The sequence below is a fragment of the Rhodopseudomonas sp. G2_2311 genome (assembly GCF_047501505.1).
Lineage (GTDB): Bacteria > Pseudomonadota > Alphaproteobacteria > Rhizobiales > Xanthobacteraceae > Rhodopseudomonas > Rhodopseudomonas palustris_H.
Genome location: NZ_JAZDRK010000016.1, coordinates 8,799 through 63,737 on the forward strand (window position 1 = coordinate 8,799; position 54,939 = coordinate 63,737).

58 protein-coding genes and 1 riboswitch (1 of these 59 cut by a window edge) are annotated in these 54,939 nt (G+C 64.8%); of the genes, 19 read left to right on the plus strand and 39 right to left on the minus strand.

Annotated elements, in window-relative coordinates; genetic code table 11:
* Positions 1–156 precede the first annotated feature (156 nt).
* Positions 157–1,815, minus strand: a complete 1,659-nt coding sequence (locus tag VRZ08_RS18520) for an electron transfer flavoprotein-ubiquinone oxidoreductase (protein ID WP_107343213.1) — start codon at positions 1,813–1,815, stop codon at positions 157–159.
* A gap of 201 nt (positions 1,816–2,016) precedes the next feature.
* On the opposite strand from VRZ08_RS18520, the gene VRZ08_RS18525 reads away from it, so the two are divergent.
* On the plus strand, positions 2,017–2,847 hold the full coding sequence (locus tag VRZ08_RS18525) for a uracil-DNA glycosylase (RefSeq protein ID WP_414533456.1): 831 nt from the start codon (positions 2,017–2,019) through the stop codon (positions 2,845–2,847).
* Positions 2,848–2,905: 58 nt separating this feature from the next.
* Here VRZ08_RS18525 and VRZ08_RS18530 read toward each other — a convergent pair whose 3' ends face one another.
* The 3 genes from VRZ08_RS18530 to VRZ08_RS18540 all read right to left on the minus strand — a co-directional run bounded on the left by VRZ08_RS18530 (position 2,906) and on the right by VRZ08_RS18540 (position 6,638).
* Complete coding sequence (locus VRZ08_RS18530) at positions 2,906–4,414, minus strand: glycosyltransferase family 39 protein (RefSeq protein WP_414533457.1); 1,509 nt, start codon at positions 4,412–4,414, stop codon at positions 2,906–2,908.
* Positions 4,415–4,485: 71 nt separating this feature from the next.
* Complete coding sequence (locus VRZ08_RS18535) at positions 4,486–5,382, minus strand: ribonuclease HII (RefSeq protein WP_414533458.1); 897 nt, start codon at positions 5,380–5,382, stop codon at positions 4,486–4,488.
* A 95-nt stretch (positions 5,383–5,477) separates the two neighbouring features.
* Positions 5,478–6,638 (minus strand): PA0069 family radical SAM protein, encoded by a 1,161-nt coding sequence (locus VRZ08_RS18540; protein WP_414533459.1) that lies wholly within the window; start codon positions 6,636–6,638, stop codon positions 5,478–5,480.
* A gap of 181 nt (positions 6,639–6,819) precedes the next feature.
* Between VRZ08_RS18540 and VRZ08_RS18545 the strand changes: the two genes are divergently transcribed.
* Entirely contained in the window at positions 6,820–7,386 is a 567-nt protein-coding gene (locus VRZ08_RS18545; RefSeq protein WP_414533460.1) for a glycosyltransferase, read from the plus strand.
* 157 nt (positions 7,387–7,543) lie between these two features.
* On the plus strand, positions 7,544–8,485 hold the full coding sequence (locus VRZ08_RS18550; RefSeq protein ID WP_414533462.1) for a GNAT family N-acetyltransferase: 942 nt from the start codon (positions 7,544–7,546) through the stop codon (positions 8,483–8,485).
* 159 nt (positions 8,486–8,644) lie between these two features.
* Here VRZ08_RS18550 and VRZ08_RS18555 read toward each other — a convergent pair whose 3' ends face one another.
* The 5 genes from VRZ08_RS18555 to VRZ08_RS18575 form a co-directional block, all read right to left on the minus strand.
* Positions 8,645–9,397 (minus strand): CoA-transferase, encoded by a 753-nt coding sequence (locus VRZ08_RS18555; protein ID WP_414533463.1) that lies wholly within the window; start codon positions 9,395–9,397, stop codon positions 8,645–8,647.
* Positions 9,394–10,212, minus strand: a complete 819-nt coding sequence (locus VRZ08_RS18560) for a CoA transferase subunit A (protein WP_414533464.1) — start codon at positions 10,210–10,212, stop codon at positions 9,394–9,396. Before VRZ08_RS18560 ends, VRZ08_RS18555 begins: the two co-directional genes overlap by 4 nt.
* 112 nt (positions 10,213–10,324) lie before the next feature.
* Entirely contained in the window at positions 10,325–10,873 is a 549-nt protein-coding gene (gene moaB, locus VRZ08_RS18565; RefSeq protein WP_414533465.1) for a molybdenum cofactor biosynthesis protein B, read from the minus strand.
* A gap of 134 nt (positions 10,874–11,007) precedes the next feature.
* On the minus strand, positions 11,008–11,295 hold the full coding sequence (locus tag VRZ08_RS18570; RefSeq protein WP_414533466.1) for a GIY-YIG nuclease family protein: 288 nt from the start codon (positions 11,293–11,295) through the stop codon (positions 11,008–11,010).
* A gap of 119 nt (positions 11,296–11,414) precedes the next feature.
* Positions 11,415–12,335 carry a neutral zinc metallopeptidase gene (locus VRZ08_RS18575; protein ID WP_107343203.1) on the minus strand — a complete coding sequence of 307 codons (921 nt, stop codon included), beginning with the start codon at positions 12,333–12,335 and terminating at the stop codon, positions 11,415–11,417.
* Between the two features lie 380 nt (positions 12,336–12,715).
* On the opposite strand from VRZ08_RS18575, the gene VRZ08_RS18580 reads away from it, so the two are divergent.
* A complete protein-coding gene (locus tag VRZ08_RS18580; protein ID WP_107354440.1) occupies positions 12,716–13,846 on the plus strand; it encodes a site-specific DNA-methyltransferase in 1,131 nt (376 codons plus the stop codon).
* Positions 13,847–14,168: 322 nt separating this feature from the next.
* Here VRZ08_RS18580 and VRZ08_RS18585 read toward each other — a convergent pair whose 3' ends face one another.
* From VRZ08_RS18585 to VRZ08_RS18615, 7 genes are all read right to left on the minus strand, one after another.
* A complete protein-coding gene (locus tag VRZ08_RS18585) occupies positions 14,169–14,534 on the minus strand; it encodes a cytochrome b5 domain-containing protein (protein ID WP_414533467.1) in 366 nt (121 codons plus the stop codon).
* Positions 14,531–15,793 (minus strand): ferric reductase-like transmembrane domain-containing protein, encoded by a 1,263-nt coding sequence (locus VRZ08_RS18590; RefSeq protein ID WP_414533468.1) that lies wholly within the window; start codon positions 15,791–15,793, stop codon positions 14,531–14,533. The genes VRZ08_RS18585 and VRZ08_RS18590 overlap by 4 nt, the downstream gene beginning before the upstream one ends.
* 4 nt (positions 15,794–15,797) lie before the next feature.
* The gene (locus tag VRZ08_RS18595) at positions 15,798–16,109 is read right to left on the minus strand and encodes a hypothetical protein (protein WP_107346450.1); all 312 of its coding nucleotides are present in this window, start codon (positions 16,107–16,109) and stop codon (positions 15,798–15,800) included.
* 208 nt (positions 16,110–16,317) lie between these two features.
* A complete protein-coding gene (locus VRZ08_RS18600) occupies positions 16,318–16,971 on the minus strand; it encodes a DsbA family protein (RefSeq protein ID WP_107343199.1) in 654 nt (217 codons plus the stop codon).
* A gap of 61 nt (positions 16,972–17,032) precedes the next feature.
* The gene (locus VRZ08_RS18605; RefSeq protein ID WP_414533469.1) at positions 17,033–20,257 is read right to left on the minus strand and encodes an efflux RND transporter permease subunit; all 3,225 of its coding nucleotides are present in this window, start codon (positions 20,255–20,257) and stop codon (positions 17,033–17,035) included.
* Positions 20,254–21,249, minus strand: a complete 996-nt coding sequence (locus tag VRZ08_RS18610) for an efflux RND transporter periplasmic adaptor subunit (protein ID WP_414533470.1) — start codon at positions 21,247–21,249, stop codon at positions 20,254–20,256. The genes VRZ08_RS18605 and VRZ08_RS18610 overlap by 4 nt, the downstream gene beginning before the upstream one ends.
* 1 nt (position 21,250) lies before the next feature.
* The gene (locus VRZ08_RS18615; protein ID WP_107343196.1) at positions 21,251–21,592 is read right to left on the minus strand and encodes an ArsR/SmtB family transcription factor; all 342 of its coding nucleotides are present in this window, start codon (positions 21,590–21,592) and stop codon (positions 21,251–21,253) included.
* An 80-nt stretch (positions 21,593–21,672) separates the two neighbouring features.
* On the opposite strand from VRZ08_RS18615, the gene VRZ08_RS18620 reads away from it, so the two are divergent.
* Positions 21,673–21,876, plus strand: coding sequence for a DUF2892 domain-containing protein (locus VRZ08_RS18620; protein WP_013500959.1), 204 nt, complete (start codon positions 21,673–21,675; stop codon positions 21,874–21,876).
* A 179-nt stretch (positions 21,877–22,055) separates the two neighbouring features.
* Here VRZ08_RS18620 and VRZ08_RS18625 read toward each other — a convergent pair whose 3' ends face one another.
* The 3 genes from VRZ08_RS18625 to VRZ08_RS18635 form a co-directional block, all read right to left on the minus strand.
* Positions 22,056–22,448 (minus strand): NifB/NifX family molybdenum-iron cluster-binding protein, encoded by a 393-nt coding sequence (locus tag VRZ08_RS18625; protein WP_414533471.1) that lies wholly within the window; start codon positions 22,446–22,448, stop codon positions 22,056–22,058.
* 210 nt (positions 22,449–22,658) lie between these two features.
* The gene (gene petA / locus VRZ08_RS18630) at positions 22,659–23,192 is read right to left on the minus strand and encodes a ubiquinol-cytochrome c reductase iron-sulfur subunit (protein ID WP_414533472.1); all 534 of its coding nucleotides are present in this window, start codon (positions 23,190–23,192) and stop codon (positions 22,659–22,661) included.
* Positions 23,193–23,280: 88 nt separating this feature from the next.
* Complete coding sequence (locus VRZ08_RS18635) at positions 23,281–23,871, minus strand: PadR family transcriptional regulator (RefSeq protein ID WP_164573873.1); 591 nt, start codon at positions 23,869–23,871, stop codon at positions 23,281–23,283.
* Between the two features lie 304 nt (positions 23,872–24,175).
* Here VRZ08_RS18635 and VRZ08_RS18640 point away from each other — a divergent pair, with 304 nt between their 5' ends.
* Together VRZ08_RS18640 and ccoG are read left to right on the plus strand one after the other, a co-directional pair.
* On the plus strand, positions 24,176–24,376 hold the full coding sequence (locus tag VRZ08_RS18640) for a hypothetical protein (protein ID WP_107343192.1): 201 nt from the start codon (positions 24,176–24,178) through the stop codon (positions 24,374–24,376).
* Between the two features lie 118 nt (positions 24,377–24,494).
* Entirely contained in the window at positions 24,495–25,937 is a 1,443-nt protein-coding gene (ccoG, locus tag VRZ08_RS18645) for a cytochrome c oxidase accessory protein CcoG (protein ID WP_414533473.1), read from the plus strand.
* A 45-nt stretch (positions 25,938–25,982) separates the two neighbouring features.
* On the opposite strand, the gene VRZ08_RS18650 is transcribed toward ccoG, so the two are convergent.
* The 3 genes from VRZ08_RS18650 to VRZ08_RS18660 all read right to left on the minus strand — a co-directional run bounded on the left by VRZ08_RS18650 (position 25,983) and on the right by VRZ08_RS18660 (position 28,090).
* Positions 25,983–26,507: a carboxymuconolactone decarboxylase family protein gene (locus VRZ08_RS18650; RefSeq protein ID WP_107343190.1), complete on the minus strand. Its 525-nt coding sequence runs from the start codon at positions 26,505–26,507 to the stop codon at positions 25,983–25,985.
* 39 nt (positions 26,508–26,546) lie between these two features.
* Positions 26,547–27,305: a sulfite exporter TauE/SafE family protein gene (locus VRZ08_RS18655; protein ID WP_414533474.1), complete on the minus strand. Its 759-nt coding sequence runs from the start codon at positions 27,303–27,305 to the stop codon at positions 26,547–26,549.
* A gap of 131 nt (positions 27,306–27,436) precedes the next feature.
* Positions 27,437–28,090: a 2-hydroxychromene-2-carboxylate isomerase gene (locus VRZ08_RS18660; RefSeq protein WP_414533475.1), complete on the minus strand. Its 654-nt coding sequence runs from the start codon at positions 28,088–28,090 to the stop codon at positions 27,437–27,439.
* A 262-nt stretch (positions 28,091–28,352) separates the two neighbouring features.
* On the opposite strand from VRZ08_RS18660, the gene VRZ08_RS18665 reads away from it, so the two are divergent.
* Positions 28,353–30,299: an alkyl/aryl-sulfatase gene (locus tag VRZ08_RS18665; RefSeq protein ID WP_414533476.1), complete on the plus strand. Its 1,947-nt coding sequence runs from the start codon at positions 28,353–28,355 to the stop codon at positions 30,297–30,299.
* A gap of 174 nt (positions 30,300–30,473) precedes the next feature.
* Positions 30,474–30,695 (plus strand): hypothetical protein, encoded by a 222-nt coding sequence (locus VRZ08_RS18670; protein WP_414533477.1) that lies wholly within the window; start codon positions 30,474–30,476, stop codon positions 30,693–30,695.
* 3 nt (positions 30,696–30,698) lie between these two features.
* Here the strand turns inward: VRZ08_RS18670 and VRZ08_RS18675 are convergent, their stop codons facing one another.
* On the minus strand, positions 30,699–31,889 hold the full coding sequence (locus tag VRZ08_RS18675; protein WP_414533478.1) for a cytochrome P450: 1,191 nt from the start codon (positions 31,887–31,889) through the stop codon (positions 30,699–30,701).
* Between the two features lie 153 nt (positions 31,890–32,042).
* Between VRZ08_RS18675 and VRZ08_RS18680 the strand changes: the two genes are divergently transcribed.
* Positions 32,043–32,933, plus strand: a complete 891-nt coding sequence (locus tag VRZ08_RS18680; protein WP_414533479.1) for a helix-turn-helix domain-containing protein — start codon at positions 32,043–32,045, stop codon at positions 32,931–32,933.
* A 227-nt stretch (positions 32,934–33,160) separates the two neighbouring features.
* On the opposite strand, the gene VRZ08_RS18685 is transcribed toward VRZ08_RS18680, so the two are convergent.
* The 4 genes from VRZ08_RS18685 to VRZ08_RS18700 all read right to left on the minus strand — a co-directional run bounded on the left by VRZ08_RS18685 (position 33,161) and on the right by VRZ08_RS18700 (position 35,484).
* Positions 33,161–34,018: a class III extradiol dioxygenase family protein gene (locus VRZ08_RS18685; RefSeq protein ID WP_414533480.1), complete on the minus strand. Its 858-nt coding sequence runs from the start codon at positions 34,016–34,018 to the stop codon at positions 33,161–33,163.
* 15 nt (positions 34,019–34,033) lie between these two features.
* A complete protein-coding gene (locus tag VRZ08_RS18690) occupies positions 34,034–34,408 on the minus strand; it encodes a protocatechuate 4,5-dioxygenase subunit alpha (protein ID WP_414533481.1) in 375 nt (124 codons plus the stop codon).
* Positions 34,409–34,548: 140 nt separating this feature from the next.
* The gene (locus tag VRZ08_RS18695; protein WP_414533482.1) at positions 34,549–35,199 is read right to left on the minus strand and encodes an NUDIX hydrolase; all 651 of its coding nucleotides are present in this window, start codon (positions 35,197–35,199) and stop codon (positions 34,549–34,551) included.
* A gap of 78 nt (positions 35,200–35,277) precedes the next feature.
* Positions 35,278–35,484: a hypothetical protein gene (locus VRZ08_RS18700; RefSeq protein ID WP_107343182.1), complete on the minus strand. Its 207-nt coding sequence runs from the start codon at positions 35,482–35,484 to the stop codon at positions 35,278–35,280.
* 244 nt (positions 35,485–35,728) lie between these two features.
* Between VRZ08_RS18700 and VRZ08_RS18705 the strand changes: the two genes are divergently transcribed.
* A complete protein-coding gene (locus VRZ08_RS18705; RefSeq protein WP_414533483.1) occupies positions 35,729–37,363 on the plus strand; it encodes a class I adenylate-forming enzyme family protein in 1,635 nt (544 codons plus the stop codon).
* Positions 37,364–37,492: 129 nt separating this feature from the next.
* On the opposite strand, the gene modD is transcribed toward VRZ08_RS18705, so the two are convergent.
* Complete coding sequence (gene modD / locus VRZ08_RS18710; protein ID WP_414533484.1) at positions 37,493–38,335, minus strand: ModD protein; 843 nt, start codon at positions 38,333–38,335, stop codon at positions 37,493–37,495.
* A 246-nt stretch (positions 38,336–38,581) separates the two neighbouring features.
* Between modD and VRZ08_RS18715 the strand changes: the two genes are divergently transcribed.
* Positions 38,582–39,172 (plus strand): DUF2478 domain-containing protein, encoded by a 591-nt coding sequence (locus VRZ08_RS18715; protein ID WP_414533485.1) that lies wholly within the window; start codon positions 38,582–38,584, stop codon positions 39,170–39,172.
* Between the two features lie 14 nt (positions 39,173–39,186).
* A complete protein-coding gene (locus tag VRZ08_RS18720; protein WP_346296567.1) occupies positions 39,187–39,582 on the plus strand; it encodes an ArsC/Spx/MgsR family protein in 396 nt (131 codons plus the stop codon).
* A gap of 7 nt (positions 39,583–39,589) precedes the next feature.
* Here VRZ08_RS18720 and VRZ08_RS18725 read toward each other — a convergent pair whose 3' ends face one another.
* A complete protein-coding gene (locus tag VRZ08_RS18725; protein WP_414533486.1) occupies positions 39,590–40,204 on the minus strand; it encodes an SAM-dependent methyltransferase in 615 nt (204 codons plus the stop codon).
* Positions 40,205–40,398: 194 nt separating this feature from the next.
* On the opposite strand from VRZ08_RS18725, the gene VRZ08_RS18730 reads away from it, so the two are divergent.
* Entirely contained in the window at positions 40,399–41,526 is a 1,128-nt protein-coding gene (locus VRZ08_RS18730) for an NAD(P)/FAD-dependent oxidoreductase (RefSeq protein WP_414533487.1), read from the plus strand.
* Between the two features lie 44 nt (positions 41,527–41,570).
* A complete protein-coding gene (locus VRZ08_RS18735; RefSeq protein WP_414533488.1) occupies positions 41,571–41,945 on the plus strand; it encodes a rhodanese-like domain-containing protein in 375 nt (124 codons plus the stop codon).
* 12 nt (positions 41,946–41,957) lie between these two features.
* On the opposite strand, the gene VRZ08_RS18740 is transcribed toward VRZ08_RS18735, so the two are convergent.
* Positions 41,958–42,386, minus strand: coding sequence for an ArsR/SmtB family transcription factor (locus VRZ08_RS18740; RefSeq protein ID WP_107343174.1), 429 nt, complete (start codon positions 42,384–42,386; stop codon positions 41,958–41,960).
* A gap of 239 nt (positions 42,387–42,625) precedes the next feature.
* On the opposite strand from VRZ08_RS18740, the gene VRZ08_RS18745 reads away from it, so the two are divergent.
* Positions 42,626–43,495, plus strand: coding sequence for an alpha/beta fold hydrolase (locus tag VRZ08_RS18745; RefSeq protein ID WP_414533489.1), 870 nt, complete (start codon positions 42,626–42,628; stop codon positions 43,493–43,495).
* A 120-nt stretch (positions 43,496–43,615) separates the two neighbouring features.
* Here VRZ08_RS18745 and VRZ08_RS18750 read toward each other — a convergent pair whose 3' ends face one another.
* The 7 genes from VRZ08_RS18750 to VRZ08_RS18780 form a co-directional block, all read right to left on the minus strand.
* Positions 43,616–44,317 carry an ABC transporter ATP-binding protein gene (locus VRZ08_RS18750; protein WP_414533490.1) on the minus strand — a complete coding sequence of 234 codons (702 nt, stop codon included), beginning with the start codon at positions 44,315–44,317 and terminating at the stop codon, positions 43,616–43,618.
* The gene (locus tag VRZ08_RS18755) at positions 44,310–45,044 is read right to left on the minus strand and encodes an ABC transporter ATP-binding protein (RefSeq protein ID WP_414533491.1); all 735 of its coding nucleotides are present in this window, start codon (positions 45,042–45,044) and stop codon (positions 44,310–44,312) included. The genes VRZ08_RS18750 and VRZ08_RS18755 overlap by 8 nt, the downstream gene beginning before the upstream one ends.
* Positions 45,031–46,086: a branched-chain amino acid ABC transporter permease gene (locus tag VRZ08_RS18760; protein WP_414533492.1), complete on the minus strand. Its 1,056-nt coding sequence runs from the start codon at positions 46,084–46,086 to the stop codon at positions 45,031–45,033. The genes VRZ08_RS18755 and VRZ08_RS18760 overlap by 14 nt, the downstream gene beginning before the upstream one ends.
* Positions 46,087–46,443: 357 nt before the next feature.
* On the minus strand, positions 46,444–47,667 hold the full coding sequence (locus VRZ08_RS18765; RefSeq protein WP_414533493.1) for a substrate-binding protein: 1,224 nt from the start codon (positions 47,665–47,667) through the stop codon (positions 46,444–46,446).
* Between the two features lie 4 nt (positions 47,668–47,671).
* Entirely contained in the window at positions 47,672–48,529 is an 858-nt protein-coding gene (locus VRZ08_RS18770; RefSeq protein WP_414533494.1) for a branched-chain amino acid ABC transporter permease, read from the minus strand.
* Positions 48,530–48,564: 35 nt separating this feature from the next.
* Positions 48,565–50,079 (minus strand): amidase, encoded by a 1,515-nt coding sequence (locus tag VRZ08_RS18775; protein ID WP_414533495.1) that lies wholly within the window; start codon positions 50,077–50,079, stop codon positions 48,565–48,567.
* Between the two features lie 163 nt (positions 50,080–50,242).
* On the minus strand, positions 50,243–51,427 hold the full coding sequence (locus VRZ08_RS18780) for a substrate-binding domain-containing protein (RefSeq protein ID WP_414533496.1): 1,185 nt from the start codon (positions 51,425–51,427) through the stop codon (positions 50,243–50,245).
* Positions 51,428–51,585: 158 nt separating this feature from the next.
* On the opposite strand from VRZ08_RS18780, the gene VRZ08_RS18785 reads away from it, so the two are divergent.
* Complete coding sequence (locus VRZ08_RS18785; RefSeq protein WP_107343166.1) at positions 51,586–52,029, plus strand: MarR family winged helix-turn-helix transcriptional regulator; 444 nt, start codon at positions 51,586–51,588, stop codon at positions 52,027–52,029.
* Between the two features lie 163 nt (positions 52,030–52,192).
* Positions 52,193–53,338 (plus strand): acyl-CoA dehydrogenase family protein, encoded by a 1,146-nt coding sequence (locus tag VRZ08_RS18790; protein ID WP_414533497.1) that lies wholly within the window; start codon positions 52,193–52,195, stop codon positions 53,336–53,338.
* Between the two features lie 63 nt (positions 53,339–53,401).
* On the opposite strand, the gene VRZ08_RS18795 is transcribed toward VRZ08_RS18790, so the two are convergent.
* Both VRZ08_RS18795 and VRZ08_RS18800 read right to left on the minus strand, forming a co-directional pair.
* Complete coding sequence (locus tag VRZ08_RS18795; RefSeq protein WP_011156527.1) at positions 53,402–53,737, minus strand: cysteine-rich small domain-containing protein; 336 nt, start codon at positions 53,735–53,737, stop codon at positions 53,402–53,404.
* A gap of 191 nt (positions 53,738–53,928) precedes the next feature.
* Positions 53,929–54,128, minus strand: a riboswitch (cobalamin riboswitch).
* 52 nt (positions 54,129–54,180) lie between these two features.
* Complete coding sequence (locus VRZ08_RS18800) at positions 54,181–54,756, minus strand: histidine phosphatase family protein (protein WP_414533498.1); 576 nt, start codon at positions 54,754–54,756, stop codon at positions 54,181–54,183.
* Positions 54,757–54,933: 177 nt separating this feature from the next.
* On the opposite strand from VRZ08_RS18800, the gene VRZ08_RS18805 reads away from it, so the two are divergent.
* Positions 54,934–54,939: the 5' end (the start) of a Crp/Fnr family transcriptional regulator gene (locus VRZ08_RS18805; RefSeq protein WP_346296553.1), read on the plus strand. The gene runs 726 nt beyond the window's last position; only the first 6 of its 732 coding nucleotides appear in the window; its start codon is at positions 54,934–54,936; its stop codon lies beyond the right edge, outside the window.

The following is a 54,939-nucleotide window of genomic DNA, read 5'->3' on the forward strand; positions in this document are numbered from 1 at the left end:
CCCCGACGGCGCACAAGCCCCCGGACCCCCACGGCGCCGAGGGGGGGTGGGGGTATTGTGACGGTGGAAAGTTGGCTGTATGGTGGCCGCGCGGCGAGGCAACGCCTCGCCGCCGCTCACGGACGCGTGGTCAAAGCTGTGGGGTCAGTACAGCGATCACATGCCCTGATAATTCGGACCGCCGCCGCCTTCCGGCGGAACCCAGGTGATGTTGCCGTTCGGATCCTTGATATCGCAGGTTTTGCAGTGGACGCAGTTCTGCGCATTGATCACGAAGCGCGGGCCGGTCGGCTCTTCCACCCACTCGTACACCGCGGCCGGGCAGTAGCGGCCCGACGGGCCGGCATAGACGTCGTGCTCCGACGTCTTCTGCAGTTGCATGTCGGCGACCTTGAGGTGCACCGGCTGGTCTTCCTCATGATTGGTATTCGACAGGAACACCGAGGACAGGCGGTCGAAGGTCAGCTTGCCGTCCGGCTTGGGATTCTTGTGCGGCTCATGCGACTTCGCCGGATCGAGCGTCGAACGATCGGGTTTGCCATGCGACAGCGTGCCGAACACCGAGAACCCGAACGTCGAACACCACATTTCAAAGCCGGCCAGCACGACGCCGACGGCGGTGCCGAACTTTGACCACAGCGGCTTGACGTTGCGGACCCGGAACAGGTCCTTGCCGACGACGGAATCGCGCCAGGCGTTTTCGTAGTCCACCGGCTCGTCGTTGGTGCGGCCGGCCGCGAGCGCCGCCGCGACGTGTTCGGCGGCCAGCATGCCGGAGCCGATGGCGTTGTGGACACCCTTGATGCGCGGCACGTTGACGAAGCCCGCGGCGCAGCCGATCAGCGCGCCGCCCGGGAAGGTCAGGCGCGGCACCGACTGATAGCCGCCTTCGGTAATGGCGCGGGCGCCGTAGGAGATGCGCTTGCCACCCTCGAAGATCGGCGCCACCGACGGATGGGTCTTGAACTTCTGGAACTGCTCGAACGGCGACAGATACGGATCGTCGTAGTTGAGATGCACCACGAAGCCGACCGCCACCAGGTTGTCGCCGTAGTGATACAGGAACGAGCCGCCGCCGACATTGTTGCTGAGCGGCCAGCCGAACGAGTGGGCGATCCGGCCCTTACGATGCTTGGACGGCTCGACTTGCCAGATTTCCTTGAGACCAATGCCGAACTTCGGCGGATTGGAATCCTTGTCGAGCTTGTAGTTGGCGATCAGCTGCTTCGACAGGCTGCCGCGCGCGCCTTCGGCGAACAGCGTGTACTTGCCGAGCAGTTCCATCCCGCGGGTGTAGGAGTCCTTCGGCTGGCCGTCGCGGCCGATGCCCATGTCGCCGGTAGCGACGCCGCGCACCTCGCCATTGTCGCCGTACAGCACTTCGGTTGCGGCGAAGCCGGGATAGATCTCGACGCCGAGTTCCTCGGCCTTCGGCCCGAGCCAGCGGCACAGATCACCGAGCGAACCGATGAAATTCTTATGGTTGTCGAGCATAGGCGGCACCATGATGTTTGGCACCTTGAGCGCTTTCGACGCCGTCATGACGTAGAAGTGGTCGTCTTCGACGTGGGTCTTCAGCGGGCAGCTCTCGTCTTCGCGCCAGCTCGGCATCAGGCGATCCAGAGCCGACACGTCGATCACCGCGCCCGACAGGATATGGGCCCCGACTTCGGAGCCCTTCTCCACGACCACCACCGACAACTCGGGGTTGATCTGCTTCAATCGAATGGCGGCGGACAGTCCCGACGGGCCTGCTCCCACGATCACGACGTCGAATTCCATCGATTCGCGGGGCGGCAGCGTTTCATCACTCATCGTTTTTTCTCGCAGGACTCTCGGAGACGTTTCCTCGGGTGTTCTTTCGCATTTTTAGAAGAAGAACAACCACCCAAATGTACCGGCTGGCTCATCTTTCCAGCTTGAAGATCATAGATGCGAAAATAAGTTTCGCATTGCGGAACATGATGGATCGAGATCGGCTGTTCTGTTTCCCGCATTCACGGTAAACCACGCCGCATGACACCCGATCCTGTGCCGAGCCTGCGTCAATTGCTCGCGTTCTATGTGGACGCAGGGGTGGATTGCGCGCTCGCAGAGGATCCGATCAACCGGATGCTCGACGACGCGCCTGAGCCGGCTGCACGGGAGGCGGCGCCCGAGGCCCGCGCAATCGTCAAGCCAGCCTTACATGCACCGCCGCCGCCACCGCTGGCATTCGGGGCACCACCTGCAAGCCCAGACGCTGCGATCATCTCGGCGCGCGAGGCCGCAGCGACCGCGCCCAGCCTGGACGTGCTGCGCGAGCTGATGCAGCGTTTCGACGGCTGTGCGTTGCGCGCGACTGCAACGCAGCTGGTGTTCGCCGACGGCAATCCGCAGGCCAAGGTGATGTTCGTCGGCGAAGCGCCCGGCCGCGACGAGGACATCGAAGGGTTGCCGTTCGTCGGTCGCTCCGGCAAGCTGCTCGACCTGATGCTCGCGGCGATCGGGCTGAACCGCGGCAACGTCTACATCGCCAACGTGATCCCATGGCGGCCGCCGGGTAACCGCACGCCGACGCCTCAGGAGACCCAGATCTGCCTGCCGTTCATCCGGCGGCAGATCGAACTGGTGAACCCGGACCTGCTGGTGACGCTCGGCAACCCGTCGACCCAGGCGCTGCTCGGCACCCGCGACGGCATCATGCGAACCCGCGGCCGATGGTTCGACTACGACACCGGGACCCGCACCATCCGCGCCCTGCCGACGCTGCATCCGGCCTATCTGCTGCGCCAGCCGACCTACAAGCGGCTCGCCTGGCAGGATCTGCGCGCGATCGCCACCGCGCTCGCCGCGACGGCCAACTAAGCAAAAACAATCAAGAAGGTCAGTTCGTCTGCGACCGCGCCGCGCAGCTACGGCGGGCTTACGGCGCTTTCGGCCGCACGATCGCCCAGCCGATCCGCAGCAGCGGCTGACGGCCGGAGATCATTCGGTCGAACCCACGCGGCAGCTCCGGCACGATGCCCGGGAAGCGCTGGGCGATCTCGTCCGGCGGCTTGCCTGCCGTATCGGCCGCACGCCACACCACCAAGCCGCCGTTACGTTCGAAGTCGCCTTGCGTGATCCACGGCGTCCGCGCCGGCGTGGCATCGAGCAAAAGATGCGGGCGCGACGGCGCCAGAGCGATCAGGCTGGCGAGCTGCGGATCGCCGGCGACCGCAGGCAGCGGCTTGCCGGTGCGGCGTTCGAAACTGTCCGCGAAGAACTGCGCCATCTGCTTGGATGGCAGCGAGGTGGGCACCTCGGTGCGCGTCAGCCAGGGCTGCCCAACCACGGTGAAGATCACCGCGACGGCGGGTGCGGCGATCAGCGCCGCCCAGGCCGAGCGCAACAGCCGCTGGCGATGCAGATACAGCACGTCGCCGATCACCATCATCACTGCTAGACCGGCAAGCAGCAGCACCACGCCGGGGCCACCGACGACATGGCCGAGACCGAACACTGCGGCCGCGATGCTGGCGACGATCGGCGGCACCAGCGCGAACACATAGACGAACTGGCGCGCCAGCGGATCGACCAGTGGCCGCGCGATCATCGGCGCATCGTGGTGCTTGGGGGCGAACCGGCCGATGTTGAGCACCGCGAGCAGCGCAATGCCGGCGAGCGAGATCACCAGTCCGCCGAACAGCTTCAATCCCAGCAGCGCGCGATCGCCGACATCCGCCGTGCTCGGCAGCGCCGGCAGCGCAAACTGATCGGCGCGCAGCAGCCAGACGCCATAAGGCAGCGCCAGCACGGCGATCACCAGCAGGGCGAATACCGTATCAAGCGAGACCAGCGCCCGGCGGCAGCGTGCATTGGCGAGCGCAAAGGCGAGCGGCAGCAGGAGCAGCGCCGGCGCCGCAACGGTGGTCAGCAGCAGCAGGCCGATCTCGATCGACAACGCGAACCAGGCCGCACGGCGATGCTGGCCGATCACCTGCCAGCCGTGCCACAGCACCAGCGCCCACAGCGGCCGCGCCAGGATCAGCGGGCCGAACTCGACGCCGGAGCCGGCAAAGGCAGTGACCGTCAAGGTCAGCAGCACCGCGACCACGGCGTATTGCGGCCCGACCAGGCTGCGGGCGAGCTGGAACAGCGCATAGAACGTGACGACGAAGCAGAGCTGCGCCAGCACATAGACGCCGATCATGTGATTGCCGGCAGCCCGATATGCGACATCGGCGAGCCAGAACGCCAGCGGCGGACCAAGATCGGTGCCGACTTGGTACTCGCGGCCATAGGCCAGCACCACCGCCACATCGCCCGGAGGGCTGGCGTAGAACAGCGTCGGCACCAGCACCCACAGCAGCGCCTGGGCGCACACCACCAGCCAGAACACCAGCAGCGGCCGTGCGCGGATCAGTTCGACGATCAGGGAGGCGAAGCGCATGTGGGGCCAGCGAAAATCGGTCTGACCGTGATAGAGCCCGGCGGCCGCACGCGCAACCGGCGCCGCCGCACTCACGCGGTGGCTTCGACCGTGACGTCGGCCTCGAACAGGTCGCGGATCTGCGGCGGCCGAGCGCCTTCGATCTTCTGCCAGGCTGCGGCGACCGGCGCGAAGAACCGGCGGTGATGCAACGTCGGACCAAGCCGCGCGAGCGCATCGAGATGCTCCGGCACGCCGTAGCCCTTGTGCTGCTCGAAGCCATAGCCGGGGCATTCTTCGGCGAGACGGCACATCAGCCGGTCGCGCGACACCTTGGCGATGATCGAGGCCGCGGCGATCGAGGCAATCAGCCCGTCGCCGCCGATCACAGCTTCACAGTCGCATTTGGTTGCCAGCCGGTCGCGGCCATCGACGAACACATGGCGCGGCATCTCGGGCAGCGCATGCACCGCGCGGGTCAGCGCCCACAACGAGGCACGCAAGATGTTGTCGCGGTTGATCCGTTCCGGCGAGGCATAGACCACCGAGACTTGCGCAGTGGCGCAGATCTCGTCGAACAGCGCCTCGCGCTTTTCCGCCGTCAGCCGCTTGGAATCGTCGAGCCCCTTGGGCACGCGCTTGGGATCGAGCACCACCGCGGCCGCCACCACCGGACCAGCCAGCGGACCACGGCCGGCTTCGTCGCAGCCGGCGATCGGCCAGATGCCGCGCTTGATCAGCGTGCGCTCGCGCCGGAAGCTCGGCGGCGCCACCGCGATCACGCCCTTCAGCCCCTTGGCAGAGGCGGGCTTGCTGCCGGCAGTTTCCTTCGTGCCGACCTTGGAAGAAACGGCCTTGGACGCAGCAGTCTTCGAAGCCCGAACCTTCGCGGTGGACGCTTTCCCGTCATCCGTTCTGGCGGCCTTGCCGCCCGATCGGCTCGCGAGCTTGGTCGGAACCTTGATCGGCTGTTTGGTATCCCGAATCATGCCGCGATGCTGCGGGCGAGGCACAGCCGGCGCAACCGGAAACTCCGGATCATGCCCGCAATTCAGCGAGACCGGCGGGAACCGGGCCCCTGCCCTCAGAACAGGCTGAGTTGCTGCCCGGCCTTCTCCGGCTTCTCGAAATGATCGAGGGTCAGCTTGGAGCGGCGCTTGTTCAGCCCGAGCCGCGTGCAGGCGGTCTCGAACCGCCGGCCAATCATCCAGGCGATCGGGCCGGTCCCCTTCATCCGGGTGCCCCATTGCGAGTCGTAGTCACGGCCGCCGCGCATGTCGCGGATCAGCGTGAAGACGTGGCGATAACGGTCCGGATAGTTCGCCATCAGCCATTCGCGGAACAGATCGCGCACTTCCAGCGGCAACCGCAGCAGCACGTAGCTCGCTTCCTTGACACCGGCATGAGCGGCGGCATCGAGGATGCGCTCGATCTCCATGTCGTTGAGCGCCGGGATCACCGGCGCCACCATCACAGTGGTGGGGATGCCGGCGTCGGCGAGCAGCTTCAGCGCTTCAAGCCGCTTGGCCGGTGCCGAAGCGCGCGGCTCCATGCTGCGGGCGAGCTTCGGATCGAGCGAGGTGACGGACAGCGCCACCTTGGCCAATTGCCGCTTGGCCATCCGCGCCAGGATGTCGATGTCGCGCACCACCAGTGCGGACTTGGTGACGATGCCGACCGGGTGGCCGGTCTTCTCCAGCACCTCGAGGATGCCGCGCATGATTTTCCGTTCGCGCTCGATTGGCTGATACGGATCGGTGTTGGTGCCGATCGCGATCATCCGCGGCTCGTATTCCGGCGCCGCCAGTTCACGCTCGAGCAACGCAGGCGCATCGGGCTTGGCGAACAGCCGGGACTCGAAATCCAATCCCGGCGACAGACCGAGATAGGCGTGGGTCGGCCGGGCGAAGCAGTACACGCAGCCGTGTTCGCAGCCACGATACGGATTGATCGAGCGATCGAAGCCGATATCGGGCGATTCGTTGCGGGTGATGACTTTGCGAGCGGTATCCAGCGCCACCGTGGTCTTGAACGGCGGCAGGTCCTCAAGGCTCTCCCAGCCGTCGTCGAAGACGGTTCGCGCCTCGGCCTCGTAGCGGCCGCTGGCGTTGGACTGCGCGCCGCGACCGCGGCGCCGCTGCTCGTCAACCGCCGCCTCGATGGCAGGGAAAGGGGAAGGCGCGCCCACCGGCTCGGAGGGCGCCGTGACCGGCGGGCGCTTGAGGGCATTGGATGCTCTGCTCATGCGTCCAAGATAGCGAGTCGAAGGAACAAATCAAGAACAAACGTTCGACTCGCACCGTCCGTCACCGGCGACGCGCCGGAGTTTGCCCGGATGATGGGCATTGCGCAATTCGCGGCTGATTTCGCGGCAGTGAGGTGCTAAGCGTGGCGCGCATCTGTCGTCGTAGGGTCACCCGCCGGACATGTTGAGCGTGATCATTTCTACCGAAGGCGTCGAGCGGACCGCCGTCGCCACGCTGGCGTCGCTAGTCCCAGGCGCTGCGGCCGGGGTCGTCAGCGACGTGACCTTAGTTGATCGCGGCGGCAGCGACACCATCGCCCGCGTCGCCGATGTGGCCGGCTGCAACTATCTCGCCTTCGACGGCAATCGCGCCGAAGCGCTCGCGGCCGGAGCCAAGCAAGCCCGCTCGCCTTGGCTGATGTTTCTCCATGCCGGTGCGGTGCTCGATCCGGGCTGGATCGAGGAGACCACCCAATTCATCGAAGGCGTCGCCGCCAGCGGCCATGCGCGCGCCGGCATCTTCCGCTACGCCAGATCGCCCTACGCACCGAGCGGGTGGCGCGAAGGCCTGATGTCGCTGATCCGCAGCTTCTCCAGCTCCAGCGCTGACCAGGGGCTGGTGATCGCGCGCGACCATTATGTTCGACTCGGCGGGCACGCGGGACATGGCGCGGAAGCAACGTTGCCGCGCGACCTCGGCCGCGCATCCCGCACCCTGCTGCGCAGCCGCGTCATCCTCGCCGCCTGACCTCGCTTCGAAGCTGCCCTTCGATCAAACAGCACGTCTTAATAGTTGCCTCCGGCAATCATTTTGTTGACAGAGGCAATTAATCCGGCTGAGATGGTTCCGCTGGCCCCACCGATCTCGCCAGGAGACCGCCCAGGGCCGCGACCGGAGACGACGAATGGAAGCAGCCATCGCGCAGCAGCAATCGAGCCAAGGCGACGCGGTCGCGCTGGTGCGGGCCTTCAACCGGTTCTACACGGCACGGCTCGGCGTGCTCGAGCAGCGGCTGATGGACAGCCCGTTCTCGCTCACAGAAGCGCGGATTCTGTACGAGCTGGCACATCGCGACGCGCCGACCGCCAAAGAGATCGGCTCCGAGCTGAAGCTCGACCCCGGCTATCTGAGCAGGATCATCCAGGGGTTTGCCGACGACGGCCTGTTGAAGCGATCCCCCTCACCGGCCGACCGGCGCCAGCATCTGTTGACGCTGACCGCCAAGGGCCGCGCCGCTTACGCCAAGCTCGAACGCAGTTCACAGAACGAAGTCACCGCGATGCTGTCGGGCCTGCCGCCGGCCGAGCGGGCGCGGCTGACCGCGGCGATGTCCACCGTTCAGGGGTTGCTTGGTGCAGGGAGCGCGCCGCCGCCGATTCTGCGCAGTCCGCGCCCCGGCGATATCGGCTGGGTGGTGCAGAGCCACGGCGCATTCTACGCGGCCGAATACGGCTTCGATGCGTCGTTCGAAGCCCTGGTGGCAGAGATCGCCGGACAGTTCCTGGCGTCGCACGATCCAGGCCGCGAGCGTTGCTGGATCGCCGAGTACGACGGCGCCCAAGCCGGCTCACTGTTCCTGGTGCGGGACAGTGACGACGTCGCCAAGCTGCGGCTGCTGCTGGTAACGCCACAGGCGCGCGGGCATCAGCTCGGACGCAAGCTGATCGACGAAGCGATCGGCTTCGCGCGCCACTGCGGCTATCGCAAGGTCACACTGTGGACGCAGAGCATCCTGACCGCGGCTCGGCGGATCTATCAGGACGCGGGCTTCCAGCGTGTCGCGGCCGAGCCGCATCGCAGCTTCGGCCAGGACCTGATTGGTGAGACCTGGGAGCTGAGCCTGTAATGCCGCCGCGGCGCACCTGGCCGCCGCGCTTCACCGCCGAGCTGATCGCCTTCCACACCAAACGTGGGCGGGCGCTGCGGCGTGCCGCGCTCGTGACCGCTCTCAAGATCATCATTCGCCGGCTGCGCGCCGCGCGGACGTCGCAGCCACAAGGAACGCCTACGCCGCCCGATCCGCCACCAGCGTTTCGGCAAATTGCGGGTAGCACTCGGCGAGCTCGTCGGTGACGCGGCCGCGCAGTAGCGCCAGCGTCTCCGCGTCCGGCTCCGGCGTGAACGGCACCTGCGCGGGCGCGTCGTAGTCAAATCCGGTGGCGGCGCGGACATCCTCCGCCGAGCTGCCGCGATGCACGCTGCGCAGACAGAACCGCTTGCGCTGCTGATCGAAACCAAACAGCGCCAGCCCGGTCAGCAGCGCGTGCGGACCGCCGCTCCGATAGATCCGCTCGCTCGCGCCTGGCGCGCTGACGAAGTCGACCTTGTCGACCAGGACACGCGGCGAATGCTCTTCGCGAAACAGGATCACCCGCGGCACCAGATAGTACATGAAGGCCGAGCCGAACGAGCCGGGCCAGCGCACCTGGCTTGCCGGATAGTCGCCGGTGCCGACCAGATTGATGTTGGCCTCACCATCGATCTGGCCGCCGCCAAGAAAGAACGCGTCGATCCGCCCTTGCGCTGTGGCGTCGAACAGCTCGAACGCACCGTTGGTGAAGAAGTTGTGCTGGCGCGAGCCGAGCACGATCACCCGCACCGGATCGCGGCCGCGGCTCTCATTGCGGGCGCGCAGCAGCATCGCGCCGGCAGCGGGAATCGGTGACGAGGCACCGACCGCGACGGTGCGGACGCCGTCGAGCAGATCGGCGATAGTCGCGATCAGGATTTCGCGCGAAGTCGCAGGCGCCGTGCTCATGCCACCGCCTCGAACTTCCGGGCGAATCCCTGCATGTAGGCGGCGAAGCCGTCAGCCGAGCGCGCCATCTTGGCGTAGCGCGCGACCTCGGCAGTGTCGGTGTTGTATTCGCCGGCGAGGCTGAGCGGCCACGCGCCATTCTTGGCCTCGGCGATCGCACTGACATACAGCGCCGGCAGCACGCCGGCGGCGGCGTTCTCGTCCGCCAGCAGCGAAGTCTCGACGATACGCTCGACCGTCACAAGTGTGATCTTGGCCGCATAGGCCATCGCGGCGAGTTCGGTCTGCCGGCCGATCCGGACGTTACCGAACCGATCGGCTTCGGGCGCGTGGAACAGCGCGACATCCGGGCGGATCGCCGGCACTACCACGATCGGATCGTCCGGCGCGTAGGGATTGTCGATCACCTTCCAGTCGTCGCGCGTCTTGAGAATATCGCTGCCGATGATGCCGCGGATCGGCATGAACGGCACGCCCTTCTGACCGGCGACGAGACCCGCGAGAATCGCCGGGCAGGTCGCATCCTTCATCACAAACGCGCTGCTGCGGATGCCTTCGGCGAACCGCGGTGCGCCGCCGGCTTCGCCGAGCGAGATCGCACTGGTCTCGACCGTGCCGACCAGGCCTTCACCGATCAACATATCGGCCTGCAGACCACTGATCGGGATACAGACGAGATGCAGATTGCGCGGCCGGTTGGCGATGATCGCGGCGGTCGCCGCCATCGCCACGCCGCTGGTGTCGGACGGCACCGCCACCATCATGCCGCCGCGGATCTGCGCGGCAAGCGCCTCGATCGATACGATCTGGCCCAAAACATCCTCCCATCGTCGCGGCGCCTTGTTGCGCCTTATGATTGGAGGCGATGGTTCCGTGGCACGTCGCGCCTGTCAAGGCACGCCGACGGTGGATGCCGATGCGCGCGGCTCAGCTCTTGCTGCGGCGCAGATGCTCGTCGAGCCGCGGCATGATCTCGACAAAGTTGCAGGGGCGCGTGCGATAATCGAGCTGCGCGGCCAGAATGCCGTCCCAACCGTCGCGGCACGCACCAGGCGAACCCGGCAGGCAGAAGATGTAGGTCGCGCCGGCAACACCGGCGGTGGCACGCGACTGGATCGTCGAGGTACCGATCTTGCCCCAGCTGATCATGTGGAAGGCGATCGAGAATCCGTCCATCCGCTTCTCAAACAGCGGCTCGATCGCCTCCGGGGTCACATCACGCCCGGTGAAGCCGGTGCCGCCGGTGGTGATGATCGCATCGATTCCGTCATCGGCAATCCATCGCCGGATAATGGCGCGGATGCTCTCGACATCGTCGGTGACGATCTCCCGCGCCGCCAATTTGTGCCCCGCCCCGCTCAGCCGTTCGACCAGCGTCGCTCCCGACTTGTCGTCATCGAGCGAACGCGTATCGGACACGGTGAGTACAGCGATGTTGAGCGGGATGAAGGCTTTGGGTTGAGTGACGGATGCCATCATCAAATTCCTGCGTCATTGCGAGGAGCGAAGCGACGAAGCAATCCAGAAGCTCAGTGCACAGCCCCTGGATTGCTTCGCTTCGCTCGCAATGACGGATGCGGTTGTCGTAGTCAATTCGCGAGAGCCATCGGTCAGATCAACCTATCGTAAATGTCGAGCCAGCCCGGATTCAGGTTTTCGATCATGGCGATCTTTTTGGCACGACTGCCCGCCTTGATCTGCTTTTCGCGGGTGATCGCTTCGAGCATGGTCTCGTGAGGCTCGTACCACACCAGCAAGCGACAGCCATACTTCTTGGTGAATCCGTCGACGAGGCCTTCCCGGTGTTCATAAGCCCGCTTCGGGAGATCGCTCGTCACCCCAACATACAGCGTGCCGTTTCTGCGGCTGGCGACGATGTAAACGTAGGGCTGCTTCATAGCGCTCTCCAAGCAGAGCAGTGACGGCCGGGGATTTGCTTGAGACTCCTGGATTGCTTCGCCTTCGGCTCGCAGTGACGGGACTTGGTTGGCGCTCCCTTTCATATAGAGCGCGCTTGTTACAGCCGCTCCGCCCCGAACGTGTTGCAGGCCTGGACGGTGCCCTGCTGATAGCCGGTCATGAACCAGCGCTTGCGCTGTTCGGCGGAGCCATGGGTGAACGAGTCGGGCACCACTTCGCGTCCGGCGCGGCGTTGCAGCGTGTCGTCGCCGATCGCGGCCGCGGTGGTGAGCGCGGCGTCGATATCGCCGTCCTCAATGAAATTCGGACGCTTCTTCTTTTCTCGGTTGACCCAGACGCCGGACAGGCAGTCGGCCTGCAGTTCGACGCGCACCTGCAGTGCGTTGGCTTCGGCGCGCGAGCCGGCAGCTTCCTGAGCCCGCGTCACCTTCGGCAGAATGCCGAGCAGGTTCTGAACGTGATGGCCGGCCTCGTGCGCAATGATGTATGCGGCGGTGAACTGGCACGCCGAGCCGGAGCAGCCGCGGAAGCGGGTTTCGACCTGCTTGAAGAAAGAGGTATCGATGAAAATCTGCTTGTCCGGCGGACAATAGAACGGTCCCATCGCCGCCTGCGCCATGCCGCATCGCCCGCCATTGGTGCGGCCGCGAAACAGCACGATCTTCGGCCCAACATAGGTCTGGCCATTGGCCTTGAAGATTTCGGTCCACCGATCGTCGATCTCGCCCAGCACACCCGAGATCATGCTGCCCATCTCGTCGGTCGGCGCGCCCTGCTTGCCGGACCGGCTGTCGGCCTGATGATGCTGCGTCGTCTCCGAGATCATCTCGGCGCCGCTGATCAGCAGCCGCGGATCGATCCCAAGCGCCCAGCCGACGATACCCAGCACCACGATGGTGCCGATGCCGAGACCGCCGCCGCCCATCGGAAATCCGAATCCGCCACCACCACCCCCGCCGCCCTCTTGATCCCGGCGGTCATCGATATTGTCGCTGCGACGGAAGTCATCGAAACGCATCAGCCTGTCCTCGGTTTGGCCGCACCGGCGATTCGGGGCCGGTCCTCGTGTGTAGCCGATCGGAAAAAATCGGCGACAATTAGCATTAACCCGCCCGGCAAATATTGCCTAGTGCGCAGCCCTGACACCGGCGAGGACAACGCACAGCCGGCGTCCGGGCAGCCAAAGCCGTGCGTAAACACCGATGGTGTAAACGTTTGCACGCGTTCATCGCGGTCGACATGCCGGCAGAGAGAACTGTTCCTCCGTCCGTTCGTTCCGTGGTCACCAAACTGCAATCCAATTAAGTCGATTTTTACTTTGACGGGTCATTGTAGTGGCTAGTCGGTTTGTTGGTCCCGCGTCGCCGACGGCGTCACATGAGTCAGGTTAGTTGAGTCATGGTTGTGTCGCGTCGCGGGGCGTCTGCAAAGGCGCCCCGCACTCAATTTGAAGATATGCCCGAGAGCCGAATCATCGTCGGTGATTGCATCGCCGAGATGGAGAAGCTCCCGCCGAAGTCGGTGGATCTGGTGTTCGCCGATCCGCCGTACAATCTGCAGCTCAAAGGTGCGCTGAAGCGTCCCGACGAATCGGAAGTCGACGCCGTCGACGACGATTGGGACAAGTTCGCGTCCTTCGCCGCTTACGACAACTTCACCCGTGCGTGGCTGCTCGCCGCGCGACGGATCATGAAGCCGTCTGCGACGCTGTGGGTGATCGGTTCGTACCACAACATTTTCCGCGTCGGCACGATCATGCAGGACCTCGGGTTCTGGGTGCTCAACGACATCGTCTGGCGCAAATCGAATCCGATGCCGAACTTCCGCGGCCGTCGTTTCACCAATGCGCATGAAACGATGATCTGGGCGGCGCGTGACGAGAACGCCAAGGGCTACACCTTCAACTACGATGCGTTGAAGGCGGCCAACGAGGACGTTCAGGCGCGCTCCGACTGGCTGATTCCGCTGTGCACCGGCGACGAACGGCTGAAGGGCAAAGACGGCAAGAAGGTGCACCCGACGCAGAAGCCCGAACAGCTTCTGGCGCGCGTACTCCTGAGCTCGTCGAAGCCCGGCGATCTGGTGGTCGATCCGTTCAACGGCACCGGCACGACAGGTGCTGTCGCCAAGCGTTTGCGCCGCAACTACATCGGCATCGAACGCGACAAGACCTACGCTGAAGCGGCGCGGGCGCGAATCGATGCGATCGAGCCGCTGCCGGACGACACGCTGAAGCCGTTCCTCACCGCGCGCGATGCACCGCGGGTGGCGTTCTCGGAGCTGATCGAGCGCGGCATGATCTCGCCGGGCGCCCGGCTGGTCGATTCGAAGAAGCGGCACGGTGCGCTGGTGCGTGCCGACGGCGCCATCATGCTCGGCGACAAGGTTGGCTCGATTCACCGGATCGGCGCGATGGCGCAGGGCTCCGAAGCCTGCAACGGTTGGACGTTCTGGCACGTCGAAACCAGCAAGGGTCTTCGACTGATCGACGAACTCCGCGCCGAAATCCGCAGCACGATGATCGCCTAAGGCAAAAAGAGTTTCTCCGGTTCTGATCCAATCAGAACCGGAGCGTTTTTTTGACGCGGTGCTCCATGCAAGCCGCGTCTGATGTCCCTAAGACATCGCTCTAGAGCGCTTCATCGATTCATCGAAGCGGATTTAGCCCTTGCCAAGGGTCCAAAGTCCTCATCCTGAGGAGCCCGGCATCGCCGGGCGTCTCGAAGGATGAGGGGCCACATCGCCTGCGGCGCATGGTTCGAGACGGCGCTTCGCGCCTCCTCACCATGAGGTTGTGCCTGTTGTGAGCACTCCGAAGCACGGTCTCGATTCTATCAAAAACAGAACCGCTCTAGCCTCCGCCGACGAACCGTCCGATCCGGTACTTCGGCAGCAACGCGTCGGCTTCGGGCGAGTGTTTCCGTCCCTTGGTCTTGGTGTCGTACGCCTCAGACGCTTCCTTGCCGCACCAAGGCTCGATGATGCTCGGCCGCGATGGATGATCCGGCAGATACGCCGTGATGTCGTAGACGTTGCCGCGAATCGCCATCCAGCAATCCTGCGGCACAGCGTGCCGGGCCAGCTCAGCTACGCCGATCTCGCGCTCGGCAGCGGTCGCACGCGTGTCGGTGCCGGGCACTAAAAGGTTGCCGATCCAGAAGCCGGCAACGGCGATCCAAAACGCGGCGGTCGAGACGTAGAACAGCTTGCGCATCATCTGAACTCGAAATTCTCGTAGTGGACATGCTGGGCGGTGACGCCGCGTGCCGCGAGCGCCGATTTCAATGCGGCGACCAGACCGGGCGGTCCGCACAAATAACACTCCGCGCGCGACAACTCGCCGGCAGTCGGCAGCAGCGGGCCGAGATCGGGAACATCGTCGCCGGTCTCAACGGCGTGGAGCGTGAATTTCGGATCAGACGCTGCAGTCGCACGCAGCTCCGTCAGAAATGCCGCGTCAGCTTCGCTGCGATACAAATACAGGAGCCGCGTCGGATGCAGCAGCGGACCGGCGTTCAGCAAAGCAACAAACGGCGTGACACCGATCCCACCCGCCACCCAGAACTGCGGCGCCTTTCCGTGCGGATCGACGAAGCCGCCGAAACCGCCGATGACGCGGGCTGCCACGCCGGGCTCGATCGCCAGCATCCGGGTGGTGCAGTCCCCCAGCGCCTTGATGGCGAGATGCAGCTCGTCACGGTTCGCGATTGTGCTGACCGTAAACGGATGGAATTCGCCGCAGCCGCGATAGCGCTCGCCGTTGCCGAATTCCGCCAGGACGAACTGGCCGGGCGTCACCATCGCCGGATCGCCGAGTGGACGTAGCACGACCTCGACCGATCGCGCCGCCAACGGCCGGGCCGACGTCACGACATACGGCCGCGCGGCAAGGCCAAGATCGCCGCGGATCAGCCGCCAGCCGAGGATCGCTGCTGCGACCGCGAGGACGGGCAGTACCGGCTCGTCGATGCCGAGCAGGATCAGGTGCACCAGCCCGGTCAGCACACCGAGACCGAGTAGCGCGTGCAGCCAGCGCCAAGTGCCGTAGCGAATGCTACGGATGAAGGTGGTGACGAGGCCGCCCATCAGCAGCAGCAGGCCAAGCCAGCCGGACCACACTGGCCAGCTCTCGGTGAACGGCGACAGCGTCTGCCAGGCGACCCGCGCCGACGGCAGGTTGTTGGCGGCAAGCAGCAGCGGATGCAGCAGCAGAAACAAATAAGCAGCGAGCCCCGTGCTGTGGTGCCAGCGATACATCCGCTCCAGGCCGCCGAGCCAGGCGGCTAATCGCGGCTCGCGTAGCATCAGCAGCAGGCTGACCAGCAATAGACCACAGCCGAGCCAACCGGTGACGATGCCGGCGGCGCGGATCGGCGGCAGACCTTCAGGAAACGCCCAGACCGCAAAGCCCGCCGGCACCACGCACGACAGCAGCGGAACCGACCACTGGCGCACAGCTGCGGCGGCGGCTGCCATGACCTCAATCCCGCCCGGACTTCAGATGGTCACAGAAGTCGCGGCCGCCATGCGGCAGGTCGAGCCCGCGCTCGCGTGCCCGCTGTACCATCAGCGCGTGATGTTCGGCCCGATAGGCTTCGCACGCATTGTAGTCGGTGAAGCTGCGCACCCGTCCCTGATGTTCGATCCGCTCCTGCGGCGACATCAGCATCCAGCCGCGGGTATTGCCCTCGTCGGCGCGCCATGGTGCAGCCTGCGCTGGGGTAGCCCACGGTACCAGCGCCAGCACATTGATCATCACGGCAGCACACGCCGCCAAGCGGATGCAGAGCATGACCGTCATCCCGCTGCGATGCGACGGCTCAGCTTAGCGCGTTCACAGCGGTTGTGAAGATGACTCAGATCAAGCAACGGGCGAAAGGGGAAACCACGCGCTCTCCGTCATTGCGAGTGAAGCGAAGCAATCCAGACCACAGACATAGCTTGGATCGCATCGCCGCTTCGCTCCCCGCACTGACGAGGAGGGAACGCTGACGAAGCTATTACTTCTTGTCCGTCTTCTTCGCCGCTTCGCGGGCGTCCTTGATCGCCTGCTTGAACAGCGCGACGTCGAGCACGCCGGGCACGCGGAAGCGGCCGACGATGAATGACGGGGTCCCCTGGAAGCCGAACGCCTTCGCCTGAGTGTCGTTGCGCTTGAGGATTGCCTCGATCGTGGCACGGTTGGCGTCGAGATCCTTGGTGGCGCGATCGACATCGATCCCGCCGGCCTTGAGCGTCTCGTTCAACGTGGTCTCTGTCAGCTTCGAGGTCGCGCCGATCAGCGCTTCATGCGCCTGCAGAAACTTGCCCTGGTACTTCGAAGCGAGCACAAGCTTAGCGGCATCGACCGAGACGCCGCCGAAAATCGGCCAGTCCTTCAAGACCAGGCGGATGTTGCCATCCTCCTTGACCACCTTCATCAGGTCCGGCGCCACTTTCTTGCAGTATGGGCAGCGATAGTCGGACCATTCGACGATGGTGATGTCACCCTTCGGATTGCCGGCGACCGGGATCTCGGCGTCGTAAAGCACCGCGTCGGTCGACAGTACATCCTCGGCGTCCGGCGCGGTCGGGGCCGCTCCGGCCTTGGCGGCAACAAGCGCGGGAGCGAGAGCGAGCGCCGCCGTCATGGCCGACCGTCGGGAGATCATCATCAGGTTCCAATCCTCAGGCTTTAGGCGGGCCTGTTGTGCACCGGATCGCGGCGTCGTGCCATCACTTTGCCGTGGCCGGCGGCGGATTTGGCGTTTTGTCGCGCAACACGATGTAGATCGCCGGAATCACCAGAACCGTGAGCAGGGTCGATGACGCCAGGCCAAACAACAGCGAGATCGCCAGGCCCTGGAAGATCGGGTCCAGCAGGATCGTCGCCGCACCGATCATCGCCGCGACCGCGGTGAGCAGGATCGGCTTGAACCGGACCGCGCCGGCCTGCAGCACGACCTCGCGCAACGTCTTGCCGGCACCGCCCGAGTGCCGAATGAAGTCGACCAGCAGGATCGAGTTGCGCACGATGATGCCGGCGAGTGCGATGAAGCCGATCATCGAGGTGGCGGTGAATGGCGCCCCGAGCAGCCAATGGCCGATCAGGATGCCGATCAGCGTCAGCGGGATCGGCGTCAGGATCACCAGCGGCAGCTTGAAGCTTTTGAACTGCGCCACCACCAGCACGTAGATTCCGAGGATCGCCGCGCCGAACGCCGCGCCCATATCGCGGAACGTTACCCAGGTGATCTCCCATTCGCCGTCCCACAACACGGTCGGCTTCGACTCGTCTGACGGCTGGCCATGCAGGCTGATCGCCGGCTTCGGCAGTTTGCCCCAGTCGTGGGATTCGATCAGCTTGTCGACGTCGAGCATGCCGTACAGCGGCGCTTCGAATTTGCCGGCGAGTTCGGCCATCACCATGTCGGCGAACCGGCCGTCACGCCGGAAGATCATCGGCGAGCCGACTTCCTTGGTGGCCTTCACCAATTGGCCGAGCTCGACCACCGTCTTGGCGCCGGGCAGCGAATTGGCCGGCACCGGCGTCGAAGCCAGCGCCTCGTTCCATTCGAGATCGCGCTTCGGCAACCCGACCGTAATGGCGATCGGATTGCGGCCCTCGCCGCGATGCGAGTAGCCGATCGAGGTGCCGCCGAACAGCGCCTGGATGGTGTCATAGACGTCCTTCTGTTCGACGCCGAAGAACTCCAGGCGATCCTGATCAATCGACAGCCGCAGCCGAGGCCGCGGCTCGCCGATCGAATTGTCGACATCGACGATGAACGGCACCTGCTTGAAGATCTTCTCGACCTCGGCGGTGACCGCACGACGGGTGGCGGCGTCGGGACCGTAGATCTCCGCCAGCAGCGTCGACAGCACCGGCGGACCAGGCGGCACCTCGACGACCTTGAGGCTGGTGCCTTCGGGCAGCTTTAGCGTCTGCAATCGCTTACGCAGGTCGAGTGCGATGTCGTGGCTGGCGCGGCTGCGCTCGCCGCGCTCCTTCAAATTCACCTGCAGCTCGCCGAGTTCCGGCCGCTCGCGCAAGTAATAGTGCCGTACCAGACCGTTGAAGTTGAACGGCGCGGGCGTGCCGGCGAAGGTCTGCACCGAGGTGATGTCGGGCAGGCCGCGGGCGATATCGGCCGCAGCAAACAGAGTGCGCTCGGTGTCCTCCAGCGTGGCGCCTTCGGGCAGGTCGAGCACCACGGCGATCTCGCTCTTATTGTCGAACGGCAACAGCTTCACCGTCACCGACTTGGTGTAGAACAGCGCCATCGACATCAGCGTGGCGATGCCGACGCCGAGCAGGAAGATCCAGGCCGCGCGCTTGCTGGCGACGATGGGCGAGGCGAAGCGGCGATACAGCCGGCCGAGCCGGCCCTCGTCGTGACCGCCATGCGCGGCCACGGATGCGCCCTGCTTCGGCGCCAGCTTCAGCATCAGCCACGGCGCCACCATCATGGCGACGAAGAACGAGAACAGCATCGCGGCCGATGCATTGGCGGGGATCGGCGCCATATACGGCCCCATCAGCCCGGACACGAACAGCATCGGCAGCAGCGCCGCCACCACAGTCAGGGTCGCGATCACGGTTGGATTGCCGACCTCGGCCACCGCCTCGATGGTGGCCTGCAGCCGCGGCCGTCCGTCCTTCATCCCCCAATGCCGGGCAATGTTTTCAACGACCACAATCGCATCGTCGACCAGGATGCCGATCGAGAAGATCAGCGCGAACAGGCTGACGCGATTAATGGTGTAGCCCATCAGATTGGCGGCAAACAGGGTCAGCAGGATCGTGGTTGGGATCACCACCGCGGTGACGATCGCCTCGCGCCAGCCGATCGCGATCGCGATCAGCACCACGATCGAGATCGTGGCGAGACCCAGATGGAACAGCAGCTCGTTGGCCTTCTCGTTGGCGGTCTCGCCGTAGTCGCGGGTGATGGTGACGGCGACATCATTCGGGATCAGAGAGCCTTGCAGCGTCGCCAGCCGCGCCTTGATGTCGTGCGACACGACCACTGCATTGGCGCCGGCGCGCTTGGCGAGCGCGAGCGTCACCGCCGGCACGCGGTCCCATTTGCCGCCGGCGTCGCGGGCGTCGTTCCACACCCGGTGCTCGGCCATATTCGGCCCGATGATCACCGAGGCGACGTCTTTAACGTAGACCGGACGATTGTCGCGGGTCGCGACCAGCAGCAGGCCGATGTCGGGAATACCCATCAGGGTCTGACCGGCCGAGACGCTGCGCATCGTGCCGGCGTCGCGCACATTGCCGGCGAGGAACGAGCGATTGGCGTCCTTCACCTTGGCGACGAGCTGCTGCAGCGTCACGCCGTACAGCGACAGCTTCTCCGGATCTGGCTCAACCCGGATCTGCTGCGCACCGCCGCCGGAGATGTACGTCAGGCCGATGCTGTCGACCTTCATCAGCTCGGAGTGCAGCTTGTCGGCGACTTCGTACAGATCCTTATCGGTCCAGCGTGCCGCAGCCTCCGGCTTCGGTGACAGCGTCAGCACCGTGACGGCAACGTCGTTGATGCCGCGTCCGACGATCAGCGGCTCGGGAATGCCGACCGGGATGCTGCCGATGTTGGCGCGGATTTTCTCGTGCACGCGCAGGATCGCATCTTCAGCCTTGGTCCCGACCAGGAAGCGGGCGGTGACCATGACGCGGTCGTCTTCGGTCTGGCTGTAGACGTGCTCGACGCCGTCGATGCCCTTGACGATCGCTTCCAGCGGCTTGGTCACCAGTTCGACTGCATCCGGCGCGCGCAGGCCATCGGCGTTGATGCGGATGTCGACCATCGGCACGCTGATCTGCGGCTCTTCCTCGCGCGGGATCGCCGCCAGCGCGATCAGCCCGGCGATCAGCGATGCCAGCAGGAACAGCGGCGTCAGCGGCGACTGGATCGTGGCCTTGGTCAGGCGGCCTGAAATTCCGAGGTTCACGGCTGCACCAGCCTGTCACCGGGACGCAGGCCCGACAGAATTTCGAGACCGTCCGGCATCTGCTGCGTCGGATGCTCGCGGCCGCGCTGCACCGGCACCGCCACGGTCTTGCCGGGTTCGCCAAGATGCACGTAGTCGATACCGAATTCGGTGGTGATGAACTTCGACGGGATCACGAAGGCGGAGCGCTCGCCGCCGGAAATCCACACCCGCAGCCGGTCGCCAACGAAGTACTGCGGCAGCCCTTCGACCGTGGCGTCGGCAACGACGCGGCCGTCTTCGATCTGCGGATACACCAGGTCAATGGTGCCGAATTTGGCGACCTGATCGCCGAACTCGCTGCCGTCCACTCGGATCTTGTCGCCGGCCTTGAGGAAGCGCGCGTGCCGTTCCGGCACCCGCAGCCGCAGCTTGTAATGCTGCTGCGCCACCGTGACGATCGGATCGCCCTGCAGCACCACCGAGCCGACGGTGACCATCTTCTTCAGCACGCGGCCGTCGTCCGGCGACAACACCTGGCCTTCCTTGAACTGCTGCTGCACCACCGACCGCTCCGCGGTCTTGGCGCGCAGATTGTTCTCGGCGACGTTGAGCGCGGTGCGCGCTTCGTCCAGCTTGGTGCGCGGCAACGTGCCGCGCTCGACCAGGCCCGAGGTGCGGTCGTAGTCGATCTGCGCCTGGCTGGCTTGCGCCTGCAGCGCCTGGATCTGGGCATCGAGCGAATTCATCTGCAGCGTCAGTTTGTCGTCGCCGATGGTCGCGATCTCCTGGCCGCGGGTGACGCTATCGCCCTCCCGCACCTTCAGCGCCACCACCGTGCCGCCGATCCGCGCGCGGGCCGGCACCACGCTGATGCTCTCGACGGTGGCGAATACAGCCTTCTCGTCGGAGATTCTGGTCTCCGCCACGGTCAGCGTCGCCGCGGCATGCGCCGCCACCGCTCCGAGCAGCAATGCGGCGACCGCGCCGCTCATCGTCCATCGCAGTCCCATGTCATGCCCTTGCAGGTTTGCGGCCCGTTATTCCGATCGCCTGCCCCGGGCAGAACACCCGGTACAGCGTCGTCAGCACTTCGCGTGCCGGTTCGCTGGTGATCGAATAGAAAATCGACTGCGCATCGCGTCGCGCCGACACCAGCCCGTCGCGCCGCAGCAGCGCGAGATGCTGCGACACGGTCGAGTCGCGCAGATCCAGCGCTTCGGCGAGTTCGCCGACCGAGCGCTCGCCGTCCACCAACTGACAGATGATCAGCAGCCGATGCCGGTTCGACAGCGCCTTCAGAAGCTCGCTGGCCTGGTCGGCAGCAACCACCATCGGATCGTCTGTTATTTTCATATTTGCGTATATACGATTATTCGAATATATAGTCAACACGAACGCAGACGGCGGGGCCGTCACACAGGAGGAAGACTGCAATGAATCTCGATCAAACCGTGCTCGCCTTCGCCGGCACTGTCGTGCTGGTGAGCCTCGCGCTCGGCTGGCTGGTCAGCCCCTATTGGCTGCTGCTCACGGCATTCGCCGGGGTCAACATGATCCAGGCATCGTTCACGGGCTTCTGCCCGGCGGCGATCGTGTTCAAAAAGCTCGGCCGTCCGGCCGGCAACGCATTTTCGTAAGGCCGACAGGAAACCAACAACAGACGTCATTGCCGGGCTCGCCCCGGCAATCCATCTTCTGGCGACAAAATTTCCAATGAAGAGCGATGGATGCGCGGGTCAAGCCCGCGCATGACGCTGTTGCGTTTGGCGCCGCAGCGGCTGGAAGCGATGCGGCACCTCGAAGCGATGCGGCGCGCTCAGGCCGCCCGGCCGCAATTGCAATTGCAGCCGCCCTCTTCTTCCTCGTCGTCGTGATCATGCGGCGCTGCCAGCGGCAGCGATCCGGCCAGGTAGTTCTGGATGGCGGTGACCGGATCGGTCTCGGAGGTGGTGATGGCGACCACACCGCGCGCGGCCATCCGCGCGAGGAAGCCGGGCCCGGCGCTGCCGGCGATCACCACGCTCACCTTGTCGAGCGGATGCTCGCCATCCTCTTTGAATTCATGGATCGACATCTCCTTCGGCAGGTCGAGCCGGTCGACCTCCTGAGGCGGGCGGCACGGCGCCGCATCGAACACCAGGAAGCGGCGGGTCTTGCCGGCGTGGCCGGTCACGGTGCGGAAATTCTGGCTGGCGATCGCGATCAGCATGATTTGGGCTTTCGAGATAATGGGAGAAAGAAGGGCTTCTTCCTGCAACGTCGGAAGGTGTGCGCAGGCGCGAACGACGAATGGCTCGCGTTGCCGGGCTTGACCCGGCACTCCATCGTCTTCGCGCAAGCGTTCGGGGCGCGCTAAAGCGTGCGATGGATGCGCGGGCCGAGCCCGCGCATGACCAATTCGATTGTGGCTGAGCTGCGCTCAGGTCTCGCCGATGATGATCTGCGTGTCGGTGGCGAACTTGTAGGGCACCAGCGGCAGGTTACGCGGCGCCGGCCCCAGCCGGATGCGGCCGGCAGAGTCGTATTGCGAGCCGTGGCACTGGCAGAACCAGCCGTCGTAATTGCCCTGATGCTCGGTCGGCACGCAGCCGAGGTGGGTGCAGATCGCCGACACCACCAACCACTGCTCCTTGCCTGGCTTGACGCGAGCAGAGTCGGGCTCAGGATCACGGAAGCTCTGCCAATCGGCGGACTGCGCCGACTGGATTTCCTTCGGCGTGCGGTGACTGATGAAGATCGGCTGGCCGCGCCAGAACACCTTGACGACCTGACCTTCCGCAATCGGCGCCAGATCGACTTCGAGCGGGAAGCCGGCCGCAACCGTGCCGGCATCGGGATTGAGCTGAGACACGAACGGCCACACCAAGGCGGCGGTGCCGACCGCGGCCAGGGCCCCGGTCGCCAAATACAACACGTCGCGGCGGGTCGGCTGTTCAGACGTAATGGCGGTCATCTTCGTCTCCTGAAGGTTATCCGTTGGCCGGATTGCCGTGCCGGCCCGCGGTCGAATGCGTCGTCCAATGATGCGGATCGCGCCGCACCTACGTTTTGCGAAGCTCGCCGGCGGCGCGGGCGAGGATCGCAACAAGCTCTGCTTCGTTGTCCGGGTCTTTGACGATCTGGCGGATCGCGACTTCCCTGAGGTTGTCGAGCGCCGCCCGCAGCAGCGGCGGCAGGTCGTTGCCCTCGGTGCCGCTGTCGCCGTTCTGTTGCCGCATCATCTCGCCGAACGCGGCGAGGCGGTCGAACACCGCATCGGCCAACGCGCGATTGGCGGCCAAGTGCTCACGGCCCTCGTCCGTGACGAAATACAGCTTCTTGGCGCCTTCCGGTTGGGCGATGACGTGGCCGGTTTCCTCGAGGAAGGTGAGCGTCGGATACACCACACCCGGACTTGGGGCGTAGAAGCCGGCGGTCTTCTCCTCGATCATCTTGATGATGTCGTAGCCGTGGCGCGGCTGTTCGGCGATCAGCGCCAGCGCGATCAGCTTGAGGTCGCCCTGCGCCAGCATCCGTCCGGCGCGCATCATCTCGCCGCCGCCCATTCCGCGGCCGCCCATGCCCCGGCGGCCCCACCGGCACCCGGGCATCCCAAACCCGCATCGTCGCGGGCTGTTGTCGACGCCGTCCATGACGACCTCCTGAAAGATATATCTTACCTAGGGACGCCTCCGCGGGAAGTAAAGATATATCTTTTGAGAGCGCAGCGACATTTCAGCCCGGTGCGACAGAAAGGTGTCTTGTTACTTATCCCGTTCCACGGCCTGTGGTTTTCCGATACAGATCGTTTGATCCAGATCAAACTTAGAACGGGACCAAAATATATCGTCCGAACATATTCAAATGTTTCCCCGACATTTGAACCCCGCCATTGCGCACCCTGCGCTCGGCTCGGGCGCGAGGCTGACGGCCCCGGCAGAACAACAGGAGAAGATCATGATCAAGGTTGCCATGTTGCTTTGGATTATCGGCGGCGCGACGCTGGCGGGCATGATGATTATCGCGGTGCTGGCGGTGCCGAGCCTGTCCGAGCAGGCGATGCATTGGATTCCGATCGCGGTCGGCTGCGGCTTCGTGATCGCGATGCCGATCTCGTTCCTGGTCGCGCGCAAGATCGCGCGGCCCTCGATGCGCTAAGCGACTGCCCTCGAGACGCTCGCGCGAGCGTCTCGATCCTGCGTGATTGATCCCGCATGATTTCGCCCGGAGACGGCCGTCCCCTCTCCGGGGCGAAGCTCCAGCGAAAGCCCTCCCTATGACAGAAACCAATATCGAGGGGCCGCTCTACGCGCCCCGCAAGAAAGTCTATCCGCAGGCGGTGCACGGCCGCTTCCGCAGGATCAAATGGGCGCTGCTGGCGATCACGCTGTCGATCTACTACTTCACGCCGTTCTTGCGCTGGAACCGTGGTCCCGGCCTGCCCGATCAGGCGGTGCTGATCGATCTGCCGGCGCGGCGCTTCTATTTCTTCTTCATCGAGCTGTGGCCGCAGGAAGTGTATTACTTCACCGGCCTGTTGATCATCGCCGCGCTGGCGCTGTTCCTGATGAACGCGCTCGCCGGCCGACTGTGGTGCGGCTATCTGTGCCCGCAGACGGTGTGGACCGACCTGTTCTACGCGGTCGAACGGCTGATCGAGGGCGACCGCCGCGATCGCATCACCAAGGACAAGCACGGGCTGACCGTGCGCCGCGTCGGCGAACTCGCGCTCAAGCACTTCATCTGGCTGATGATCGCGTGGTGGACCGGCGGCGCCTGGGTGCTGTACTTCGCCGATGCCCCGACGCTGGTGAAGGAGCTGGTCACCTTCCAGGCGCCGATGGTCGCCTATGTCTGGATCGGCATCCTGACTTTCACCACCTACACCCTCGCCGGCTTCATGCGCGAACAGGTGTGCATCTATATGTGCCCGTGGCCGCGCATCCAGGCGGCACTGACTGACGAATGGGCGCTCAACGTCACCTATAAGTACGACCGCGGCGAGCCGCGGATGTCGGTGAAGAAGGCCGAAGTGGTGCGCGCCCATGGCGAGACGGCCGGCGACTGCATCGACTGCCACCAGTGCGTGAACGTCTGCCCGACCGGCGTCGACATCCGCCAGGGCCTGCAGCTCGGCTGCGTGCAGTGCGGCCTGTGCATCGACGCCTGCAACACGGTGATGAAGCAGGTCGGCCGTCCGCCGGATCTGATCGCCTACGACACCGACATCAACATCCAGCGCCGGCTCGCCGGCAAGCCTTCGGTGTATCGGCCGATCCGCGCCCGCACGCTGCTGTATTCCGGGCTGATCGTGCTGGTCGCGGCGGTGATGGTGTATGCGCTGGCGACGCGCGGCTCGCTCGACATCAACGTACTGCACGAGCGCAATCCGCTGTTCGTGACGCTGTCCAACGGCGGCGTGCGCAACGACTACACCGTGCGGCTGCTCAACAAGCGCCCGACCGCCCGCGTGATGCAGGTATCGGTGAGCGGCGTGCCGGGCGCCCGGCTGCAGGCGGTCGGCGTCGATCCGGACGCCAAGGACCGGCTCGACGTCGAAGTCGGCCAAGATCAGACCCGCGAACTGCGGGTGTCGGTGATGGTTCCGAGCGAGCAGGTGCCGAGCAAGTCGATGAATATTACCTTCGAGATCAAGGACCCGCAGACCGGCGAGATGGCGACCGCAGTCGATCACTTCGTGCCGCCGACCTCGAACTGACCGAACCGGCCCGGGGCGGCGCAGACTGCGCCTCCCCGCCTCGCCCTACACCACGTCGTCGACCGGCTGCAGGTCGATCCCGAAGGTTTCGAGAAACTTCGACGTCATGATGTAAAATCCGATCGCGAGTTGCAGTTCGACCAGCGCAGCCGGCGTCAACCGTCCGGCGATGTCGTCGAACACCGCGTCGGTCGGCCGATCGAGCTTCACCACCTCGTCGGTAAAGGCGAGCGCGGCGCGCTGGGTGGCATCGAAGCAGTCGGCACTGCGCCAATCATCGAGCGCAGCGTTCTGCGCGGCGCTGACGCCGACACCGGCGCCGATCTTTTTGTGGGCGGCGACCTCGTAGGGCGCGTTGCACAGGATGCCGGTCCGGGTGATCGCGAGCTCCCGCAGCACCGGGTCGAGTTCGCCCTTGAACCGGATCGCGCCGCCGAGCCGGCAGTATTGCTCGAAATGGCTCGGCGCATGCGCCAGCATCCGGAAGATGTTGGCATTGCGATTCTTGGCCAGAACCTCGCGGGTGCGCGGGCTCGCTGTGGCCTCGTCGCAATAGTCGATCCGCGCCATCGGTCTCTCTCCCTTGTTGTTGTTCGTGTTGCGTCGCGATCAGCCGCCGATCAGGTGCGACAGCCCCTGATAAACCAGCGCCACCGACACCACGAACAGCAGCGCATAGGCGATCCGGTAGAACAGCCCGGTCGGCGTCCGCTTCACCAGCCAGATCCCCGCCATGTTGGCGGCCGCAGCAAGCGGCAACAGCGCCAGCGACGTGCCGAGATTGGCCGGGGTGAATTGTCCGAGCAGAAAATACGGACCGATCTTCAGCGCATTGATGATGGCAAAGAAGATCGTGGTGGTGCCGACCAGCACCAGCTTCGGCAGCAGCTGCGGCAGCATATAGACCTGATACGGCGGGCCGCCGCCTTGCGTCATGAACGAGGTGAAGCCCGACACCGCGCCCCAGAATACGCCGGCCGCATCCGACAGCTTCACGGCCGAGGCATGCGGCCGCAGCCAGACGTTCAGCACGAACACCAGCCCCACGCCGCCGACGATCAACCGCACCGCATCGTCCGACACGATCGAGGCCGTCCACCACGCGATCGCCATTCCGACCAACGCTCCGGGAAGCATCACCTTCAGGCTGCGCGCATCCCAATGATGCCGATACACGTACAGTGAGATCAGGTCCTGGGTGATCAGCACCGGCAACAGCAGGCCGGCAGCTTCGAGCGGCGGCAGATACAGCGCCAGCAGCGGCGTCGCCGCAATGCCGACGCCGGAAAAGCCGCCTTTGGCGAGGCCGAGCAGAAACACCGCGGGAATTGCGACGGCGTAGAACCAGGGATCGAGGATGATCGACAACGAACGGACTCGAACTGATGGAGGATCACCGCGCGACCGGCGGCGCTCCCGCTGTACAGAGGAATATCGGCCCCGGCAAACCGCATCGGCGCATATCGCCCTCGCGGACACTCGCGCTCCGAACTGACGGATCAGCTCCGCTCCTTCAGCCCGTGCTGCTGCAGCCGCCACAGCAACAGGTCCAGCCGGTCCTGACCGAAGAACGGCTCGCCCTTGAACACGAAGGTCGGCACGCCCCAGTGGCCGGACGCGGCGTGGTCGCGTTCGTTGCTGCGGACGGTCTCATCGTATTGGTCGGGATCGGCGGCGATCTCGGCCTCGAGCTGCGCCAGATCGAGCCCGGCGCGCTCGGCGGCTTTGGCCAGATGATCGCCTTCGTGCCAGTTGTCGACCGCGCCGCCATACAGCACCGAGCTGACCTCGCGGATGAACGGCAGGCCGCGGCCGGCAAGCTGGGCGGCGGCGCCGAGGCGCGTCAGGCGGGTGATGTAGGGCTGCTCGGCTGCCACTTCGAGCGTCTGCATGTTCTGCACGATCGGATCCGGTCGCGGGAAGCGAAACGGAATTCCCTCCTTCTGCGCGACACGAAAACTGTCGAGCACGACGTAACGCGCAAACCTCGGATCGGTACGCTTGAAGAACGTCGGATCGCGCACCGCGAGCGGATACACCGGTCGCGCGTTGATGACGAAGTCATATTGCTCGACCAGCTTCACCGCCTTGGGCAGTGACAGATAGCTGTACGGGCTCCGGAACGACCAGAACAGATCGACGCTAAGACTCATCGGGCAACCTTTGTCCGGAGCGTCGCCACGGGCGTCCCGCAATGCAAAATGCACTCCGCCAATTTCCGCCGCGCGGGTATGGACGGCCTCACCGCGCCGCTGATTAGTCCCATGACCCCCTCCCTGATCGATGCACCGCTTTGGCGGCATCTATCGTTTCATGAACTAATCGTAAGGTGCAGACCTGCGATTGCAATCCGTTTCTGCATCAGCTGAGATGCCACCGTCGCGACAGACAACGAAGGCAGGGAGGAGACCAACGATGAGCGAGACCGTCACAGTCGCCAACGACGCAATTGAGCCGAAAGATGCCTCCGCTTCGGTCCTCGCGCGCCATAAGACGGTGCTGGACGAATTGCCGTTCTCCGACACCAGTGATTTCGACGATGCCGCGCGGGGCTTTCTCGGCAGCATCGACCACGCCGCGATCAGTTCGGCACAAGGCCGCACGGTGTGGAGTCTCGAACCCTATCGTTTCCTGCATGACGAGGTCGCCCCGGCAACCGTCGATCCGAGCCTATGGCGGCAATCGCGGCTGAACATGCAGCACGGCCTTTTCGAGGTCGTGCCGGGCGTGTACCAGGTCCGCGGCTTCGACATCGCCAATATGACGCTGATCGAGAGCGACAACGGCGTGATCGTGGTCGACACGCTGACCTCGATCGAAGGTGCCCGCGCGGCGATGCAGCTCTATGTTCGCCACCGCGGCGACAGGCCGGTGGTGGCAGTGATCTTCACCCACACCCATGCGGATCATTGGGGCGGCGCCCGCGGCGTGCTCGACGACGACACGCTCGCAAGTGGACGGGTGCCGATCATCGCTCCCGACCTGTTCATGGAGCACGCCGTCTCCGAGAACATCATTGCGGGGCCGGCGATGCTGCGACGGGCGCAGTATCAGTTCGGACCACTGCTCGCCAAGGGACCACGCGGCCATGTCGATTGCGGCCTCGGCAAGACGATGGCTGCCGGCACCGCCGCGCTGCTGCGCCCGACCGACCTGATCAAGGCGACCGGCGACACCCGCCGCATCGACGGCGTCGACTTCGAATTCCAGATGGCGCCGAACTCCGAAGCGCCAGCGGAGATGCACTTCTTCGTTCCGCGCTACAAGCTGCTCAACCTCGCCGAGAACTGCACCCACAACTTTCACAATCTGCTGCCGTTCCGCGGCGCCGACGTGCGCGATGCGCTGGCGTGGTCGGGCTATCTCGGCGAGGCGTTGCAACTCTGGGGCGGCAAGGCCGAGGTGATGTGCGGGCAGCACCATTGGCCGGTGTGGGGCATGAAGCGGATCGACCTGATGATCCGGCAGCAGCGCGACATCTACAAATTCGCCCACGACCAGACGCTCCGACTGATGAACCACGGCCTCAACGCCGTCGAGATCGCCGAAACCATCCGCCTGCCGAAGAGCCTCGATGGCGCCTGGCACGCGCGCGGCTATTACGGCCACATCCGCCACAATGTGAAGGCGATCTACCAGAAGTATCTCGGCTGGTACGACGCCAACCCGGCCAATCTTGATCCGCTGCCGCCGGTGGACGCCGGCAAGAAGTACGTCGAGTACATGGGCGGCGCGGACGCGCTGCTGGCGAAGGCGCGCGCCGATTTCGACCGCGGCGAATTCCGCTTCGTGGCGCAGGTGCTCAGCCATTTGGTGTTCGCCGATCCCGACAACCAGGATGGCCGGTTGCTGCTTGCCGATACGTTCGAACAGCTCGGCTACCAGTCCGAGAGCTCGACCTGGCGCAACGCCTATCTGTTCGGCGCCCAGGAACTGCGCCACGGCATGCCGAAAATGCCGACGCGCCCCGGAATGCCGCGCGAGACGCTGTCGGCGCTGAAGACCTCGCAAATCTGGGACGTTCTCGGCGTCCGGCTCAACGGGCCGAAGGCGGAGGGCAAGACCATCGTGCTGAACTGGCAGTTCACCGACACCGACGAAACCTGGGTGCTGACGCTGGAGAACTGCGCCCTGACCTATGTGGCCGGCACGCAATCCGCCGCGGCCGACGCCGGCTTCGTGCTGCCGCGAAGCCTGCTCGACGAGGTGATCGCCAAGCAGACCTCGTTTCCGGAGGCGGTGATGGCCGGCAAGATCAAGGCCAGCGGAAATCCGATGAAGCTTGCCGAACTGATGGGGCTGATGGACGAGTTTCCACGGATGTTCGAGATCGTCGAACCCCGTCGCAATCCGGTCAGTTGAGCCGCTGCGGTTCCGCTCCGGACACTGACGGGGCAATGTACCCTGCTTAGGAACGGCGTACCACAAGCCGCGTTGGCGCCTCAGCAAGCGAGGGTGACCGCCATGCGTGGAAAGAAGCCTTCAGTTCGAGCGCCCCAGGCCAGGATCAAGAAGCCAAGCCCCAAGGCACGCAAGTTGTCGCGGCTGACGGCCATCGCCAGCCACGCGATGATGGGCGCCGCGATCGGGCTCGGCTTTGCGTTCGTGGCGACGCGGTCCCCGAATTTCGGCGTAACGCCGGCGCTGCTGAGCCTGCCGCCGTTTCGGCTGTTCGATTTCGCCCTGACCTCGGCGACCGGCTTTGCGATCGTCGCCGCACTCCTCGGCCTCGCCCTGAGCGAGGCCGAGGAGCGCTGATCGTCAGGCGGCAGACCGCGCCGCGGCCTGCTCGACTGCAAACGCAAGCCGCAGCGGACTGCGGAAGGTCGACGACGGCATCCAGTTCAGCTGTTGCTCGGTGGTGCGCGTGTAGTCCGGCACCACCTTGTGGAACTCATCGAATGCGATCTTGATCGCCATCCGGGCGATCGCCGAGCCGAGGCAGGCATGGACGCCGCCGCCAAAGCCGAGGTGGCCCTTCGGCTTGCGCTTGAGGTCGTAGACGTCCGGATTCGGAAACTGCCGTTCGTCGCGATTGGCCGAGCCATAGGCCACACAGACGAAATCCCCCGCCTTCATGGTGACGCCGTGCAGCGTCAGGTCGCTCTGCAGGCAGCGCTTAAATCGCTGCGCCGAGGTGTTGTAGCGCAGCGACTCCTCGACCGCATCCGGCAGCAGCGCCGGATCGGCCACCACCGCGCGGCGCGCATCGGCGAAATCCGCCAGGTTCAGCGCCAACATGCTCATGAAGCCGCCGAGCGACTCGATGCCGGCCATGATCAGCGTCGTGGTGGTAAGCAGCACCTCCCGCTCGTCGAGCTTATCGCCATCGATCTCCGCCATGCTGAAATGCGAGATCAGATCGTTCTTCGGCTCGGCGCGCCGCTGCGCGATCACGCTCGACGCGTAGTCCTGCATCCAGGCGTAAGCGGCGAGATGCTCCGGCCCCTTGGCGCGGGTGACCGGATCGCTCTGCACCATCAGCACCGCCTTGTCGCGGACCGTCTGCTCATCGCCCATCGGCAGGCCGAGCGCCGCGAACAGCACCCGCACGGTGAACTTGGACGAAAAGTCGCTGATGAAATCGAATTGGTCGCGGCCGCGCAGCGCCTCGGCGGCATCGCGGGCGATCTCCCGCATCGGCTCGGCCAGCGCCTCGAGATTACGCTTCATGAAGGCGTGCTGCACCAGTCCGCGCAGCCGGTCGTGGCGCGGCGGATCAGTGGTGCCGAGGGTGGCGCCGGCCCGGTTCGGCAGCTCGGTCATCAGGTTGCCCTTGGCCGAGGAGAACACCTGCCAGTTGCTGCCGGCGCCGGCGACGTCGAGATAGCGCGACAGAATCCACATCTGCGCCGGCTCGCTCCAGTACACCGGATGTTCGTCACGCAGCGTCTTGTAGAGCGGGAACGGATCGGCATCGACGACGGGCGAATAAGGATCGAAGCTGAACATGAGCTGATTTCCTCTCTTGTTAAGGCCGCCCAGTTCGTTTGTTTGTCTATTAGTTGCGGCGATCGTCGGAGTGTAGTTGGCACCACCTCGCGCCGTGAGACGCCGCGGTGACAAAAACTTGCACTTTTCCGACGTTCAGTCTTAGCTGCGCCGATGGCCCGTTCACGCAGCAAAGCAGCAATTCCGATCTTCGCGCTGTACGGCGAGACGCCCGCCGCGCCGGTCGACATGCTGCATGTCGAAGCGATTCAATCGCGCAGCCGATTGTATCAGTGGGAGATCGACGTCCACGCCCACCGCAGCCTGCATCAGATCCTTTGGATTGGCTCTGGAAAAGCGACGATCGCGCTCGATGAGCAGCGCGTGCAACGCGATGGTCCGGTCGCGGTGATCGTGCCGCCCGGCGTCGTTCACGGCTTCAAATTCTCGCCGCACACCGAAGGTCAGGTCTTCACCTTTAATCCGCACGCGATGATCGAGGGCGACGTGCCGGCGACCGGCCAGGCGCTGCGCGATCTGTTTGCCGCGGCCCGCATCCTGGAATTCGAACCTGACGGGGCCGCCACGAGGCGGATCGACAGATTATTCGCCGAGCTTGCCGACGAGTTCGCCTCGCCGGATGCCGGCAATTCCCCGGTGCCGTTATGGCTCGGTCGCGCCATCATCTGGCGGCTGGCGCAGCAGAGCGAGCGGCAGGCGCGCTATGCGGCGCGCGGCGGCAATCAATTCACCCGCTTCCTGCTCCTGGTGGAAGCCCACCATTGCGAGCACTGGCCGATCGCACGCTACGCCGACGCGCTCGGTATGACGCCGGAGCGCCTCAATCGGCTGGCGAAAGCCGAAACCGGTCAGAGCGCGCTCGACGTGGTCCATGCGCGTCTCACCCGCGAAGCCTGCCGCCGGCTGACTTACATAGCAGCGCCGATCTCCAAGCTCTCGTTCGAGCTCGGCTTCGAAGACCCCGCCTATTTCTGCCGCTTCTTCAAACGCCGCACTGGCCACAGTCCACGCGACTATCGACGCGTGATGAGCGAAGAGGCGTAGGCGCTGCGCTGTTCATCGTCATTGCGAGCGAAGCAAAGCAATCCAGGATCACACACCGAGCTGGATTGCTTCGCCGCTGCGCTCCTCGCAATGACGGGAAACGTACTGACGAACCGAACCAGCTACTTGCGCCAATCCTCTCATCCTGAGGGGCCCCGGCGAAGCCGGAGCATCTCGAAAGATGGCCCCCGGCACGGGCGGAGCAGCGCCTTGTCTCGCGTAACGACCTACGCCGCCTGCGCCAGCCTCGGCCGGTTCTCGATCAGCATGATGCCCGACGCGGTGTTGGAGATCGGTAGGTGATAGTTGCGGTGCAGTTCGTGGACGTCGCCGGTGAGCGCGCCGCGCATTGCGACCCAGTTCATCACCTCGACGCCCTGGCTGCCGGCGAGCTCGACCAGTTCGTGCGGGTCGATCCCGAGCAGTCCCTCGATATCATCGGTCATCGCATCCATGCAGCGCTTGTCGAACGCGGTGTTGATGAAGCCGGCGCGCTGGCCTTCAAGCTGATGCGACAGCCCGCCGGTGCCGATCACCACCACTTTCAGGTCTTCCGGATAGCTCTCGATGGCGCGTCCGATCGCCTGGCCGAGCTTGAAGCAGCGGCGCAGCGACGGCAGCGGATGCTGCACGGTGTTGACCACCACCGGCACGGTCGGAATGTCATGGGCGCGGCCGCGCAGGAACAGCTCCATCGGCAGGCTGTAGGCGTGATCGACCAGCATCTCCTGGCAGGTGACGGGGTCGAACTCGGACTCCACCAGCGTCTCGATGATGTGCCACGACAGTTTGGTGTCGCCCTTGAACGGCGCCATCACCGGGATGCCCCAACCCTCGTCGTCGTTGCGATATTCCGGCGCGGCACCGACCGCGAAGGTCGGCATCTTGTCGAGGAAGAAGTTCAGTCCGTGATCGTTGTAGATCACCACCGCGGCATCGGGCTTGGCCGCCTCCAGCCAGCGGCACGGCGCATCGAAGCCGTCGAAGAACGGCGCCCAATACGGGTCTTTCTGGAGGCCCTTGGCCATCGCCCCGCCGATCGCGGGGACGTGCGAAGCGGCCAGGCCGCCGATGATCGTCGCCATGTCAGCAATCCCCTCTCAATTGTCCCGCGCCGCCAGCAGCTTCGCCTTGAACTGCTCGACCGTCATGCCGGTCTGCAGCGCACCGATGTCCTGCATGTTGAGGCCGAGGATGCCGGCAAACTTGGCGAGGTAGTAGGCGTTGCCGCCCTCGTCGAGTAGCTTGAGCAGATCGCGCTTGAGGATCGCTTCGGTCTGCGCCGCGGTGAGACCGTAGCGCGCACAATACGCAGCCTCGTCCTTCACGAACGCGGCGCGCGCGCCGGCGTCGTTGAACGAGAAGCACATCTTGTTGAGAGCGTAACCTTTCTGCGCCGCTTCGGGTCCGAAGATCGGCGTCCCGAAAATCTCGCGCTTGGCGCGTCCGGCGCCAGCCGCCAATGCCTCACTCATGGCATCCCCTGATGACGTTTCCTGCCTGTGGCCCTGCGGCCACATTTCGCGAACGATAGGCGGCGGCAGGAGGGGTCATTTGACGTGCGTCAAATGTCAGGAAAATCCGGACAGCAGAGGACCGCCCCGGAGCAGAGCGCTCAGGAGCGCGTCGCCCCTCGCAGCCATCGCCGCAGTTTTTGCAGCATCGACAGCGGCGGCTCTGGTTCGATGGCGTCCGAGGGCTGTTCGAGCGCTAAAGACGGAGCTTCGGCAAGGTCGGTGATGATCTCGTCTCCGGTCGGCAACGGGCTGGTCGGGCAGCGCGGTGGCGGCGGCGCTGCGGGAGTTGCAGATACGAAGTGGCCGGCGGATTTCAGCACCAGCGGCCCGATCTCGGTCAGAAATGCCTGCTCGTAGCTACGAGACAGCCGCTGCAGGGCTTCGTCGAGCGGCAGCCAATCGACCGCGCGGATGTCCTTCATCAGCGGCAGGGTCTGCCGCGGCTCGGCTTCCATCCGCCAGAAATGCACCACCTTGGAGCGGCCGCCGGAATCATAAGCGAGCGTGCCGATGAACTCGTGGACCACGACGACGTGGCCGGTCTCTTCCAGCACCTCGCGTTCGGCGGCCTGACGCGGCGTCTCGCCGTGGTCGAGCTTGCCCTTGGGCAGCACCCAATCGTTGCGCTTGCGCATCCGGACCACCGCGAACAGCGGATCTTTGCCGCGCCGCAACACGATTCCGCCTGCTGCCAGCACCGGAGTTCGCAACTTATCGCCCTTCGTCGTCGGGAAATCGACCTCCACCATATAGGATCAAGCGTCCATCAAGCGAGGCACGACGTGTCGCGCCGCTTCGAAAAATCAAACACGCCTGCCAGCATGCGCTTACGGCGCGGGCGGCGGCGGCACCACCGGATAGCTGCGATCCGGCGTCAGCACGCAGCGATACACGCGCTTGCTGCGGGTCTGCCACGCCTCGACGATCCGGCCGCAATTGGCGCAATGCAGATTGCCAGGTTCACCGTCGAGTGTTTCGGATTCGGCGCAGCGGTACAGCGCGCCGCATTCACATTCCACGTCGGAGAGTCTCATCGCTTCTTCCCTGATATCGACTTGCGGCGGTTCCCGCCGTCGCAAATTGCTATCCTAGGTGGCAATGCTGACGCCGCTGTGTCAGCCCATCGCGGAAGGCGAATAATTTCCGCGAGATGACACACCGAAGCACCGGCTGGCGGTTCACGGCCGAGCCGGGATAGAATTGCGGTGGCGCTGCAAACAGCCGCCGGACGATCGTGGAGGTAACCGCGGCGTCCCAACGATCAACGAGGAAACACCCATGACGTTCTGGCCCGAGGCCGGCATCGGTGGCGCGCTGCGCCGCGAGACTCACTACGACGGCCGGTCGATGTTGTGCTTCTCCGAGCGCCCCGCCCATCTCGCAGCCATGTTCGACGATCTAGTCGCCCGATTCGGCGACCGTCCCGCGATCGTCGATGACCGCGCGCTCAGCTATCGCGAACTCGATCTGCTGGTGCGCAAGATCGCGGTGTCGCTGTCCGCACTTGGTATCGGCAAGGGCGACCGCGTCGCGCTGTTCCTCGGCAATTGCTGGGAGTTCCTGGCGGTGACGCTCGCCTGCAACCGGCTCGGCGTCCTGGTGGTCCCGATCGGCATCCGGCAACGCCGCGCCGAGCTGGAATTCCTGTTGACCAACAGCGGCGCCAAGGTCGTGTTGTTCGAGGCCGAACTGGCGGGCGAGATCCCTGCCGCCGCCGACGTGCCGCAGCTTGCGCATCGCTTCGTCGCGCACGGCAGCGCCGACGGTGCACGTCCCTTCGAGGATCTGCTCGCCGCCGATCCGGCGAACGCACCGCTCGCAGAGATGCATGAAGACGACACCGCGGTGATCCTCTACACCTCGGGTACCACCGGCAAGCCGAAGGGCGCCGAGCTGACGCATCTCAGCATCCTGCATTCATCCTACGCGTTCGCACGCGCCCATGAGCTGACCGAACGCGACCGCGGGCTGGTCGCGGTGCCGCTGTCGCACGTCACCGGCCTCGTCGGCGTGTCCTACGCGACGATAGCCGCCGGTGGCTGCGTGGTGCTGATGCGGCAGGCGTTCAAGACCGCCGACTTCCTTGCCCTCGCGGCGCGCGAGCAGATCACCTATTCGATCCTGGTGCCGGCGATCTACACACTTGCCGTGATGCACCCCGACTTCGCGCATTACGATCTGTCGGCGTGGCGGATCGGCTGCTTCGGCGGCGCGCCGATGCCGGTGCCGACCATCGAGATGCTGGCGAAGCGACTGCCGAACCTGCAGCTGCGCAATGCCTATGGGGCGACCGAAACCACCTCGCCGACCACGATCATGCCGCAGGCGTATTGGCGCGATCACATGGACAGCGTCGGCCAAGTAATCCCTTATGCACACGTCCGTGTGCTCGACGCCGACGACAACGAAGTCGCCCCCGGCGAGCCGGGCGAACTCCTGATCGCGGGCCCGATGGTGGTGCCGCGCTATTGGCAGCGGCCCGACGCCAACGCCAAGGAGTTTGTGAACGGCTACTGGCGCAGCGGCGACATCGGCTCGATCGACCAGGACGGCTTCGTTCGCGTGTTCGACCGCAAGAAGGACATGATCAACCGCGGCGGCTTCAAGATCTTCTCGGCCGAAGTCGAGAACGTGATCTGCGGCATCGAAGGTGTGCTGGAGACCGCGATCATCGGAACGCCAGATCCGGTGCTCGGCGAGCGCGTCAACGCCATCGTGGTGACGAGCGAAGGCGCCAGCCTGAACGAACGCGACGTCGCCGCCTACTGCGCGGCGCGGATGTCGGACTACAAAGTCCCCGAGAGCATCATCATCCGCACCACACCCCTGCCCCGAAACGCCAACGGCAAGATCCAAAAGACGGTGCTGCGCGAGACAATCGCGGACCGGGCGGCGAGTTACGCAAGGTCGTAGTCCACGAATTGAAAGATCAAGGCCTCGCGTCAATAGGCATCGTCTTGCGCGGGCTTGCCCCGCGCATCCATCCTCTTCGCAAGAAGATGGATGGCCGGGTCGAGCCCGGCCATGACGTGGTACTTGTGGTTATCGCTCCGGCGTGATCCGCACCTGAACGTCGCGCGGTTTTGCTGTGTACGGCGCCGACGTCACCAGTACCTCAGCACCGGCCTCGGCATAGGCCGCAGCGTTGCCCGCATTGACGCCGCCGGCAACCGCGACCACCGGGCGCGACGGCCGGGCGGCAAGTTGCTGGATCAAAGTCGCGACATCCGCGGGAGCGAACTTTTCCAGCTGCAGTACGTCGAACCCGGCCTCGGCCGCGGTGACGGCCGCGTCGATCGACGCCACTTCGGTGATCAGCTTCTTTTCGGGCAGCGTGGCGCGCAGCCGAGACACCGTGGCCGCCAGCGGCTCATCGAGAAAACCGCGATGCTCGCCGAACACCAGCACGGTTTCCGACAGGCCGAGCCGGTGCATGGTGGCGCCGCCGGCTTTCACGGCGGCGACCGCGAACCGCTTGGTGCCCGGTGTGTTCTTGCGGGTGCAGGCGACCGCGATGGTCGGCGACACCGCGCGGGCCGCATCGACGATGTCGCGCGCCGTGGTGGCGACGCCGGACCAAATCTCGATCAGCGTCTGCGCCACCTTCCAGCTGCGCAGCAGGCCCGAGGCGCTGCCGCGGGCGGTCAGGATCGGCGCGCCCGCCGCGAGCCGACTGCCGGACGAAGCAGAGAGTTCAACCTTGCAGCCGCACAGCCGGATGATCGCGGCGGCATCTTCGGCGAGCGCCAGCACCATCGGATCGCGGGCGGTGAACTGCATCGCGCCGGACGCCGCACCGATGCCCAGCGCCTCGGTCGTCAAATCGCCGCAGGGCACATCGTCGTCGAGCAGGCGCTCCAGTTCGGCAGTGGTGGCGGCAGGCATACGGCAGGTCCCCGGTATCGTCGTTCGGCGCATTTGACGCGCGGCAGTTCCGGCGCAACATCTCCGCTTCGGATCGTTATGTCCATGACTATACAACGCTGTCAGGTTTGCGACCAAAGCTTGCAGCCGGTTCGCCGGAGCGAAACGATTGACAAATCAATCGCATAGCAAGCGAACGCGCCGGCCAAATAACCGGCACGGCGCTTGCTGAACTCACGACGAGCACACCGACTGGAGGGTGCAGAGATGACGGACAGCAGCGCAGAGGCACCAAGGATCGCCGCGATCATCTATCGTGCCGACGACGACGTCGACGCGCTGCTGGCGGAGTTCGCATTCGCCCGGCTTGCGGCCGGAGACCGGCTCGGCGGCATCGTGCAGCGAAACATCAAGGACGCGGCCGGCAAGAAGATCGACATGCAGCTGATCGACCTGATGACCGGCGAGGCGATCGGGATTTCGCAGACGCTCGGCAGCGGCGCGGGATCGTGCAAGCTCGACGCCGGCGGCCTGGCCGAGTCCGCCCAAGCCGTGACGCGTGCGGTCGCGAGCGGCGCCGCCCTGGTGGTGATCAACAAATTCTCCAAGCAGGAAGCGACCGGCAAGGGTCTGCGCAACGAATTTGCCGAGGCGATCGTCGCCGAACGGCCGCTCCTCACCGCGGTGCCGGAGAAATGCGCCGACGCGTGGCGCGAGTTCATCGGCGACGAGGGCGCGGAGCTGCCGTGCAGCCGCGCAGCGATCGAGACATGGTGGGCCGGCCGCGCACCGCGACTGGCAGAGCCATCGGCCTGCAGTGCGCGTGCCGATCAGCACGCGCACAAGACGATCTGTTGAAGGAGCCTTCGGCAATGGCCAAAGTCGTGTTCTACGAGAAGCCCGGCTGCGTCGGCAACGCGCGACAGAAGGCGCTGCTCACCGCATCCGGTCACGAGCTCGAGGTGCGCAACCTGCTGGCCGAGCCGTGGACACGCGAGACGCTGCGGCCATTCTTCGGCGACAAGCCGCTCATCGCCTGGTTCAACCAGTCGTCGCCGAAAGTGAAAGCCGGCGCGATCGATTTCGCCGCGCTCGGTGAGGAGGCGGCACTCGCTCTGATGATCGAGGATCCGCTGCTGATCCGCCGCCCGCTGATGCAATCGGGTGACCGCCGTGAAGTCGGCTTCGATCAGGCCACCGTTCACGCTTGGCTCGGGCTGCAGACTGGCGGACCGCGCGTGTTCGACGGTTGCGCGATGGATGATTAGACGCCGGTTACTTTGGCTTCCATCCGATCAGATCGATCAGCGCCGATAGTCCGGCGTGACCGGCGCCTTCGACGATCTCGCTATCGTGCTCGCGAATGCTGAGATTGTCGAAATCGCCGAACGCCTGCTCCAGCAGTTCGCGGGTGTAGAGATTTTCGGCGCGGCTCGGACCGCCGGTCTTGTAGACGAGCTGCTTCGGGCGATAGCCCTCGATCAGTAAGAGCCCTCCAGGCTTCAGCGCGTCACGGATCTGTTGAAAGATCTGCGGGCGCCGCTCCGGTTCGACGAACTGAAAGAAGATGCCGGCGATCACGTCGAATCCGTTCGGCCACTGCCAGCTCAAGAGATCGACGGTTCGGGTCTCGATCGTGACGCCGCGCTCGGCTGCGAGCCTGTGCGCCTTGGCCTGCGCGGTCGGCGAGAAATCGACCGATAATACGGAGAGCCCGCATTCGGCCAGGAATACGCCGTTGCGGCCCTCACCATCGGCGATCGCCAGCGCCCTCCCCTGCTTCGGCAGCAGATCACGGCACGACGCCAGAAAAGCGTTCGGCGCAGTGCCGAACAGATAGCCGTCAGCGGAAAAACGGCTCTCCCACATGTCGAAATGTTCGGATGCCATGATGCCGGTTCTCCTTCCAACACGCTGCACTGCTGCGCCAGCTTGGCGGCGGCACGCGCGCCTTCGCAATGCCCGCTTCCTTGATGCCCGATCGGCCGCGCTGCCGCGGTGACATCGTCACAGACCGCCGGTTCATCGCCATGCGACGGATCGCCCAGAGGCGACACGGCGCGCGCCAACGAGGATACGCGAGGATGCGCAACATCACCATCATCGGCTCGGGCTTTGCCGGCCTTACCGCCGCCCGCGAGCTGCGCAAGCATAACGTCGACGCCGCAATCACGATGATATCGCCGCGGCGGGAACTGCACTTCCTGCCGAGCTCGATCTGGATTCCCGCCGGCCTCCGCCAAGCAGAGCGCCTGAAGGTGCCGCTCGACAGTTTCTTGACCAAACACCGGATCGACTTCGTCGAAGCCTCCGCCACAGGCCTGAAGGACGGCGGCCGCATTGTCGTCACCGACCGCGACGAACTGCGTAACGATCATCTGATCATCGCGGCCGGCGGCCGCTTCATTCGGAAATTGCCGGGTATCGAGCACGCGCTGATCCCGTGCGAAGGCATCAAGATCGGCGAAGAGATCGGGCGGCGACTCGACGCGCTGAAGGGCGGCACCATCGCGGTCGGCTTTGCCACCAATCCGAACGAGCCCGGCGCGATGCGTGGCGGGCCGATGTTTGAGTTCCTGTTCATCATCGATGCGCTGCTGCGCCGGCAAGGTAAGCGGCCGGGCTTCGAGATCGTGTTCTTCAGCCCCGCGTCACGCCCCGGCGCGCGGCTCGGCGAGCGCGCGGTCGACGGCCTGCTGCAGGAAATGAAAAACCGCGGCATCGCGACTCGGCTCGGCCGCAACATCCTGCGGTTCGAAGAACGCAAAGTGGTGCTCGACGGCGGCGAGATCGACGCCGACCTGATCCTGTTCATGCCGGGTCTGACCGGTCCGGCCTGGCTCGAGAACACCGACCTGCCGCTATCGGCCGGTGGCATGATCAAGGCGGACGAGCTGGGCCGGGTCGAGGGGCTGCCCAACGTCTGGGTCGCCGGCGACGCCGGTTCATTCCCCGGCCCGGACTGGATGCCAAAGCAGGCGCATCAGGCCGATCTGCAGGCGATTGCGGTTGCGGCCAACATCGCCGCGATCGAAGCGGGACAGCAGCCAATCACTCGCTTCAAGCCGGAGCAGGTCTGCATCGTCGATATGCTCGACTCCGGCATGCTGGTGTTTCGCAATCAGCGCTTCAACTTCGTCGGACCGAAGATGAAGCTGTTTCATTGGCTGAAGCGCTTGTTCGAACGTCACTATCTGACGACATTCCGCTGATAGCCGCATCGGCGCTCAGCCAACAAAATGGAGACGAATGGCCCATGAGCGTGAAGACGATTTCGCCGATCGAAGCCCACCGCCTCGTGACCGAAGGTGGTGCTGTGCTGGTCGACGTGCGCGAGCGTCACGAGATTGCCCGCGAACATATCGACGGCGCGATCGAACTGCCGCTGACCGGTTTCAAGCACGGCGATCTCGGCGCAGCGCGGGGACGCAAGGCGATCTTCTTCTGCCATTCTGGCGGACGGACGCGGATGTATGCTGGCCAGATCGAAGCCAAGGCGAGCGGCGTATGTGAGCCTTACGTGCTCGGCGGCGGCATTCTGGCGTGGCGCAAGGCCGGCTTTCCGACCGTGCAGGGCCCGAAACCGCCGGGCCTGTTTCAGCGCTTGTTTGGCCGCAAGCCGGCTGACTGAAGCAGCGCGTCTTTAGGCGTCGACGCTCTGGCGCTGACGGCGTGGCGCTGTCGCGGGCTTCGCGCGCGAGGCTGCCGCGGGTCTGTCCTTGTCGCGATCCTTGCGACAGAAGGTGGCGTGCAACGCAAGGATCAGGCTGCGGACCTCTTCGCTAGCCAGCGAATAGAACACCTGCTGCCCCTCGCGCCGTGCCTGCACCAGCTTTTCGCTGCGCAGCCGCGCGAGCTGCTGTGACACCGTCGGCTGCCGTTCGTCGAGCAGCTCGGTAAGTTCCGACACCGACTTCTCGCCTTCGGCGAGCTGACACAGCATGATCAGCCGGGACACGTTCGACAGCGTCTTCAGAAACTCGGCCGCCACCACGGCATTTTCGCGTAGCTCGCGGGTATCGACACGCCTCAGCGCCGGAGAGGTCTTTCGGGCTCCGCTGGCCGCAGCCATCAAGGGATCTCCGCTCAATTCATGATGGACGCTGAAGACGCGCGCACGAGGTCTGCGACGTGGACCGCGCGCTCTCCACGCAGCGATATTCGAAGCCCCTCCATACCCGTGTTGCAACAGATTGTCAGCCCGTCGGCTTGTGCCGATGAGGACCCCCATCGGGCGTTGCCAGCCGGCAGGGCATTGAAGCGGTCACCGGCTCAGGCTATTGCAGCCGTGGAAACGCTCGAAAAACAACAATGCAACAACCACAAAGCCACTTCTATCAATCCCACGGCCTGCGCCTGCACTATTGGGACTGGGGCAACGCCCCCGCGCCGACACTGCTGCTGATTCATGGCGGCAAGGACCACGGCCGAAGCTGGGATGGCCTCGCCCGAGCACTGCAGCCGCACTTTCACGTGATCGCGCCGGATCTCCGGGGCCATGGCGATTCCGACTGGGCGCGCGGCGGCAGCTACGCGCTACCGGAATACGTCTATGACCTGACCCGCCTGCCACCGCTGGCGGATGCTCCGCCCGCGACTGTGATCGGCCATTCGATGGGCGGCATGATCGCGATGCTGTATGCGGGCACGTTTCCGGAGAAGGTGAATCGGCTCGTGGTCCTCGATGGCGTCACGATCCGACCTGACGCGAAGATGGCTGCGGTCCACGAGCGGATGATCAAATGGCTCGGGCAGCTGGAGCGGCTGGAAGGCCGCGAGCCGCGCCGCTACGCAACGATCGCCGACGCCGCTGCGCAGATGCGCGCACACAACAAGCGACTGACGCCGGAGCTGGCGTTGCATCTGGCCACCCACGGGGCGCGCCGCAACGACGACGGCAGCTATTCGTGGAAATTCGACCCGTATCAACGGGTGACGGCACCGCACCGGCTCGCGCCGCAGGAATACGCCGAACTATGGGCGCAGATCACTTGCCCGACGCTGCTGCTGTTTGCCGGTGAGAGCTTCATCGACCCGGACCAGGCCGCAGAAGCCTCCCGCTATTTCGCGGACGTTCGCGCCGAGATCGTCGCCGAGGCCGGCCATTGGCTGCAGCACGACCGGCCGGACGAGGTGCTGCGGCTGATTTCGAAATTCGTCGACCTTCCGTCCAAGGCTTGACCGCCTACCACCCTCTCCCGTCATTGCGAGGCGGCGAAGCCGACGAAGCAATCCAGCTCAGTGCACAATGTCTGGATTGCTTCGCTTCGCTCGCAATGACGGGGAGAGGCGGAGCCGCAATTACGGCGCCAGATATTGCAGCAGCCGAGGATCGTTGCGGACTTCGTCGGCGGTGCCGGTGAGTGCGACGTGGCCGCGGTCGAGCACGAAGGCGTGGTCAGCGACGCGCAGGGCGAGGTCGAGATGCTGCTCGACGATCACCACGGCAATCTCTTTCGCCAACGCGATCAACCGGTCGGTGATCTCTTCGATTACACCGATCCATACCCCCTCGGTCGGCTCGTCGAGCAACAGCACGCTCGGCTCAGACAGCATCGCACGGCCAATCGCCAGCATCTTGCGCTCGCCGCCAGACAACGTGCCGGCGATTTGGTCGAGCCGCTGGCCGAGCTTGGGAAACATCTCCAGCACACGATCGACCGCGCGGCTGTCTTTATTCGTCAGCGCCCCAACCGCAAGATTGTCGCGGATCGTCAGCCGCGCAAACACCGGGTGGTCCTGCGGCACATAGCCGAAGCCGGCGCGGACCCGCTGCTCGGTCGGCAGCTTGGTGACGTCCCGCGAATCCAGCGACACGCTGCCGCGCTTGACCGGCAGTTCGCCCATGATCGCCTTCATCAGCGTCGTCTTGCCGGCGCCGTTGCGGCCCAGAATGGCCACGCCACCGCGCCACGGCGCTGTCAACGACACGCCGAACAGCACCTGACTGCGACCGTAGCCGGCATCGAGATCGCGAATGTCGAGATAATGATCCTCAAGCACGGCGGAGATAGACCTCCTGGACCTTCGGACTCGCCTGGATCTGCTCGACCGTTCCAGTGTCGAGCACTGTGCCCTGATCGAGCACGGTGAGGCGGTCGCAGATGTCGCGAATGAAATCGAGATCGTGCTCGACGATCACCAGCGAGCAGCGCGACTTGATCGGCGCCAGCAGCTCACCGGTGACGCGGCGCTCTTCCAGGCTCATGCCGCCGGTGGGCTCGTCGAGCAGGAGCAGTTTCGGGCCCGGCGCCAGCGCCATGGCGATCTCCAGCCATTGCTGCTGGCCGTGCGACAGCGAAGAAGCATGCTCACTGGCGCGATCGACCAGCCGGAACTGCTCAAGCATGGCCATCACCTTGTCGTGCAGCAGCCCGCGGGTGCGCGAGAACATCAGCTTGGTGAGCGCAGTCTGGCCCTGCAGCGCCAGCAACACGTTGTCGTACAACGTCAGCGCCGGCAGCACCGAGGTGATCTGGAATTTCAGACTCATGCCGGCGCGGGCGCGCTCGGCCGGTGATGCCCCGGTGATATCAGCGCCGTTGAAGTCGACGCGGCCAGCAGTCGGGACTTCGGCACCAGCGATGCATTTCATCATCGTGCTCTTGCCAGAGCCGTTCGGACCAATCAGGCCGTGAAACTCGTTCGGTTGCACCGTCAGTTCGGCCCCGTTCAGCGCGGTGAGCTTGCCGAACACCTTTCTCATACCGCGCGCTTCAAGCAGGGCCATGGCTGCGCTCCTTACGGCCCAGCCTCGGCGGCCGGCCGAAGCTGCCGATCCGCTCGCTGTGGCCGACAACCAGGCTGATCAGTCCGGCGGGACGGAACAGGATCACCAACAACATCAACGCGCCGAGAATGATCGGCCAGATGTCCTGGTAGGAATTGGACAGCCAGAACGACACGATCTCGATCACCACGGTGCCGATCACCGCGCCGATCAGCGTGCCAGAGCCGCCGAACAGTACGTACAACACGACCTGCGTTGACATCACCACGCCGAGCATATTCGGCCAGACGAATCCCTCGTGGAAGGCGTAGAGGCTGCCGGCGAGCCCCGCGATCGCACCGCCGAGCGAGAACACGATCGCCTTGAGATGCTGAACCTTGTAGCCGAAGAAGGCGATCCGCTGCTCGTTCTCCCGCAGGCCGGCCAACGCCAGCCCGAACTGTGACCGCACCAGAAAGCGGCAACCGAGATACACCGCAAACAAGATCGCCAGTGCCAGATAATAGAACACCGCGCCCTCGCCGAGGTCGCAACTGCCGATCGTCATCTGCGGGATCGACGGGATGCCGTTCTGGCCGCCGAGATAGTACCAGCCGCGCGCCAGCCGATCGAACGCATAGGATGCGGTCAGCGTCCCGAGCGACACGAAGATGACGCTTGACGGATTGCGTCCAAGCAGCAGAAAGCCGCCGATCAGCAGCGCCAGCGCGAACCCGATCAGCACGCCGGCCGGCACCACCAGCAACATCGAGGAGATGCCGAGATCGCGACCAAGCAGTGCAACGCCGTAGCCGGCGCCGCCAAAGAACACGGCCTGGCCAAAGCTCATGATCCCGGCGTAGCCCCACACCAGGTCGAACGACAGCGCGAACAGGCACAGGATCAGCACCCGCGTCATGAACACGGTGAGATAGTCCTGCAGCACCAGCGGCAGCAGCAGGAACGCCGCGAGCATCACGATCTCGATGACCGGCAGCACCGCGCGGCGGCGCCGGGTGCGCAGCGGCGCGACCGTATCGAAAGTCGAGGAAGCTTCAGTCATCGAGCCGCCCCGCGTATCGGATGGGACGCAGCGGGTGCTGCAAAGCGAACGCACAGGCACTCGCGCCGGGTACTGGTGCGGGATTCCGGCGTTGCCTCTCCGCACGTCGTCCCCGCGCAGGCGGGGACCCATACGCCGCAGTCTCCCGATTGGAGCCCGAAGGCAGAGACATCTCTCGACTCGGAGCGGCAGGGGTTATGGGTCCCCGCCTGCGCGGGGACGACTCGGGGTGGATGCAGCGACCGAACAATTCATCCATATGCGATCACCCACCCGCGCGCTCGGAGAGGTGACGTCCGTGCGCGCCCACACGGCGCGGCATGTGAATTCTGGCCGGGCGAGACGCTGGTGACCGCATCAGCATTCCTTCGGGTCGACCAGACCTTCGCTCCGCGCGACGATCTCGTAGCTGCCGCTCTTGGCGACTGCGGTGTACATCTTCATTTTGCAGTGGCGCTTGCCGGGCACCATCTCGGCCGGGCCACCGGGACCTTCGATGATCTTGGCGTGGTCGAGCGCAGCGGCGACGCCGTCGCGATCGATCTTGCCCGCTTCCTTCACAGCCGCCTCCCACAGCTTGAGGCCGCGATAGGTGCCGGTGGCGGCGCTGCCGGCCGCGAACAGGAAATTGCCCGGATAAGCCTTGTCGTATTCGGCCTGCAGTTTTGCGCTGACTGGATCGTCTTTGGCGAGCGCCTTGAAATAATCGAGGCAGCTCGCCAGGCCTTCGATCTCGGCCGGCTGATTGATGCCGAGCGTATTCTCGTCGTAATACACGCAGGCGAGCCGACCGCCGTTCTTCAGGAAACCCGCTTCATAGAGCTGCTTGAAGAACGGGCCGACGCCAGGTGGAATCACGGTGTTGAACACCACGTCGACCTTGTTGGAAATGATGCGGCTGACGGTGGACGAGAAGTCGATCTGGTCGAGCGGGTAATACTCTTCAAGCACCACCTCGCCGCCATTGGCCTCGATCACCTTCCGGGCATAGACGTTGAGGGTGTGCGGCCAGACATAGTTGGCGCTCGGCAGCGCGAACTTCTTGCCGCCGTTCTTGATCAGCCAGGGGATGAATTCGTCACATTGCTGCGCCGGAGTCGGACCGGTGCAGAACAGATGCGGCGTACACTCTTTGCCCTCATAGAGCTGCGGATAGATGTACAGCGTCTTGCCGCGAGCGACGATGACGTCCTTGATGGCGTTGCGCATCGAGGACGTGATGCCACCGAGCACGACATCGACCTTGTCACGCTGAACCAGCTTGCGGACATTGCCGACCGCGACCGCTTCGTTCGACGCGGTATCCTCGATGTGCAATTCGAGCGGCCGGCCGAGCAGACCGCCGGCATCGTTGATCTGCTTCACCACCATCTTGGCGACGTTGGCGTCCGCGTTGCCGGCATAGCCCATCGGCCCCGTGATGTCGGTGGCGACGCCGACCTTGATCGGACCTTCGGCGGCATTGGCCCAATCCGCCGGGATCACCCAGCTTCCGACGCCGGTAGCAATGGCGGTGCTGGCAAAGGCGAAGCTGGAGAGGAAGCGGCGGCGGTCGAGCTGAAAGCTGAAGTCGCTGGACATCAGGCTAGATCCCTTTTCCCGAAACGAGGCCCTGCGGCCGGAATTTGATGAAGATGATGGCGAGCACGAACACGAGGACGTCGGCGATCACCGGCTGAATCACCCAGGGCAGCGCCGCCGACAGCGTGCCGATGATGCCGGCCCCGGCCACCGGCCCGGCGAAGGACCCAACGCCGCCGACCATCACGGCAATGAAGCCTTGGATCAGAAAGCGCAGCCCGAGATCGGCAAATAGCGAGAACACCGGAACGATCAGGGCGCCGGCGAGGCCGGCCAGTGCCGCACCGAAAGCAAAGGTGGCACCATAGATTGCGTTGGTGGAGATGCCGGAGGCACGCGCCAACGCCGGGTTCTCCAGCGAGGCGCGGACCCGCAGGCCGAACGCGGTGCGCGACAGCAGCAGATAGCTTCCAATCATCACCAGCGCGGTGACGATCACGATCACCAGCCGCCATGTCGACAGATGCATGTCACCGATGGTGATCGAACCACCGACCGGCTCCGGCACCGAGATGTAGAGGCCGCCGATCAGGCCGCGCACGATCTCGCGGATGATCAGGCCGAGCGCATAGGTACCGAGCATTGCCACGATCGGCGCGGCGTAGAAGCGCCGCACGATCAGCCGTTCGAGCACCAATCCGAACGCCCCGACCACGAACGGCGCCGCGACCATGCCGGTCCACACCGGCAGGCCGGCGGTGTGGGCCAGGTAGGTGATGTAGGCACCGAGCAGGACGAATTCGCCCTGCGCGAAGTTGAAGATGCCCATCATGCTGGCGATGATCCCGAGCCCCAGCACCACCAGCACGACGATGGACCCGAAGCTCAGGATTTCGAACAGGGCGGCGAACAGGTTTTCCATTCGGCGTTACCGGCTGACGGACCTCGCGCGCGTTGCTACATCGTCTTCCAGTCGCCCGACTGTTCGAACGCGTGGGCCGCACGGTAGATCGTCGGTTCATCGAAGTGCTTGCCGACCAGCATCAGGCCGATCGGCAGGCCATCGACCATGCCGCAGGGGATCGACATCGCCGGATGATGGGTGATGTCGAACGGCGCGGTGTTGGTGATCATCTCGAATGCGCGACCGATCACTTCCTCACGGCGGGCGTTCGGCGCCGGCAGCGGCGTTGCCTTCATCGGCGTCGTCGGCATCAGCAGAAGATCGAAATTTGCCAGCGCCGCATCGTAGGCGGCGGTGATGCGCCGCGAGATGTTGACGGCCTTGCCGTAGTAACGCGGCCCGAAGGTGTTGTTGATATAGGTGCCGAGCAACAGCATCATCTTGGTGGTCTCGGACAGCGAGTCCGCTTGGCCGCGCCAGCCGCGATGAGCTTTCATCAGCGTCGTCGAGTAAAGATCCGGGCGGCTGAGGCCGTAGCCATCCCCCACCATCATGGTCTGGGTCATACCCTCGGTGCCGATCGGCATCCACACCGCGCCGGCCAGATTGTGCGCAGGGATCGAGATTTCCTCGATGGTAGCGCCGAGGCCAGCGAGGCGTTTGGCGGACTCGCGGACGCTTTCGTTCACGGCTGGCTCTGCGCCGGGCTGCTCGAAGCCTTCGCGGACGATGCCGATCTTCATGCCCTTGATGCCTTGGCCGAGCGCCTTGGTGTACTCGTGCACCTTGGGCGCGCGGATGCGAGGGTCGTAACCGTCGTCGCCCGCGAGCACTTCGAGCAGCAGCGCATTGTCTTCGACGTTCGCCGTCATCGGCCCGGTGTGATCGACATAGATCTCGATCGGCATGATGCCCGTGTAAGGCACGAGGCCCCAGGTCGGCTTCATGCCGTAGGTGCCGCTGAACGACGACGGCATCCGGATCGAGCCACCCTGGTCGCCGCCGATCGCCATATCGGCCTCACCCAGCGCCACCACCACAGCGCTACCTGAGGACGAGCCGCCGGCCGAGTAGCCCATCTTGTGCGGGTTGTGCACTGGGCCATTGGAGCCGGTGTGGCTGCCGCCGGACATGCAGAAATGCTCACAATGCGTCTTGCCGAGAATCTCGCCGCCGGCGTCGAGGATGCGGGTGACGACGGTGGCGTCGAAGTCCGGCACGTAGCCTTCGAGCGTCGAAGAACCGTTCATCATCGGCACGCCGGCCAGCATGATGTTGTCCTTCAGCGCGACCGTCTTGCCTTTGAGCTTGCCGAAGGGCGCGCCCTGCACGCTCGCCTTGCGATACCAGGCGTTACGTTGGTTCTCGTCCGGGCCGGGTGTGTAGCCGGGCGTGCGCGGGTACTTCACCAGGGGCACTTCGTCGGGCAGCGCCGCAACCACGTTGTAGGCATCGATCGATGGCTGCATCAGCCCACGAAACGAGACGATGTCCTCGTCGGTGAGCGACAGGCCGCACTGATCGGCGACTTCGAGAAGCTGCGTCGGGGTGGGAAGCGAAACGGCCAAGATCATTCTCCTGCGCGTAGGCGGATCGGCGATGCGGGCCCGGGGAAGGCCTGGAGCGGCGCACGCACGAATGGCGCCGCGCCGCGGTGATAATACATACGGAAATATTTTCCATTTCAAGTATTATTTTGCGACTGAATAGCGCGAGCGCGAATGGCGCCGTCTAGAAGGTGCGGAGCAGCTTGAAATCCAGACCGTCGGCCTCGGCAAGGTGCATCGTCATCCGTGCACGGCCGTCTCTGATCGTCACGTCGCCGCGGCCGCCCTGGTACACGACATTGCGCGCCGCCTGCAGCAGCGAGCGGGCCTGCAGCGTCTGCGCCTTCTCGGCAATCGTCGCCAGAAATCGCAGACCTTCATAGTTGGACTGCCCGACCGACCCGATCGGCGGCGCCGTCGGTCCGAACATCCGGCGATAAGAATCGCGAAACGCATCGTTGGCGGTGCAGTCGTAACAGCCGAAATAGCCCGATGCGCAGAACAAGTTTTCGGTGTTGTCGGCGCCGATGCCCAGCAACACCGTCTCGTCCATCGCGCCGGCCAACCGGAGGACATGGCTCGAAAGCCCAGCTTCGGCGAAAGAGCGATTGAACGTCACGCTGTCGTTGCCGATCAGCGAAATCAGCACGACGTCAGGTTGGGCGGCGCGGATCCGGTCGAGATGCCGTTCGTGATCGTCCTCGCCGAGCGGCACGAATTCCTCGCCGACCACCTTGCCGCCGGCATCCTTGATGTACTTCTTCACAGCGCGATGCGACAGCCATGGCCAGACGTAATCGCTGCCGATCAGGTACCAGCGCTGCGCCCTTTTCTCCCGGGCCAGCCAGTCGATTGCCGGCCGGCTCTGCCAGCGCGGCGTCTCCCCGATCGCCATCACGCCAGGAGCACGCTCGCCGCCTTCATAGACCGGCGTGTAGATGTAGGGCACGCGACCTCGGATGGCGTTCCGCAGTGCCACCCGCACTGCACTGATGTGCGAGCCCATCACGATATCGACGTCGTCGTAGTCGACCGCCAGCGCAACCCGCCGAGCGACATCCTCGATCGGCCCCCCGGCATCGCTGAACACCAGTTCGACCTCGCGGCCCAGGATGCCGCCGCGCTTGTTGATTTCCGCAGCCGCAAGCAGCGCCGCATTGGTCGAGGCCGGTCCCCACAGCCCGGGCGAGCCCTGGAAGGTGACGAAATTCGCAACGCGAAGCTTGTTGCGTGCGCGGCGCGAGGCCGCGCCGCCGCCGTCTCCCGGCCCTTCCACCCAACGCGCGTCGGTAAGCGCGCCGCGCTCGAGAAGACCGAGCGGCGGCACTCCATAGGCGCCACTATGTCCGAGATCGACAGCCGAAAGCACGCCCTCTCCTGCCAGGTGCGGGTGATCCCGCCGAAGTCCCCTCCCCGGGTTCGACGATCGATGCTATTCGAAAATATTGAATCTTCAAGGATTGCTGTGCATATAGATGCAGCAAACTGCGCATCCGATTCACTCAGACGGAACGATAAAGTCTCATCGTGGCCAAATCGCCGACCCGCAATCCGCCGATCACCGAACACCTCGCCTATCTGCTGGCGCAGGCCAATCGGGAGATCAACCGCCAGCTCGAAGCACGGCTACGCAGCGAAGGGGTGCCGGTCGAGCAATGGCGCATCCTCAAGGTGCTGTCCGACGGCAAGGGCCATTCGATGGGCGAACTCGCCGAGGCGGTGCTGCTTAATCATCCGACCCTGACCAAGATGATCGATCGGATGGTTTCGGATTCGCTGGTGTATCGCGTCCAGGATCCGGAGGATCGCCGCAAGGTGCTGATGTACACCTCCGACCGCGGCAAAGCTCTGACCCAGCGTCTCAATACGTTGGCGCTGAGCCAAGAGGCGCATATCGCCGAAAACTACGGCGACAAGGCCACCGCCGAGCTGAAGCGGCTGCTTGAAAGCCTGATCGACAGCGCCACCTGAGCGCCCTCCATCGTCGCGCATGCTGCGGCTGCGAACAGCGCAGCCGCCTGCAGCGACACGCCGCAAGATACGGCGGTCGCAACGTCTATCCTGCACCGCCGAACTGGCCTAGATCAGCGGGCGATGCGCCGTGCCAAGCGGCCGCCCATTCGAGTGAGGAAACATGGAATACCGATCGCCCTGGATGACCGAAGAACTGGACACGTTCCGCGACCAGTTTCGCAAATTCCTCGCCAAGGACCTCGCACCCCATGGCGACAAGTGGCGCAAGCAGAAGATGGTCGATCGTTCGGCCTGGCTGAAGCTCGGCGAAATGGGGGCGCTGTTGCCCAGCGTTCCGGAAGAGTATGGCGGGCTCGGCGCCAGCTTCGCCTATGATGCCGCGGTCTATGAGGACATGGAGAAGATCGTCCCCGACGCGCTGTCCGGCGTCACCGTGTCGAGCGGCATCGTGGCGCACTACATCCTCAACTATGGCTCGGAAGAGCAGAAGCGGCGTTGGCTGCCCGGCATGGCGCGCGGCGAGCTGATCGGCGCGATCGCGATGACCGAGCCCGGCACCGGCTCGGACCTGCAGAGCGTGCGCACCACCGCCAAGCTCGACGGCGACGACTACGTCATCAACGGCCAGAAGACATTCATCACCAACGGCCAGAACTGCGACCTGATCATCGTGGTTGCCCGCACCGGCGGTGCCGGCGCCAAAGGGCTGTCGCTGATCGTGCTGGAGACCAAGGACAACCCCGGCTTCAAGCGCGGCCGCAACCTCGACAAGATCGGCCTGCACGCCTCCGACACCTCCGAGCTGTTCTTCGAGAATGCCCGCACGCCGAAGGAGAACCTGCTCGGCGGCGAAGAGGGCAAAGGCTTCGTGCAGCTGATGCAGCAGCTGCCGCAAGAGCGCCTGATCATCGCGATCGGCGCCGTGGCGGCGATGGAGCGCGCGGTCGCGCTGACTTCGGAGTATACGCGGGAGCGCAAGGCGTTCGGCCAGCCGATTATCGAATTCCAGAATACAGCTTTCACGCTCGCCGAACGCAAGACCGAAGCCTTCATCGCACGGGTGTTCGTCGACTTCTGTCTGGTGCAGCTGATCGCCGGCAATCTCGACGCCGTCACCGCCTCGATGGCGAAATGGTGGACGACGCAGAAGCAGGTCGAGACCGTGGACGAGTGCCTGCAACTGCACGGAGGCTACGGCTACATGCAGGAATACCCAATCGGCCGGATGTTCATCGACTCGCGGATTCAGAAGATCTATGGCGGAACCAACGAGGTGATGAAGCTGCTGATCGCCCGCTCGCTCTAACGCGAAAAATGCCGGCGCCTCCGCTGCCGCTGCAATCCAGCGGTGCGGAGGCGGCGGCAATGTTCAGTCGCCGCTTTCCGAGACTTCACGCTTGAGGCGGCGCGGATCCTGGGGCTGGCTGTCCCAAGGCACCGGCCGCTCCAACCAGCGCTGGATGAAATTCCACGACCGCCGATAGCCGTTGTGCGGCAAGGTGCAGTCCGAACAATCCTTGCGCGTCAGCCCATTGCGATCGACGAAGGTCTTGTAGGGGCCGGGGCACTGATAGGCGCTCAGCGGGCAGTAACAGAACAGGCAGTTGAATTCCCGCTCGACGCCGCGATGGCACGGCAGAAACGGGCAGGCCTCGTTGGTGAAGCCCTTGAAGGCTTCGTTGGTCGTTGTGTCTTTCGGCTCCATGACCGTTCCCTCGCGCCGCAGCAATTGGCCGCCGGCTCGATCGCGGCGGCGCTGTGGCTGATTCTGATTGAAGGGGGATGAGTGCTAGGCGATGCCAAGCGTCGCGTGACGCTGCTCCTGCGCCGCGCGCGGCTTTGCCTGCTAAGAGAATTCGGTCATCGCTGCTCCGCTCTCGACCCGCCGTCGATCGGTTAGATGCTTCCGTCTTCGGCCGGTCTCCTGGCTCACGGATGTCGTCTGGATCGCCTTCCCGACGCCGATGGCGTCAGTGGCATATGATCCGGACAGATCCGCTTACAGTTGCGGGGGCAGCTACGGATTTGGCGAAAAACACCGCACCGTATTCCCAGTTTCACCTCGCACGCGAGGCACCGAAGACGTCAAAACCAGAGCACGGGGCTGCAGCCTGTGCAAGCAAAAAGGCTTCGTTCTAAACGGCCAGCCTAACCGACTACGCGATTGACCCAGACGATCCGCCAGCCGGACGAACCCAGCCGGTCGATCTGCGTCAGCGACAGCGGATCGATCACAAAGCTGAGCGCAGCCTCGGGGGATGCCTTAAGGGCAATCGCCAGTACGGCGCGAATGGTGCCGGAGTGTACCACCAGCACGACGTCACCAGCGGGCAGCCGCGCCAGACCGCGCCGCACCCGTTCGATCTGATCGACGAAGCTCTCGCCGCCCGGCGGCGCCAAGCGCGCCGCATCCTGCCAGAATGCATCGTAGGCCGGGCCGAGTTCGCGCGACAGATCGTCGTGACGGCGCCCGGTCCAGCTGCCAAAATCCTGCTCGCGGAAATCGGGGTCGAGCATCGCATCGAAGCGGAGTGCTGCGGCGGTCTCGCGCGTACGCCGGCTCGGGCTTGCGACCACCGTCGCATCGTGCGGCAGTTTTTCGCCGAGCGCAGCGAGCACCGCAGTGTCGCCGAGATCGACCGGCGCGTCGGGAGCGTGAATCACGCCCTTTGGCCCATCCACCGGCGCATGCCGCACCAGCCAGAGCCGGCTGAAGTCGTTCATCGGTCATCCTCGCGCAGTCATGATTCGTCCGACAGAGCACGTCAGAGCCATGCCTCGCAAGCGACGACGACCGCTGCCGCCCGGCGTCCGAAAAAATAGAAACCTCTGCCGCCTCCCGGAGTTGAAGCCCCCAAGTTCCATCAACCCTATCAGATGATCTAACTTGAAAGGCGGACCATGAAG

What these genes read in the sequence shown, in the direction of transcription:
- VRZ08_RS18520 (WP_107343213.1), bottom strand. Translation starts at nt 1,815, where the DNA reads ATGAGTGATGAAACGCTGCCGCCCCGCGAATCGATGGAATTCGACGTC.
- VRZ08_RS18525 (WP_414533456.1), top strand. Translation starts at nt 2,017, where the DNA reads ATGACACCCGATCCTGTGCCGAGCCTGCGTCAATTGCTCGCGTTCTAT.
- VRZ08_RS18530 (WP_414533457.1), bottom strand. Translation starts at nt 4,414, where the DNA reads ATGCGCTTCGCCTCCCTGATCGTCGAACTGATCCGCGCACGGCCGCTG.
- VRZ08_RS18535 (WP_414533458.1), bottom strand. Translation starts at nt 5,382, where the DNA reads ATGATTCGGGATACCAAACAGCCGATCAAGGTTCCGACCAAGCTCGCG.
- VRZ08_RS18540 (WP_414533459.1), bottom strand. Translation starts at nt 6,638, where the DNA reads ATGAGCAGAGCATCCAATGCCCTCAAGCGCCCGCCGGTCACGGCGCCC.
- VRZ08_RS18545 (WP_414533460.1), top strand. Translation starts at nt 6,820, where the DNA reads ATGTTGAGCGTGATCATTTCTACCGAAGGCGTCGAGCGGACCGCCGTC.
- VRZ08_RS18550 (WP_414533462.1), top strand. Translation starts at nt 7,544, where the DNA reads ATGGAAGCAGCCATCGCGCAGCAGCAATCGAGCCAAGGCGACGCGGTC.
- VRZ08_RS18555 (WP_414533463.1), bottom strand. Translation starts at nt 9,397, where the DNA reads ATGAGCACGGCGCCTGCGACTTCGCGCGAAATCCTGATCGCGACTATC.
- moaB (WP_414533465.1), bottom strand. Translation starts at nt 10,873, where the DNA reads ATGGCATCCGTCACTCAACCCAAAGCCTTCATCCCGCTCAACATCGCT.
- VRZ08_RS18570 (WP_414533466.1), bottom strand. Translation starts at nt 11,295, where the DNA reads ATGAAGCAGCCCTACGTTTACATCGTCGCCAGCCGCAGAAACGGCACG.
- VRZ08_RS18575 (WP_107343203.1), bottom strand. Translation starts at nt 12,335, where the DNA reads ATGCGTTTCGATGACTTCCGTCGCAGCGACAATATCGATGACCGCCGG.
- VRZ08_RS18580 (WP_107354440.1), top strand. Translation starts at nt 12,716, where the DNA reads ATGGTTGTGTCGCGTCGCGGGGCGTCTGCAAAGGCGCCCCGCACTCAA.
- VRZ08_RS18585 (WP_414533467.1), bottom strand. Translation starts at nt 14,534, where the DNA reads ATGATGCGCAAGCTGTTCTACGTCTCGACCGCCGCGTTTTGGATCGCC.
- VRZ08_RS18590 (WP_414533468.1), bottom strand. Translation starts at nt 15,793, where the DNA reads ATGGCAGCCGCCGCCGCAGCTGTGCGCCAGTGGTCGGTTCCGCTGCTG.
- VRZ08_RS18595 (WP_107346450.1), bottom strand. Translation starts at nt 16,109, where the DNA reads ATGCTCTGCATCCGCTTGGCGGCGTGTGCTGCCGTGATGATCAATGTG.
- VRZ08_RS18600 (WP_107343199.1), bottom strand. Translation starts at nt 16,971, where the DNA reads ATGATGATCTCCCGACGGTCGGCCATGACGGCGGCGCTCGCTCTCGCT.
- VRZ08_RS18610 (WP_414533470.1), bottom strand. Translation starts at nt 21,249, where the DNA reads ATGGGACTGCGATGGACGATGAGCGGCGCGGTCGCCGCATTGCTGCTC.
- VRZ08_RS18615 (WP_107343196.1), bottom strand. Translation starts at nt 21,592, where the DNA reads ATGAAAATAACAGACGATCCGATGGTGGTTGCTGCCGACCAGGCCAGC.
- VRZ08_RS18620 (WP_013500959.1), top strand. Translation starts at nt 21,673, where the DNA reads ATGAATCTCGATCAAACCGTGCTCGCCTTCGCCGGCACTGTCGTGCTG.
- VRZ08_RS18625 (WP_414533471.1), bottom strand. Translation starts at nt 22,448, where the DNA reads ATGCTGATCGCGATCGCCAGCCAGAATTTCCGCACCGTGACCGGCCAC.
- petA (WP_414533472.1), bottom strand. Translation starts at nt 23,192, where the DNA reads ATGACCGCCATTACGTCTGAACAGCCGACCCGCCGCGACGTGTTGTAT.
- VRZ08_RS18635 (WP_164573873.1), bottom strand. Translation starts at nt 23,871, where the DNA reads ATGGACGGCGTCGACAACAGCCCGCGACGATGCGGGTTTGGGATGCCC.
- VRZ08_RS18640 (WP_107343192.1), top strand. Translation starts at nt 24,176, where the DNA reads ATGATCAAGGTTGCCATGTTGCTTTGGATTATCGGCGGCGCGACGCTG.
- ccoG (WP_414533473.1), top strand. Translation starts at nt 24,495, where the DNA reads ATGACAGAAACCAATATCGAGGGGCCGCTCTACGCGCCCCGCAAGAAA.
- VRZ08_RS18650 (WP_107343190.1), bottom strand. Translation starts at nt 26,507, where the DNA reads ATGGCGCGGATCGACTATTGCGACGAGGCCACAGCGAGCCCGCGCACC.
- VRZ08_RS18660 (WP_414533475.1), bottom strand. Translation starts at nt 28,090, where the DNA reads ATGAGTCTTAGCGTCGATCTGTTCTGGTCGTTCCGGAGCCCGTACAGC.
- VRZ08_RS18665 (WP_414533476.1), top strand. Translation starts at nt 28,353, where the DNA reads ATGAGCGAGACCGTCACAGTCGCCAACGACGCAATTGAGCCGAAAGAT.
- VRZ08_RS18675 (WP_414533478.1), bottom strand. Translation starts at nt 31,889, where the DNA reads ATGTTCAGCTTCGATCCTTATTCGCCCGTCGTCGATGCCGATCCGTTC.
- VRZ08_RS18680 (WP_414533479.1), top strand. Translation starts at nt 32,043, where the DNA reads ATGGCCCGTTCACGCAGCAAAGCAGCAATTCCGATCTTCGCGCTGTAC.
- VRZ08_RS18685 (WP_414533480.1), bottom strand. Translation starts at nt 34,018, where the DNA reads ATGGCGACGATCATCGGCGGCCTGGCCGCTTCGCACGTCCCCGCGATC.
- VRZ08_RS18690 (WP_414533481.1), bottom strand. Translation starts at nt 34,408, where the DNA reads ATGAGTGAGGCATTGGCGGCTGGCGCCGGACGCGCCAAGCGCGAGATT.
- VRZ08_RS18695 (WP_414533482.1), bottom strand. Translation starts at nt 35,199, where the DNA reads ATGGTGGAGGTCGATTTCCCGACGACGAAGGGCGATAAGTTGCGAACT.
- VRZ08_RS18700 (WP_107343182.1), bottom strand. Translation starts at nt 35,484, where the DNA reads ATGAGACTCTCCGACGTGGAATGTGAATGCGGCGCGCTGTACCGCTGC.
- VRZ08_RS18705 (WP_414533483.1), top strand. Translation starts at nt 35,729, where the DNA reads ATGACGTTCTGGCCCGAGGCCGGCATCGGTGGCGCGCTGCGCCGCGAG.
- modD (WP_414533484.1), bottom strand. Translation starts at nt 38,335, where the DNA reads ATGCCTGCCGCCACCACTGCCGAACTGGAGCGCCTGCTCGACGACGAT.
- VRZ08_RS18715 (WP_414533485.1), top strand. Translation starts at nt 38,582, where the DNA reads ATGACGGACAGCAGCGCAGAGGCACCAAGGATCGCCGCGATCATCTAT.
- VRZ08_RS18720 (WP_346296567.1), top strand. Translation starts at nt 39,187, where the DNA reads ATGGCCAAAGTCGTGTTCTACGAGAAGCCCGGCTGCGTCGGCAACGCG.
- VRZ08_RS18725 (WP_414533486.1), bottom strand. Translation starts at nt 40,204, where the DNA reads ATGGCATCCGAACATTTCGACATGTGGGAGAGCCGTTTTTCCGCTGAC.
- VRZ08_RS18730 (WP_414533487.1), top strand. Translation starts at nt 40,399, where the DNA reads ATGCGCAACATCACCATCATCGGCTCGGGCTTTGCCGGCCTTACCGCC.
- VRZ08_RS18735 (WP_414533488.1), top strand. Translation starts at nt 41,571, where the DNA reads ATGAGCGTGAAGACGATTTCGCCGATCGAAGCCCACCGCCTCGTGACC.
- VRZ08_RS18740 (WP_107343174.1), bottom strand. Translation starts at nt 42,386, where the DNA reads ATGGCTGCGGCCAGCGGAGCCCGAAAGACCTCTCCGGCGCTGAGGCGT.
- VRZ08_RS18745 (WP_414533489.1), top strand. Translation starts at nt 42,626, where the DNA reads ATGCAACAACCACAAAGCCACTTCTATCAATCCCACGGCCTGCGCCTG.
- VRZ08_RS18755 (WP_414533491.1), bottom strand. Translation starts at nt 45,044, where the DNA reads ATGGCCCTGCTTGAAGCGCGCGGTATGAGAAAGGTGTTCGGCAAGCTC.
- VRZ08_RS18760 (WP_414533492.1), bottom strand. Translation starts at nt 46,086, where the DNA reads ATGACTGAAGCTTCCTCGACTTTCGATACGGTCGCGCCGCTGCGCACC.
- VRZ08_RS18765 (WP_414533493.1), bottom strand. Translation starts at nt 47,667, where the DNA reads ATGTCCAGCGACTTCAGCTTTCAGCTCGACCGCCGCCGCTTCCTCTCC.
- VRZ08_RS18770 (WP_414533494.1), bottom strand. Translation starts at nt 48,529, where the DNA reads ATGGAAAACCTGTTCGCCGCCCTGTTCGAAATCCTGAGCTTCGGGTCC.
- VRZ08_RS18790 (WP_414533497.1), top strand. Translation starts at nt 52,193, where the DNA reads ATGGAATACCGATCGCCCTGGATGACCGAAGAACTGGACACGTTCCGC.
- VRZ08_RS18795 (WP_011156527.1), bottom strand. Translation starts at nt 53,737, where the DNA reads ATGGAGCCGAAAGACACAACGACCAACGAAGCCTTCAAGGGCTTCACC.
- VRZ08_RS18800 (WP_414533498.1), bottom strand. Translation starts at nt 54,756, where the DNA reads ATGAACGACTTCAGCCGGCTCTGGCTGGTGCGGCATGCGCCGGTGGAT.